Annotated in this window: 45 protein-coding genes and 1 pseudogene (1 of these 46 running past the window's edge); 10 read left to right on the forward strand and 36 right to left on the reverse strand. The window is 62.1% G+C overall.

Going from position 1 to position 53,265, the window contains the following annotated elements; translation table 11 throughout:
- Nucleotides 1-360: the beginning of a restriction endonuclease gene (locus tag G3N58_RS02100; RefSeq protein ID WP_345890996.1), read on the reverse strand. Its footprint begins 495 nt before the window's first position; only the first 360 of its 855 coding nucleotides appear in the window; its start codon is at nt 358-360; its stop codon lies off the left edge, out of view.
- 767 nt (nt 361-1,127) lie between these two features.
- Entirely contained in the window at nt 1,128-1,691 is a 564-nt protein-coding gene (locus G3N58_RS02105; protein WP_167037361.1) for a hypothetical protein, read from the reverse strand.
- Nucleotides 1,692-2,362: 671 nt separating this feature from the next.
- On the opposite strand from G3N58_RS02105, the gene G3N58_RS02110 reads away from it, so the two are divergent.
- Entirely contained in the window at nt 2,363-3,796 is a 1,434-nt protein-coding gene (locus G3N58_RS02110) for a hypothetical protein (RefSeq protein WP_167037364.1), read from the forward strand.
- 265 nt (nt 3,797-4,061) lie between these two features.
- Nucleotides 4,062-5,498: a cytochrome c peroxidase gene (locus tag G3N58_RS02115; protein WP_167037366.1), complete on the forward strand. Its 1,437-nt coding sequence runs from the start codon at nt 4,062-4,064 to the stop codon at nt 5,496-5,498.
- 69 nt (nt 5,499-5,567) lie between these two features.
- On the opposite strand, the gene G3N58_RS02120 is transcribed toward G3N58_RS02115, so the two are convergent.
- Nucleotides 5,568-6,719 (reverse strand): hypothetical protein, encoded by a 1,152-nt coding sequence (locus tag G3N58_RS02120; RefSeq protein ID WP_205998372.1) that lies wholly within the window; start codon nt 6,717-6,719, stop codon nt 5,568-5,570.
- Between the two features lie 363 nt (nt 6,720-7,082).
- Between G3N58_RS02120 and G3N58_RS02125 the strand changes: the two genes are divergently transcribed.
- Nucleotides 7,083-8,381, forward strand: coding sequence for a hypothetical protein (locus G3N58_RS02125; RefSeq protein ID WP_167037372.1), 1,299 nt, complete (start codon nt 7,083-7,085; stop codon nt 8,379-8,381).
- Nucleotides 8,382-8,592: 211 nt separating this feature from the next.
- On the opposite strand, the gene G3N58_RS02130 is transcribed toward G3N58_RS02125, so the two are convergent.
- The 9 genes from G3N58_RS02130 to G3N58_RS02165 form a co-directional block, all read right to left on the reverse strand.
- A complete protein-coding gene (locus G3N58_RS02130; protein ID WP_167037374.1) occupies nt 8,593-9,192 on the reverse strand; it encodes an amino acid synthesis family protein in 600 nt (199 codons plus the stop codon).
- A gap of 73 nt (nt 9,193-9,265) precedes the next feature.
- Nucleotides 9,266-10,042, reverse strand: coding sequence for an alpha/beta hydrolase (locus G3N58_RS02135; RefSeq protein ID WP_167037377.1), 777 nt, complete (start codon nt 10,040-10,042; stop codon nt 9,266-9,268).
- Nucleotides 10,039-11,139, reverse strand: a complete 1,101-nt coding sequence (locus G3N58_RS02140) for an ABC transporter ATP-binding protein (RefSeq protein ID WP_167037988.1) — start codon at nt 11,137-11,139, stop codon at nt 10,039-10,041. Before G3N58_RS02140 ends, G3N58_RS02135 begins: the two co-directional genes overlap by 4 nt.
- Nucleotides 11,136-11,927, reverse strand: coding sequence for an ABC transporter permease (locus G3N58_RS33960; protein ID WP_167037380.1), 792 nt, complete (start codon nt 11,925-11,927; stop codon nt 11,136-11,138). The genes G3N58_RS02140 and G3N58_RS33960 overlap by 4 nt, the downstream gene beginning before the upstream one ends.
- Nucleotides 11,924-12,745 carry an ABC transporter permease gene (locus tag G3N58_RS33965; protein ID WP_205998373.1) on the reverse strand — a complete coding sequence of 274 codons (822 nt, stop codon included), beginning with the start codon at nt 12,743-12,745 and terminating at the stop codon, nt 11,924-11,926. The genes G3N58_RS33960 and G3N58_RS33965 overlap by 4 nt, the downstream gene beginning before the upstream one ends.
- A 5-nt stretch (nt 12,746-12,750) precedes the next feature.
- Nucleotides 12,751-13,854: an ABC transporter substrate-binding protein gene (locus G3N58_RS02150; protein ID WP_167037386.1), complete on the reverse strand. Its 1,104-nt coding sequence runs from the start codon at nt 13,852-13,854 to the stop codon at nt 12,751-12,753.
- Nucleotides 13,855-13,907: 53 nt separating this feature from the next.
- Complete coding sequence (locus tag G3N58_RS02155; protein ID WP_167037389.1) at nt 13,908-14,951, reverse strand: LLM class flavin-dependent oxidoreductase; 1,044 nt, start codon at nt 14,949-14,951, stop codon at nt 13,908-13,910.
- A 37-nt stretch (nt 14,952-14,988) separates the two neighbouring features.
- Nucleotides 14,989-16,503, reverse strand: a complete 1,515-nt coding sequence (locus G3N58_RS02160) for an aldehyde dehydrogenase (protein ID WP_167281360.1) — start codon at nt 16,501-16,503, stop codon at nt 14,989-14,991.
- Nucleotides 16,504-17,481, reverse strand: coding sequence for a flavin reductase (locus G3N58_RS02165; RefSeq protein ID WP_167037395.1), 978 nt, complete (start codon nt 17,479-17,481; stop codon nt 16,504-16,506).
- A gap of 198 nt (nt 17,482-17,679) precedes the next feature.
- Here G3N58_RS02165 and G3N58_RS02170 point away from each other — a divergent pair, with 198 nt between their 5' ends.
- Nucleotides 17,680-19,461: a helix-turn-helix domain-containing protein gene (locus G3N58_RS02170; RefSeq protein WP_167037398.1), complete on the forward strand. Its 1,782-nt coding sequence runs from the start codon at nt 17,680-17,682 to the stop codon at nt 19,459-19,461.
- 39 nt (nt 19,462-19,500) lie between these two features.
- Here G3N58_RS02170 and G3N58_RS02175 read toward each other — a convergent pair whose 3' ends face one another.
- From G3N58_RS02175 to G3N58_RS02200, 6 genes are all read right to left on the reverse strand, one after another.
- Nucleotides 19,501-20,490 carry an ABC transporter ATP-binding protein gene (locus G3N58_RS02175; protein WP_167037401.1) on the reverse strand — a complete coding sequence of 330 codons (990 nt, stop codon included), beginning with the start codon at nt 20,488-20,490 and terminating at the stop codon, nt 19,501-19,503.
- Nucleotides 20,487-21,548 (reverse strand): ABC transporter ATP-binding protein, encoded by a 1,062-nt coding sequence (locus G3N58_RS02180; RefSeq protein ID WP_167037404.1) that lies wholly within the window; start codon nt 21,546-21,548, stop codon nt 20,487-20,489. Before G3N58_RS02180 ends, G3N58_RS02175 begins: the two co-directional genes overlap by 4 nt.
- On the reverse strand, nt 21,545-22,333 hold the full coding sequence (locus G3N58_RS02185) for an ABC transporter permease (protein ID WP_205998374.1): 789 nt from the start codon (nt 22,331-22,333) through the stop codon (nt 21,545-21,547). The genes G3N58_RS02180 and G3N58_RS02185 overlap by 4 nt, the downstream gene beginning before the upstream one ends.
- A gap of 9 nt (nt 22,334-22,342) precedes the next feature.
- Nucleotides 22,343-23,281 (reverse strand): ABC transporter permease, encoded by a 939-nt coding sequence (locus G3N58_RS02190; protein WP_167037410.1) that lies wholly within the window; start codon nt 23,279-23,281, stop codon nt 22,343-22,345.
- A 61-nt stretch (nt 23,282-23,342) separates the two neighbouring features.
- Nucleotides 23,343-24,827: an aldehyde dehydrogenase gene (locus G3N58_RS02195; protein ID WP_167037413.1), complete on the reverse strand. Its 1,485-nt coding sequence runs from the start codon at nt 24,825-24,827 to the stop codon at nt 23,343-23,345.
- Between the two features lie 52 nt (nt 24,828-24,879).
- Nucleotides 24,880-25,860, reverse strand: a complete 981-nt coding sequence (locus tag G3N58_RS02200; protein ID WP_167037416.1) for an aldo/keto reductase — start codon at nt 25,858-25,860, stop codon at nt 24,880-24,882.
- Between the two features lie 97 nt (nt 25,861-25,957).
- Here G3N58_RS02200 and G3N58_RS02205 point away from each other — a divergent pair, with 97 nt between their 5' ends.
- Both G3N58_RS02205 and G3N58_RS02210 read left to right on the forward strand, forming a co-directional pair.
- On the forward strand, nt 25,958-26,749 hold the full coding sequence (locus G3N58_RS02205; RefSeq protein ID WP_205998375.1) for an alpha/beta fold hydrolase: 792 nt from the start codon (nt 25,958-25,960) through the stop codon (nt 26,747-26,749).
- Between the two features lie 118 nt (nt 26,750-26,867).
- Nucleotides 26,868-27,506 (forward strand): GntR family transcriptional regulator, encoded by a 639-nt coding sequence (locus G3N58_RS02210; protein ID WP_167037422.1) that lies wholly within the window; start codon nt 26,868-26,870, stop codon nt 27,504-27,506.
- A 123-nt stretch (nt 27,507-27,629) separates the two neighbouring features.
- On the opposite strand, the gene G3N58_RS02215 is transcribed toward G3N58_RS02210, so the two are convergent.
- The 7 genes from G3N58_RS02215 to G3N58_RS02245 all read right to left on the reverse strand — a co-directional run bounded on the left by G3N58_RS02215 (nt 27,630) and on the right by G3N58_RS02245 (nt 35,668).
- On the reverse strand, nt 27,630-28,223 hold the full coding sequence (locus G3N58_RS02215) for an amino acid synthesis family protein (RefSeq protein WP_167037425.1): 594 nt from the start codon (nt 28,221-28,223) through the stop codon (nt 27,630-27,632).
- A gap of 2 nt (nt 28,224-28,225) precedes the next feature.
- Complete coding sequence (locus G3N58_RS02220) at nt 28,226-28,633, reverse strand: carboxymuconolactone decarboxylase family protein (RefSeq protein ID WP_167037428.1); 408 nt, start codon at nt 28,631-28,633, stop codon at nt 28,226-28,228.
- Nucleotides 28,634-28,664: 31 nt separating this feature from the next.
- Entirely contained in the window at nt 28,665-29,510 is an 846-nt protein-coding gene (locus G3N58_RS02225) for a hypothetical protein (protein WP_167037431.1), read from the reverse strand.
- Complete coding sequence (locus G3N58_RS02230) at nt 29,507-31,261, reverse strand: hypothetical protein (protein ID WP_167037433.1); 1,755 nt, start codon at nt 31,259-31,261, stop codon at nt 29,507-29,509. The genes G3N58_RS02225 and G3N58_RS02230 overlap by 4 nt, the downstream gene beginning before the upstream one ends.
- Before the next feature lie 204 nt (nt 31,262-31,465).
- Nucleotides 31,466-32,638 carry a porin gene (locus tag G3N58_RS02235; protein WP_205998376.1) on the reverse strand — a complete coding sequence of 391 codons (1,173 nt, stop codon included), beginning with the start codon at nt 32,636-32,638 and terminating at the stop codon, nt 31,466-31,468.
- Nucleotides 32,639-32,881: 243 nt separating this feature from the next.
- Nucleotides 32,882-34,423 carry an ABC transporter substrate-binding protein gene (locus G3N58_RS02240; RefSeq protein WP_167037439.1) on the reverse strand — a complete coding sequence of 514 codons (1,542 nt, stop codon included), beginning with the start codon at nt 34,421-34,423 and terminating at the stop codon, nt 32,882-32,884.
- A 339-nt stretch (nt 34,424-34,762) separates the two neighbouring features.
- Nucleotides 34,763-35,668, reverse strand: a complete 906-nt coding sequence (locus G3N58_RS02245) for a LysR family transcriptional regulator (protein ID WP_167037991.1) — start codon at nt 35,666-35,668, stop codon at nt 34,763-34,765.
- Nucleotides 35,669-35,841: 173 nt separating this feature from the next.
- On the opposite strand from G3N58_RS02245, the gene G3N58_RS02250 reads away from it, so the two are divergent.
- On the forward strand, nt 35,842-37,287 hold the full coding sequence (locus tag G3N58_RS02250) for an MFS transporter (RefSeq protein ID WP_167037442.1): 1,446 nt from the start codon (nt 35,842-35,844) through the stop codon (nt 37,285-37,287).
- Between the two features lie 216 nt (nt 37,288-37,503).
- Here the strand turns inward: G3N58_RS02250 and G3N58_RS02255 are convergent, their stop codons facing one another.
- The 10 genes from G3N58_RS02255 to acnA form a co-directional block, all read right to left on the reverse strand.
- The gene (locus G3N58_RS02255; protein ID WP_345890997.1) at nt 37,504-38,412 is read right to left on the reverse strand and encodes a DMT family transporter; all 909 of its coding nucleotides are present in this window, start codon (nt 38,410-38,412) and stop codon (nt 37,504-37,506) included.
- Between the two features lie 130 nt (nt 38,413-38,542).
- Nucleotides 38,543-39,376 carry a shikimate dehydrogenase gene (gene aroE / locus G3N58_RS02260; protein ID WP_167037998.1) on the reverse strand — a complete coding sequence of 278 codons (834 nt, stop codon included), beginning with the start codon at nt 39,374-39,376 and terminating at the stop codon, nt 38,543-38,545.
- Nucleotides 39,376-40,596 carry a CoA transferase gene (locus tag G3N58_RS02265; protein WP_167281379.1) on the reverse strand — a complete coding sequence of 407 codons (1,221 nt, stop codon included), beginning with the start codon at nt 40,594-40,596 and terminating at the stop codon, nt 39,376-39,378. The genes aroE and G3N58_RS02265 overlap by 1 nt, the downstream gene beginning before the upstream one ends.
- Nucleotides 40,596-41,057, reverse strand: coding sequence for a MaoC family dehydratase (locus G3N58_RS02270; protein ID WP_167281381.1), 462 nt, complete (start codon nt 41,055-41,057; stop codon nt 40,596-40,598). The genes G3N58_RS02265 and G3N58_RS02270 overlap by 1 nt, the downstream gene beginning before the upstream one ends.
- A gap of 3 nt (nt 41,058-41,060) precedes the next feature.
- Complete coding sequence (locus G3N58_RS02275; RefSeq protein ID WP_167037450.1) at nt 41,061-41,453, reverse strand: VOC family protein; 393 nt, start codon at nt 41,451-41,453, stop codon at nt 41,061-41,063.
- Complete coding sequence (locus tag G3N58_RS02280) at nt 41,450-42,400, reverse strand: ketopantoate reductase family protein (RefSeq protein ID WP_167037453.1); 951 nt, start codon at nt 42,398-42,400, stop codon at nt 41,450-41,452. The genes G3N58_RS02275 and G3N58_RS02280 overlap by 4 nt, the downstream gene beginning before the upstream one ends.
- Nucleotides 42,401-42,600: 200 nt before the next feature.
- Nucleotides 42,601-43,827, reverse strand: a complete 1,227-nt coding sequence (locus tag G3N58_RS02285) for a YeeE/YedE family protein (RefSeq protein ID WP_167037456.1) — start codon at nt 43,825-43,827, stop codon at nt 42,601-42,603.
- Between the two features lie 363 nt (nt 43,828-44,190).
- A complete protein-coding gene (locus G3N58_RS02290; protein WP_205998377.1) occupies nt 44,191-44,925 on the reverse strand; it encodes an ABC transporter substrate-binding protein in 735 nt (244 codons plus the stop codon).
- Complete coding sequence (locus G3N58_RS02295) at nt 44,922-45,857, reverse strand: GntR family transcriptional regulator (RefSeq protein WP_167037462.1); 936 nt, start codon at nt 45,855-45,857, stop codon at nt 44,922-44,924. The genes G3N58_RS02290 and G3N58_RS02295 overlap by 4 nt, the downstream gene beginning before the upstream one ends.
- 30 nt (nt 45,858-45,887) lie before the next feature.
- Nucleotides 45,888-48,530 (reverse strand): aconitate hydratase AcnA, encoded by a 2,643-nt coding sequence (gene acnA, locus G3N58_RS02300; protein WP_167037464.1) that lies wholly within the window; start codon nt 48,528-48,530, stop codon nt 45,888-45,890.
- Nucleotides 48,531-48,570: 40 nt separating this feature from the next.
- Between acnA and G3N58_RS02305 the strand changes: the two genes are divergently transcribed.
- From G3N58_RS02305 to G3N58_RS02315, 3 genes are all read left to right on the forward strand, one after another.
- Nucleotides 48,571-49,680: a lactonase family protein gene (locus tag G3N58_RS02305; protein WP_345889820.1), complete on the forward strand. Its 1,110-nt coding sequence runs from the start codon at nt 48,571-48,573 to the stop codon at nt 49,678-49,680.
- Between the two features lie 56 nt (nt 49,681-49,736).
- Nucleotides 49,737-51,062 (forward strand): MFS transporter, encoded by a 1,326-nt coding sequence (locus G3N58_RS02310; protein WP_167037467.1) that lies wholly within the window; start codon nt 49,737-49,739, stop codon nt 51,060-51,062.
- 72 nt (nt 51,063-51,134) lie between these two features.
- Nucleotides 51,135-52,151, forward strand: a complete 1,017-nt coding sequence (locus G3N58_RS02315) for an ABC transporter substrate-binding protein (protein ID WP_167037470.1) — start codon at nt 51,135-51,137, stop codon at nt 52,149-52,151.
- A gap of 994 nt (nt 52,152-53,145) precedes the next feature.
- Here the strand turns inward: G3N58_RS02315 and G3N58_RS02320 are convergent.
- Nucleotides 53,146-53,265 (reverse strand): annotated as a pseudogene (locus G3N58_RS02320) (IS5/IS1182 family transposase); the annotation flags it as partial.

Genomic DNA, 53,265 nt, shown 5'->3' on the forward strand with positions numbered 1-53,265 from the left:
TTGATAACCGTTGGCTGAAACGATGATGCCGACCAAGCCTTGGCAATCATGCACTTTCATCGCGAACGCCAGAACATCGTCCCTTTCCATAGGGCGGGTGGTGTTCTTGCATTCGATCGCAACCCGGTGCCGCACACCAGCAATTTCAAATTCGTAGTACACGTCTATCTGGTAAACACTCCCTCTTGATCCTCGCAAACTGACTCCACGCCCAACGACAGCGTTCTCAAGTTCAAGATCAAGCAAAGTCTGATAGACATTGCGGACGTGGTCTTCGAGTCCCGGCCCGTCTCCTACTTCGGGTCTCGTGGTGCTTTGTTTTAGTACAGCTATAACACCTGCCATCGAGCGTTGGTTCATGATTTACGAATAGCGCTTTAAAATTGACGGCCCAACAGGTCGTTGGGATCTCACGTGCCGGAGATCGAACTCACGGCGCGCGTTGGTCAGTCTAACGTTAGGGTTCGTGCCGTTGTCAACGAATTGAGCAGGTATCGAACAGCCGTTTGTGGCCGGGGTGTGTGAAAACGCATGTCGGATGCGGTGTTCATAAAAATCGGCCCTTCAGATCGCGCTGTAGTGGCTTGACCGCAGCTCGGGGAGGGTAAAGCGACATCAGAGGACGGAGTACTTTTGCGTTTTCACACGGCCTCGACCCGTTGCCGCCGCCAAAATCCTTTGACGTTCACGGCCGGTATGAAGCTGGGTTCGGTTACCGGAGCCGCGCTTGGCGTCTAGGCAAGGGGGCGTCTGTGTGCAAATCAGTGTGTGACTACGCGCGCGAAACCGGCTTGCAGAAGATGGACGGCTCAACGAGCGCGCGCTAAGTTTCCGCTGCGCCAGCTTGCGGCATGGCGGCACTGCGTCCGCTGTTGAGGAACGGTCCCAGGCAGGTCGCGATTGCACGCGGCCTCGCGCTCACGTCTGCCAAGACGAGCTTCGACTTCGCCGGAGGCGGGCTGCGGAATGCGCTTGATCCTCGCAATGAGATGCCGCGCTTCAGCGGATCGTTGATCCGCCATCCGGGCGTGCACCCCAGCTAGCACCTGTGCTGCGCACAGGGAAATGACACGAGCTCGCGAATCGACGACACCGGCTTTTCCCGAGGGCGGCAGTTACGCGATGCGCTAACGTGGATTAATCTGCTTGACGATATCAACCACGATGGCACGAGTCTGCCTGTCGGTAGTCGGTGCGAAGATGCCCTCCCATGCCGAAGACTTCGTGTTGTAGGAGCGCTCCCCGAATACCTGGTCAGTCTGCAGATCGCGGAAAGTCACCTTGGCTCGCATGAAGGCATTGCCTGTCATGATTCCAAATGCGATCCGGGCACCTTGCGAGACGAAGTGGTAGTCGTCGACATAGACATCAACGACTGTGCCGGCGCCGCTCCGCGCTGCCATTCCCGCCGTTTCGTCGATGAAGGTCAGTCCTGCCGGGGTCGAGGCACCTTGCATGGCTTCCCGCCATTCCGCCTGCACCCGAGGCCAGTCGGACGAGTCCGTGGCTACTTTCGATCCGGTCATACGCAGTACAACTGTATGGGTCGAAGCAGGCGGCACGACGATGCTAGCTTCTGCGGTCCTTTCACCCGACGACGAATTGTTTTGGGTTTGCAGCGTGGCCGCGCATCCGCCGAAAAGAGCTGTGCTTGCGCTGACGATAAGAATCGGAAGTAGTCGTCTCTGCATTCGGGTGTTCCGGGCAACGAAATCGATTTGTGGAATGGAATTACAGACTGTTTGTCGGCATAAGATCGCCAAACTTGACAGCATCCGCCGCTAGACAATTCTTGCGAGTGATGACCGCCGCTTCGGCTACGCGCTTCGCGCGGGACATCGCGCAAAAGCATTAACCAGAACCATGGACAGCAGTCGCCCCGTTGCTGGCGGTGGCAATGAAAGACTTCCGGCCGAAATAACACTCAAGCGGTCGTCCGAATGACAAAACCCCAGCGATGCTGAACGACGCTTCATGACCGACAGTGCGCATCCCCGACCTCGCCGGAAAACGGCCGTTGACTACCCCCGCGTCAGCGCTATAGAACGTTTTCGGACCTGGTGCTCCCGGTCACAATCTGCCGCTCATCGCGTTGGAAACCTGCCAACGGAATAGCTGCACTGCTCCGTTAGCCACCACCCGCGCCAACCCGCTCCCGCCCCATCGATCAAAACCCGAACATTGGGCTGACCGACTTTCATCCCACAGCATGTCCATCAGGACGGCGCAGTATTTCACGTAATCGTGCGAATTCATATGCGGTAACGACACGCATCGGGTTGTAATGAATCTGAATGCCTAAAGCGCCTGATATCGGGCACTGAGCAAGGGTCCCGCCGCCCGTTAGACATTCGTAATAATTATGTCATTCATGAATGTAAGACTTTGTATTGCTTTCGTAGGCAAACTTACATTCACATCAATAATGAAAACGTCCCCCAAGATTTGCTCCCTCGCTTTCGGCGCTGCCCTGCTCGCCAGTCTGGCTATCAGTGCATGCGGCGGCTCCGACGACAATGACAATGGCAACAGCCCCGCCACCGGTGCAAGCGCTCCCCAAGGCGCAAGCCAGCCGTCGGCCCCCGCTGCCAAGGCATTCTCGCTTGCACTGTTCGGCGATGTGCCCTACGGCAATCCCAATCCGACCGCGGGCGCAGCTCCCGGCGACGATCTGTACGAATTCAAGCACCTGCCGCAATACCTGTCGGCGATCGCGAGCGATAAAGATGTGAGCGTTGCGTTCCACGTCGGTGACTTGCATTCGGGCTCGGAGAACTGCACGGCAGTCTACGACCGGGCTATTCAAAGCTTCTTCTCGCAGTTCACGCTGCCCCTCGTCTATACGCCGGGTGACAACGAATGGGAAGACTGCCAGGTACCGAAGGAAATCGCCGGCTTCTACTCCGATACGGACCCGCTGCTAGGCAACGTCGCCGGAACGCCCCAGCCGAGCTACAGCACGGGCTCCAATAAGGCTGGCAATCCCGTGGATAACCTGAACCTGATTCGCCAGCTGTTCTTCCCCGCCGCGGGCTCGACATTGGGTTCGGGTACGCTCCAGGTTCACAGCCAAGCCCAGGAAGGGACAACCGATACAGACAAGCAGTTTGTCGAAAACGTATGGTGGGCGAACCAGGGCGTGGTGTTCGCTACCGTCAACATTCCGGGCGGCTCGAACAACGGGACCGACGTGTGGTTCTCGGGCAAGAAGCCGGAAACGCCGGACACGGCGAATATGACCGCGCAACAGGCGACGGAAGTCGCGAACCGTACGCAGGCGACCAAGGATTGGCTGAACAACGCATTCGACCAGGCCGAAGCACAGAAGGCAACGGCACTGGTCATCGCCGAACAGGCCGACATGTGGGACTCGGAAAACCTCGGCGACAATCCCCGTCTGTCGCAATATGCACCGTACGTGGACATCATTGCTCGCCGTACCGCTGAATTCGGCAAGCCCGTCGTGGTCATCAACGGGGACTCGCACCTGTACCAGTCCGACAATCCGCTGATGCCGAATCAGGCGTGCGTCCACGAAAACGTCAAGCCCGTTACTCAGGTCTATGACGCATCGACCCCGTTCACCGCGGCTACGCCCTGCTCGTTCGACCCCTACGTGCTGAACCCGGTGGGCACGAGTTACAACGTGCCGAACTTCCACCGCATTATCGTTCACGGTCAAACCACGCCGATGGAATGGACGAAGTTCACGTTCGATCCGACGAAGAACGCACCGAATGGCATCGATGCCTATGGTCCGTTCTCGTGGGCGCGGCAGCGGGTCACGCTGAACTAATTGCGAAGCTGACTCGCGGACGGTTTGCCTCGGCAAACCCTATCGCCGTGATGTTTGACGAAGACAAATCGGGTTCGACCAGCTGCTGCGGGCGGCTGGCATCCGTCGCTGTCGAGCGCGGCCACTGCGCTGTATTCGACAACAAGCCGGGCAAATTCACCCGGTAGCAACCGCAGCCTGAATTGCCCACCAGGCGCAGTCTGGTCTGAACCCTAAAGCCGGGTCCCTACTTGGGTGCACCCGGCTCTTTTACGCCTACACCTCAATGCGCGTTCCCTCTTTTACTCCTGTCTTTCTTGTACTTCTCCTGAGTTCAGTACTCGCCGCGTGTTCAGGTGGCGGAGATTCATCGAATGCCGGGGCACCGAATGGGGCCTCTGCGCCTTCCGGAGCGTCAACTCCCGATCACCCAACCCAGCCACCAGCGTCCCAGTTGAGCGCCAAGGCGCAGCTAGGTAAAGCTCTCTTCTTTGATCGCTCGCTATCGAAGAATGGCAATATGTCGTGCGCCTCGTGCCACGATCCGGCCTTTGCTTATGGGCCGCCCAACAATCTGGCTGTGCAGTTGGGCTCGGACGCCACACAGTCTGGAGTCCGTGCGGTTCCGAGTCTTCGCTATAAGGACATGACGCCCGCCTATTCGGATCAGGCCATGAATCCGGATGGCATTACCGGTTCGGCCCCGGGTGGCGGCTTCATGCTCGATGGGCGGGCACCGTCGTTGTCTGCTCAAGCCGCGTTCCCGCTGTTGAACCCGATTGAAATGGCGAACGCCTCCCAGTCCGCTGTGGTGACTGCGATCCAGAGCGGACCCAGTGCTGCGGCATTCAGGACCGTTTACGGTTCCGACGTATTCGCCAACGTAGAACAGGCGTTCTCCGATGCCGGCGACGCCCTGCAGGCTTTCCAGGTCGAAGATCCGAGCTTCCACCCCTATACGAGTAAATGGGATCTGGTACAGGGGCACAAGACCGGCGGCGTATTCACCGCGGCTGAGAAAAGAGGTCTCGCTCTGTTCAACAACACGGTGACCGGCGCGGGTTGCGCGGCCTGTCACTATGCCGGTGCGAACTTCGGGGGCGCCTCGGGTCTGATGACCGACTTCACGTATCAGACCCTGGGCGCCCCGCGTAATCCCGCGATCCCGGCCAACAGCAATCCCCAGTACTACGATATGGGGCTCTGCGGTCCCGATACGACGATTCACCTGCCACAGGCCGGGCAAGATGATCCGTACTGTGGGGCATTCAAAGTTCCAACCCTGCGTAACGTCACCACGCGCTCCACGTTCTTCCACAACGGCGTATTTCATTCGATCGAACAGGTACTGAACTTCTACAACACCCGGGATACGAATCCTGAATACTGGTATCCCTCGACTGGCGGTTCGGGCACACCGGTAGCGGCCCCTGGCTGGGCTCTGGTTCCCTCCTATGTGCCGGGGGCTCAAATACAGGTATTCAACGACCTGCCCCCGCAATTCCAGGGCAACGTTGATGAGGAACTGCCCATGGGACAGGGACAAACGTCTCAGGGTGGAGCAACGGCTTCGGATGGTGCATTGGCTCGTCAATTCCATTCGCAACCCCAGCTGACCCAGCAAAACATTGCCGATCTCGTGTGTTTCCTGAAAACACTCAACGACGGCTATCAGGTACCCGCTCAGGCCCCGACCTCGGGCCCGTGTGTCGACCAGGAATAAAGACCGAACAGGAAAGAGAAGTCGATGATGCGAATGAACACGCGCGCGGTACTCGCGCGGTACTCCCATTCATTCGCGAACCTGCATCCCGGCGATCGCCGGCAAACCCGCGAGTGCACGAACCAGGTCCTGCTGTCTACGATAGCCCGCCTTACCGAGTACCGCGCGTAGCTGATTGCGTGCCGTCGTAATCGTCACGCCGCACGCATTCGCATATTCGTCGAGCGAAAGTCCCTTTGCGAGGCCATGCGCGAGACGCGCCTCGGCAGCCGTCAAGCCGAACAACTGGGATAACTGACGTTCAGAAGCCGCGGCGCTGCGCTCTGCTTCGGTCACGACGATCATGAGGTCGGCGCTCGCGAGGGTGAGACCGCGCCCGGCGCCCAGCGCGCGCGGCAACGCAAGCACCGTGAGATAGCGCGTCTGCGCGCCCACGCCCACGGGTACGCTTTCGGGCTTGCCGCTCTCGCGCACGCGGCCCATCGCGCCGGAAAGCGTGTCGTTCCAGAAGCTCGCCGACTCGACGCGGCGGCCCGACACGCGCAGGATGCGCCGCGCCTTGAAGAGGGCTTCGGCGCTGCGGTTGCAGAACACGACCTCGTTGGCCGGATTGAGCACGACGATCGCCTGATCCATCGACTCGAGCGCCATTTCACCCGCGACGATCCCGGCACGCAGCGACTCGCTGCGCAGCATGAGTTTTAGCGTTTTCTGCAGATGCGGCATCAGTCGGCCGACAGCCTCGACCTGCTGCGCCGAGAACGACGGCTGGCCAACCGCGTGATTGAACACCAGGTAGATATCGAGCGCGTCTTCACGATAGACGCAGCCACCGAGGATATAGCGCATGCCGTTGGGAATCAGAAGATCCTGATAGAACTCGCTGCGATCCACGTAGCGGTTGTCGAAATAGTCCGCGCACCGGAACACGCACCCCACCGGCTGATTCAGCACCACGGCCCGGCGCGGGTCGATCTTGCCGTAGTACTCCGCATAGGCTTCGCCCGCATGCATGTATTCGGCACGCGTCATCAGGTTGACGGGCGCGCTCTGCGTACGCGCGTCCCAGCCGACCATATGCGCCAGACGGCTGCCGATCCAGTGATCGAATTCCGTCAGCGCACGGAGCAGCGCGCTCGGGTCGAGGATCGCGTCATAGAAACGCACGATCATCTCGTCCAACGTTTCCGGCTTGCCGGTCATGACTTCACGTGTTGCCATCAGCTGTCACTCGGCTTCGGATATTCTTTTTTCTGATTTGCGTTCAGTGTGCGACAGCCCCGTTTCATTCACATGATCAATTTTGATCATGCGTCCCCCGGCGCACTCCCGGGAGAATGCCACATCGACGGCCCGTAAAGAGTATTTCCTCCCAAAAGGAATGGGCAACCCGCTATTGACCGCCTGTATATGCAATAGATTGGCCGCCCATCCAAGGAAAATTCAAGGGAAATTTGCAGTGTGATTCATGGCTGTTTTACGTTTGCGGGCCGATAAAAATCGAATAGCGGAATCGCCCGGTGAAGTCATCATCGGCGGAAAAATAAAATTTCATAACTCAAATAATCGGAATCGGGATTCATCATGAAAAAGACGCTGGTTTGCATTGGGGTATGCGCAGTGTTGTCGGCTTGCGGCGGGAGTAGCGGGGGCAGTGGAAGCACCGGCAACAGTACAAGCAACGGCAGCAGCGGCGGCAACGGCTCTAGCCAATCGGGCGGGGGTTCGCAGGCAGCGCAGGCACAGCCGCTTGCCGCGCAGCAGACGTATATCGGCACGGTCAGCTTCGGCGACACGATCTCCGTGCAGATCGACGCGCCCGCCAAAGGCCAGATCACGACGACCTTCATCAATTCGCAGTTCGGGCTCGCCGGCAAGCTCGTGGGCAACTACACGCTGACGAACGGCAACTACGTCGTCACCTCGTTCGCGGCAAGCGGCACGGTGCCGGCCGCACTGGCCGCGGGCGCGAACGCCGTCGGCATGCAGTTCGCGGTCACGGCCGACAGCGGCAACCACGGCGTCCTGAGCGGCCAGCTCAGCAACGTGCCGAACGTGGCGGCAGGCAGCGGATCGCAAACGCTCTCGGGCCAGATTGCCGCATCGAACAACGGCGTCACCACGGTCGCCGGCCTCGCGGGCACCTACAGCTTCATCAAACTCTCGGGCGACTACACGGCCGCCGGCGTGCCGGTCGGCTCACAGGACGCCGACACCGGCCAGATGCAGATCAACGCCGACGGCACGTTCCGCGCGTGCCCGAGCGCCGCCTACAGCGCGAACTGCATGGACGACAGCGACGCGAGCATCGCCGACACCGGCTCGATCACCGTCGATCCCGACCAGGCCACGTATCCGGGCGCGTTCGACATGACCTTGAACGGCAAGTCGTTCGGCCGCCTCTTTGCAAGCACGAGCGGCGGCAACCTCACGCTGATGCTCGATCAGGCCGGTACGAACAGCGAGGGCACGTTCCGCACCGGTTCGTGGGTGTTCCAGACGGCGCAGGCACTGGCGAGCGGGACCTACGACGGCACGTGGCTGTGCTCGGAACCGAACACCAGCGACAACAACCAGTTGCTCGGCAACATCGTGACGAATCGCGTGACGATTGCGGGCACGACGCTCACGCCATCCGGCCAGTACGCGTCCCCGTTCACGCTGAACTTCAACGCGACGTTCAATGCGGCGTCTTCGTCCTCGACGCCCACACTGACAAACGGCGTGAACGGATTGATGGTCGGACTGCTGCGCACCACGAGCAATGGCAGCACGGTGCAGAGCGCGATGATGTTCCTGCCGGTTTCGTCGACGAACCTCTACTACCTCGACGAAGTCAACGGCAATGGCTTCTTCGTCGAAGGCCTCTGCGTCAGGCAATAGACGCATGTCGGTAGTGGGTCCCACCTCGCGCGCTCTGCGCCCGCCAGCCACCCGGCACAAGATGACGTTCGCCGATCGGGGATATCGGCGCGTGAGGATGCGGTGTCCGGCTTTCGCGTCACGCTCGATCGATTTTTACCTGTTCTTCCCGACAGCCTGACAGATCGCACCGGAGCACCACCGCGTCGAGCAACATGGCCCGAAAGGCGGCCTAGGCGCCCGCAGCCCGCTTGGCCTCCTCCTCGATTTCCATCGTGTCGAGATGCCGGTTGCCGATACGCGGATGCGCCCGGCCGCCGGTCGATGCACCCAGTACGATGACAATTTCATCCGGGCACGGCGCATCCGGAATCGACATCTCCAACGTGATGAAATGCGAGCGCGCCGAACCGTCGTGCAGGTGCTTCATCGGAATCTGCAGCGACGTTCCCAGACCTCCGCGCTTGTTCGTGAACGTCAGATAACTTTCTGCCTTCAGAGCATTCCGATATTGATTGCCGAAACGCAGATTGTGAATCACCGCCGAAGCATGTTCGATTTCGCCGGCTGCACCGACCACGGCCGCCTTACCGTATGCTTCGATCTCTTCGACTTTCAATTCGGCGAGCACCCGCTCGACCATCATGGTGCCGAGCGGACCACAGCCGGCGCGCTGCTCGGGCGAGAGATCCTCCACATAGCCGCGTCCTGCCCATGGATTGCGAATCACCGCCGCCACGCCAACCATCGTGATTGGCCGGTCGAGGTGACGGCCGCCTTCCCGACATGTCGTGTCCTTGTATACGACGACCTTGCGTACTTGAAAAGTCACGATTGCTCCTATTGGTCAATTGGAAAATGCCGTTGTTGATTCGTGCGAACAAGGGCAGCAGCGTTGCCGGGTGTCAAGCCGGATGACGCTGCAAAAAAGAATCGATTTGTAATGCGACCTGATCCGGCGCTTCGAGTAGCACGCTGTGCTTGAGGCGCGGAAAGATCACACAGGGCGCACGCAGTTGTTGCGCCATCAGCTGTGCCATGCGTGGCGTCGATCCCGCATCTGCTTCGCCCGTCATGACGATGGCGGGCAGATGCAGTTTGCTCAACTCGTCAGCCAGGTCCCCGGTTGCCAGGACCTTGTAGGCGGCGGCATAGCAAACGGGATCGTTTGCCAGGCTGCGGGCCATACGGGCCGCCACGACTTCCGGATGCGCGAGCTTGAACTCGTCCGTGAACCAGCGCGGAACCGATGCCTCCATATGTGCTCGCGCACCTTCCCTCGCGAGCGTTTCGGCGCGTGCCAACACGCGCGCTTTCTCTTCATCCGTGCGGCCGCCGACCGAACTGATGATGGTCAGCGTCCGCACCCGATCGGGATAATCGAGCGCAAAGCGCTGTGCGATCAGTCCGCCCAATGAAAAGCCGACAAGATCGAAGCATGCCCAACCGGCCTCGTCGACAATCGCGAGAAGATCCGCGGAGAACATCTCCAGCGAATACGCTCCGTGTGTCTTTACCGATTCCCCATGACCCCGCAAGTCGAATGTCAACGCTTCGACACGGGTCTGAAGACACGATAGCGTGCCTTGCCAGCTCTCCAGATCGGCACCGACGCCATGCACGAATACCACTTTACGGCCCGAGCCGCTGCGTTTGACGTTGAGACCCTCAGCATGACTCATGAATTGACCTCCCGGGTATCGGATGCCCGCCACGACACGACAACCGGCTCGCCGATCTCGAACGTACGCTGCCCCTGAACAGCGAGTTGCTCGAGCGCGACAATTTCGGTTCCCGTGGCGGTCCTGACCAGATATTTACGTGCCTGCCCAAGATAGGCGACTTCGCTCACGACCGCCGGCAGCACGTTTTCGCACGCAGGTTCATGCGAAGCGTGGTGTACGCGAATACGCTCGGGACGCACCGCAACAACGATCGATTCATCCTTTCGCGCGGCATTGGCTTCCGCGAGCCTGATGGTCGCGCCGCAAGGCAGTGCGCACCACACGCCGTCGGCGCCGATCGTCTGTATTTTTCCGTCGAAGAGATTCGATTCACCGATGAAGTCCGCGACAAAACGGGTTTTCGGCGCATCGTATAACTCGCTCGGCGTACCGATCTGGTCAATGCGGCCGTGATTGAACACCGCAATGCGATCGCTCATGACGAGCGCCTCCTCCTGATCGTGCGTCACATAGATGATCGACACACCCAGCTCCCGATGCAAGCGCATGATCTCCATTTGCATCTTCGCGCGCAGCTTCTTGTCGAGCGCCGCGAGCGGCTCGTCCATGAGCAGAAGACGAGGTTCGAACACAATGGCGCGAGCAAGCGCGACGCGCTGCTGCTGTCCACCGGACAGTTCGGACGGCAAGCGGTTGGCATGTTGAGGCAGACCGACGAGTTCGAGCACGCGTGCGACCTTTTCCTCGATCTGAGCCTTCGGCATTCGGCGAATGCTGAGCGGATAGGCGACGTTCTTCGCGACCGTCATGTGCGGAAACAGCGCATAGCTCTGGAACACCATGCCGATATTGCGCTGGTACGGTTCAAGCGGCAACAAAGGCTTTCCTGCCAGATCGATGCTGCCCGCGGACGGCTGAACGAAACCGGCAATGGACATCAACACGGTTGTCTTGCCCGAGCCTGACGGACCGAGGAACGTCAGGAGCTCGCCTTCGCGCAATTCCAGCGAGACATCGGCGATCGCCGCAGTCGATCCATAGTGCTTCTGCAAGCCGGATATCTTGAGCAGCGTTTGCTTGTCGTTGTGCTTCATTGTTCCGTGGCCTCCCCGCGACCGAAAATTGCCTCTAGCAACAGGATGAGCAGCGCGAACACAAATAGAACGGATGCCAGCGCGGCGATGGTCGGATCGACGTCGCCACGAATGTTGGACCACATCTGAACCGTCACGGGTCGCGCATCGGGCCCGCTAACGAACATCGACACCACCACTTCGTCGAAGGACACCACCAGCGAGAAGAGGAAGCTTGAGATCACGCCGGACGAAATCGATGGAAAGGTCACTCTGCGGAACGTCGTAAAGGGCCTCGCGCCGAGACTCGCGGACGCCTGCGCGATTCGCCAGTCGACCATCGCCAGTGACGACGTGATAGTCGTTAGCGCATAGGGTATGCACAAGACCGTATGCGCAACGATCAGTCCCAGGACCGTGCCGTGCAGGCCAAGCGGCCTGAACACGCTATAAAACGCGGCACCGGTAATGATTACGGGAATCACGAGAGGAGACAAAAGGATTCCGCGTATCAAAGGCGCGCCGGGCAACCCTTCCCGCCGCAGCATCAACGCGGCCCCAAGGCCCAGACACGTCGACAGCAAAGCGGCCGGTATCATGACTTCCACGCTCGTGGCGAGCGACGATGTCCAGGCCGGGTCGTTCAACGCGCGATACCATTGCAGCGAGAAGCCCGGCGGGGGAAACGAGAGAAACTGCCCCGACGAAAACGAAATCACCACGACGATCGCAATCGGCACCAGCATATACAGTGCGACGAACAAACACACAGCGCCGCGCAACGTCCGCCAGATGCAACCCGGTTTCATCGGCGTGCTCCTTTGCGGGTGGCGCCCGTCGCGCGTTTGATGATCAGGAAGATCATCGCGGTGCCGCATAGCAGGATCACGGACAGCGCCGCCGGCACGCCCCACGTGCCGATATCCGCGACCTGTTCGTCGATCAATTGCGCAACCATCATGTCGCGTAGTCCGCCGAGCAATGCGGGAGTGACGAAATAGCCGAGCGACGTAACGAATACCAGCATCGAACCGGCGACGATGCCCGGCATCGAAAGCGGGAAATACACGCGCCAGAATGTGGTGAAAGGCGAAGCACCAAGGTTTGCCGAGGCTCGCATATAAGCGTCGTCTATCTTCGACAACACATTAAAGAGCGGGAAAATCAGGAACGGCAGTTGCATCTGGACCATCGCGATGAAGAGGCCAGTGCGGTTGAAAATCAGTTCGAGCGGGTGCTCGATCAAACCGCTCGCCAGCAGCAGCGAATTGATGACGCCGTGCGGCTGCAGCAGGATCATCCACGAAAATGTCCGCACAAGCAGACTCGTCCAGAATGGGATCAGAACGACGAAGATCATCAGACGCCGGCGCCGCCCCGAAGCACGTGCAATCGTATAAGCAACCGGATAACCGAGCAGCAGCGTGAATATCGTCGTGGTCGCGCTAATCACGACGGTATTCAACAGTACTTTGGCGTACACGCTGTCGGTCGCGACCGACACGAAGTTTTGCAGCCCGACATGAGGATCGGTGACACTTTTTGCCAGAAACGACACGACCGGCCAGGCGAACATCCCCAGAACCAGCAGTACTGCGGGTACGCCCAGCCAATCACTGCGCCGCACGAGCCTCACGACAGCCGCCACGCGTTCCAGCTCGCGTCGAGGGCTTCGAGCTTGTCCTGCCACCAGGCTGCATTCAATATCACGCCCTTGGCAACATTGTCCTTCTGGGTCGCGAGCCATGGCGAGATGGCCTTGTCGATCTTCGAGAAGGCAGCGGGATTAACCGGCGAATACGCGGTGTTGTTCGAGAACATCGCCTGCGCGTCGGGCTGAATCGATCGGTTCACGAGGTGCATCGCCACATCGAGGTTTTTCGTGCCCTTCAATATGACGAGGTAGTCGACGGATTGCAGATTCTGTGCCCATTCGATCGCAATCGGCGCGCCTTTTCTCGACGCGTCGTACGCGCGGCCATTCTGGATGACGCCACAACTGACCGCGCCGTCGACAATCAGTTGCTGCGACTGCGAAGGCGTAGTCCACCACGTAATATGATCTTTGATCGTATCGAGCTTCTTGAGCGCGCGATTGACGTCGAGCGGGTAAAGCTTCGCTGGATCGACGCCATCGGCAAGCAAAGCGATTTCGAGCGTCGCATAGACGCGATTGCGGAACATCCGCTTGCCCGGGAAGCGCTTGACGTCGAACAGGTCCGCCCACGTTTTGGGGCCTTTCCCCACGCCGAAGGCCTTCGTGTTGTAGGCAACGTTGTAGCTCCATGCACAGGTGCCAATGCCGTAATCCGTCACGTACGCGGGCTCGACCATCGACTTGTTCACGATGCTGAAATCGAGCTTTTCGAAGAGGTTATGCGCGGTGCCGTTGAACAGGAACGTGTCGGTCACGTCGATCACGTTCCAGTCGGGATTCCCGCCCGCGGCGACCATCGAGCGAATCTTTGCCTCGTTGACTGGACCATCCTGAATGATCCGGGCACCGGTCTCCTTCGCGAACGGATCACAATACGACTTCTTCTGAAAGTCCTGGTAGACGCCACCCCAGCTGACGTAGACCAGTTGCTTCCCGTCGAAGCGCCCGGCTTGCGCTCGCGCCAGCGGATTCAGGAGCGCGCCTGCCGCGAGTGCGCCCACTCCCTGCAATACTCGACGGCGACGAATCGACGCTACTGCGTCTTTCGCACAGGCCCGAACCGGCGCTACGTTATCCATTTCATTCCTCACAAAAACCTCCTGGCATGGCTTGCAACGCGTAAGTTCTCGAATTATCTGGCCTCGTTGAAATGCGGAAGCACGTCCTTGCAGAACAACTCGATAGATCGCTTGACACGATCGTATGGCATGCCGAAAAAGGCGCCGTACATGAAGTAGTCGATCCCGAGTGCCTCATACGCCTTGAGTTTTTTGACGACTTCGTCCGGCGTGCCGAACATCATGTTTTCGCGCAAGGACTCAGGGGCATAGTCGGACCGATTCGACACGGTTTCATAACCGACCGGTTCGCAAAATCCATTTTTTACCTTACCGAGATTCTTCAAAAGATTCTCGAAATAGCGGCCGTAGTTAGTCAGCGATTCAACCGGCACCTGCCAGTCCTTCGCGTCTTCGTAGACCGCGGTACGGCGCAGCATCATGAGCTTCGGCCGTTTGACGCCGGGATTGTTCTCAAGCGTGGTTTCAAAACGGCTGACCAGATTCTCGACTTCCGAGAACGGTGCATGCAACGGCGTCGCCATGATCGAAAGACCGTTTTTGACCGCCCAATCGAAAGAAGCCGGATCGCGTGCCGCGCACCACATCGGCACCTCGCGCTGCAATGGCTTGGGCACCGAAGTGGCCGCGGGAAACTGAAAGTACTTGCCGTCGTGCGCGTAGTCGCCCTTCCATAGCTCCCGCACCACCGGGATGATCTCTTTCATATAGGCGACACCCTCCTGCTGCGGCATGCCGTCTTTCATGCGGTCGAATTCGTATTGATACGAGCCGCGGCCAATGCCAATTTCGAGTCTGCCGTCGGTGATGATGTCGCAAAGGGCCGCTTCCCCAGCAAGCCGGATCGGGTGCCAGTATGAAGCGGACAGTACCCCCGTACCGAGACGCGCCCGCTTGACGGTGCGCGACCACGCAGCCAGTACCTGGAACGGATTCGGAGCGATCGTCGCTTCGATCGTATGGTGTTCGGCCGTGAAGATCATGTCGAATCCACCTTCGTCGGCCAGCCCCGCCATTTCGTCGACGCGACGCCAAACCTCTCGCATCGACAGGTCTTCGGAAAAGCGATCCATGTTCAGTACAATTGAAAATTTCACTTTCGCGCCTTTTTTGACGTATCAATCCGATTGCCGCTCAGCCGCTTACGCGCATGACGAATGGATTCGGCGTATTGCCGGAATAGTCGACGACTACGCTTTTCGCACGCGAGTACTCGCGCATCGACTCGAGGCCGTAGTGCTTACCGTAGCCGCTCTCCTTGAAACCGCCCATCGGCGTGGTAAATGACGCCGCGCGATAGGTATTGACCCAGATCGTGCCCGCTTCGACATCGCGCGCAAATCGCATCGCCCTGTCTATGTCGCGAGTCCATACTCCCGCTGTCAGCCCGTAGCGCGTCGCGTTAGCCAGTCTCGCAAGGTCGCGCTCGTCTTCGAACGGCTGTATCACGCCCACTGGGCCAAATACTTCTTCCTGAACGATTTCCATCGACGGCGCGACCTGATCGAGCAGTGTGGGTTCGTAAAACCAGCCCTGATCGAGCGGCGCGGCGGCACGCTTACCCCCCGCGAGCAGGCGCGCGCCCTGCTGCGTGGCATGCGACACCATCGATCCGATCTTTTCTAGCTGGGATTTGACTGCGACCGGCCCCATCTGCGTATCGTCCATGAGTGGATCGCCGAGTTTCACGGCACGGGCTCGTTCGATAAGCGCGTCGCGGAACGCATTGAAGATGGTCCGCTGTACGTAGATCCGCGACCCCGCCACGCATGTCTGCCCGCCCGCCGCGAAGATTCCCGCAACGACGCCATCGAGTGCCCGCTCGAAGGGCGCATCGTCGAACACACAATTGGGCGACTTGCCGCCGAGCTCCAGATTGCATTGCGCAAAGTGATCCGCAGCCGCATGAGCAACCTTGCGGCCGCTCGCGGTACTGCCGGTGAACGCGACTTTCGCCACGCGGGCATCACGCGTCAATGCTTCTCCCGCACTCGCGCCCAAACCCGTTACGACGTTAAAAACACCGTCGGGAATGCCCGCTTCCTTGATCAGTTCAGCCAGCGCCAAGGCAGAAGCCGACGTATGTTCGGACGGTTTGACGACTACGGTATTGCCGCAGGCCAGCGCGGGCGCGAGTGTCCAGCTCAACTGATAGAGCGGCGAATTCCATGGCACGATCACACCGACGACGCCGATCGGCTCGCGCGACGTATAGGCAAGCACGTCACGTCGATTCACCGGAATGGTGGTTCCTTCGAGCTTGTCTGCCGCGCCCGCGAAATAGTGGAATTGATCCGGCAAGATACCGATTTGCGCGCGCATTTCCTTCAGCAGCTTGCCGTTGTCGTGCACTTCGAGCCGCGCAAGACGATCGACGTTGGCGCGGATCAACTCCGCGAGCTTGCGCAGCAGGTTCGCGCGATCGGTCTGCGTGATCCCCCGCCACGCGGGATCATGCAGCGCACGTTCGGCGGCCTGAACCGCTTGCCCGACATCGTCCGCATTCGAATCGGCGATCTGATACCAGGCCTCGCCGGTGAACGGATTGAAGCTGTCGAGATAGGTCCCGCTCGCGGGTTCGTGCCACGCGCCATCGATCCAGTTGCGAGTGCGCGTGCCAGTCAGACTTTCGACACTGATCGATACCATTCAAGATCCCATATCGAGTTGATTGAAAGGTTTGAGCGCACCGTCGAGCATCGCGACCTTGCCGCCGTCGGCGCTATCCATATAGATGCCGAAGCGCGCATCGGCGCGTTCGAGGAAGTAGCGGCGCAGCATATTGCGAGTCTGGGAAGAACCGATCTGATCCCACGGCATCGTTTCCTGCGTGAACAGAGCGGCACTTTTGGTCAATTGCGGCTCATCCGCGAGTGTGCCGCGATAGACGATAAAGCTCTCGCCGGCATTCTCGAACACCGAGTAGAGGAACGACAGTTCGACCGTTGCGCCAAGTTTCGCGACAAGATCCGGCAGACCGCCCGGTGCGTGCTGGTCCGTGCCGTGTCCTGCGGTCGGGATCGTCCAGCTTCCCTTGAGCGGATCACGGACCATCAGCACCGCGTCGCCGAGATTCGCAACACAGCCGTAGTTCAACGATTTGCCGGCACCGACCGCCTTCTGTTCGAGACCGAAATCAATGTAGCTGCCGCGGCAATAGGCGAGCGGAACGCCGCCCGTATGGCCGAAATCGAGCACACGGCCGATCAGCATCGTGTGATCGCCAGCGGTGACGAACTGTTCTTTCGCGCAATCGAACCATGCGATCGCGCCTTCGAGCAGCGGTGCGCCGGTTGTGGCAACGTGCGTCGGCACACCGTGAAACTTGTCCGGAGCGCGCGACGCGAACGTATTCGAAACGTCTCGCTGCCCTGCCGCGAGAACATTCACGGCGAAGCTCGATGCCTGCTCGAATACGGGGCAGGTCGTCGCCTTGTTGTCGATACACACCAGCACCAGAGGCGGATCGAGCGACACCGAGGTGAACGAGTTGGCGGTCAGACCTCGGTAGTGGCCCTGGTCGTCGATAGCCGAAACGACGGTCACGCCCGTCACGAAGCTGCCGAAAGCTTTCCGTAGCCCTTGTACATCCAACGGGCTTGCCTCTCTCTCTTGTGACGTATTCATCGAGAATGTCTCCTTCAGTGAAAACATTCTGGGTCGTCACTTTTCGATCTGCCATCTAGGGAAAATAGTATTTTCGAGTGGCGAATTCGAGCTTTCGACGAAACGCGGCAAAGAAATGAAAGCACCTGATCGTTAACACCAATGCACGGGCACTATGAAAAGTTGAAACTGAAAATTTGTCACAGTACGATCCGCTGCATGGACAACACTTTTCCAGCTTCAATAGCCGTCAAGTCATCCCAAGCTCATTTCTCACGCCTCGCCGACATCGCGAAACTGGTCAACGAGAGCAGCGATCTAGGCACGTTGCTTGACAGCATCACCAATGCCACCTGTCGTTACACGACATGGGACATGTGTTCGATCATGAGCGTCGACGAAAACGCGGGACTGTCGGTTCTGATGGCACGCTTCGACCCGTTCCTTGTCGATCCGTCAAGCGCCTCGACGCGTTGGGAACTGGCGACCAGTCCGGTCAGGAAGGTGCTCGACGAGCAGCGTCCGCTCATCATTCCGGATGCGCAGCGCTCCGATTACTTGCATTACCAGCAAGACGCGCTGGCCCGCCACTACCACACCGTAACGATCCTGCCGCTACCGGCAACCGATCAGTACGAGCGACGGATGATCCTTGCCGTGCAGTCGCGAGAGATCCTCAACGTCGACAATGACGAACTCGCCTTCCTCAAGGCGATTGCACAGCTCGCGGCGATCGCGGTCGGCAAGGCCCAGCGTCTGCGCGAGGAAACGGTACTGTCCACGCGCGTCAAACATACGATCGATTCGGTTAGCGAACTGATGCGCCGCGTTCTGTCCGACGAAGCGCCGACCGCGGTACTGTCCGCCGTCGAATCGCTGCTCGATTGTCCGATCGCGGTGGTCGACCGGCCCGCTCAGGCCTTGATGAAAGGGCAACGCGCCGCTGATCCGCAATACGCTAACGCGCTCGCGGAGATGCTGCGAATCGAGTTGAACGACGAAGCGCAGTGGCAAGCAAAAACATCCGACGATTCGACAAGCCCCACATCCACGCCTGTGCATCGGCGCGAGGTGCTGCGCGTCGACGGCCAGCAGGCCGGCGCACTCTATCTGCTGACCGATGAAGAACGCTTCGATCCGGTGGACGAGCTGCTGATCCGGCAAGTCGCGTTTGCGCTGTCGGTCATGCTGATGCGTACAGTCATCCGCTTCAAGGAGCGCACGGAGTCCCAGTCGAAAATCCTCGACGATCTGCTCTCGGGGCGCGACCTCGACGACGACCTGCTGTCGCGGGCAGCGCATTGCGGCCTACCGCTCGGCACACCGAACCGGCTTGTGCTGATCGGCATCCGGGGAGACGCTGAAAGCGCGCGGCAAATACTGCGCGGCAATCATCGTGCGATCTCGTCCGCTCTCGCGAACGCCTGGTCCGCCAACATCACCGTTGTTCCCGCGAGAACGTTGCTGATGGCGCTCATCTCCGAAGCCGAGGGCATTCCGGAAGCGCGGCGCCGCGACCTGATGCGGCGCTCACTGGAACTCACCGACCGGCTGACCGGCAGCGCTTGCGTCATCGCGCCGGGTCCCGTATGCCATGCTCCGCATGATTACGCGCCGGCATGGCAGGCGTGCCAGCGCGCGTTCCGGCTTTCCGATCGTTTCGCACGTAGCGGTGTCGTCCACGAAGAGGACTTCGGCCCTTATGGACTCGTGTTCTCCGCGTTGTCTTCCTCGCAGGTCGACGTTTTCGTCGCCAACACGCTCGGTGCGCTCGATCAGTATGACGCCCAGAATCGCGGCGATCTGCTGAAGACACTCGAAGCTTATCTGGACTCGGGTTGCAGGCTACAAAAATGCGCTGATGAACTGAAAGTACATGTGACGACGATTCGCTATCGGATGGAGCGTATTCGTGAGGTGCTGGGCAAAGACGTCGACGACGCAGAGACTCGATTCAGCCTTGAACTCGCGTTCCGCCTGCGCCGCTTGCAACACATGTGAGTACCGGGCGTAGCCCCGCCAACGAAACCAGAACCGCGCCTACAACACGTCGTCGCGAATACACGCCTTGAAATGCAACGGCGCAATTTCGCGCAGCACCGGACGTTGTTGCGCGCATTCCGGTTTCGCGTAAATGCAGCGTGTGCGGAACACGCAGCCGCTTGGCGGCGACACCGGATCGGCCACGTCGCCTTGCAGCACGACACGCTTGCGTCTCATGTCGGGCCGGTCGTCAGGCACCGCGGAAATTAGCGCCTCGGTGTACGGATGCTTCGGCGTTTGCGTAATTGCTCTCGCCGGGCCGATCTCCATGATCTGCCCGAGGTAGACGACCGCAATACGATCCGACAGATATTCCATCACGGCAAGATCGTGCGAAATGAACAACATCGCGAGGCCCAGCCGCTGCTTCAGCTCGTCGAGCAGGCTCACGATCTGCGCCTGGATCGACACGTCGAGCGCGGAGATCGGCTCGTCGGCCACGATGAACTTCGGATTGACCGCGAGCGCCCGCGCAATGACGACACGTTGCCGCTGACCACCGGATAACGCGGTAGGACTCCGGTCCTTGTAGTCGTCGGACAGCGACACGAGATCCAGCAGTTCGCTGACGCGCCGATCGACGTCGCGTTCGGTCGCATGAATCTTTTGCACGCGCAACGGCTCGGCGATCACGTCACGAATCTTCATCCGTGGATTGATCGAGGCAAACGGGTCCTGAAAGATGATCTGCGCGCTCTTCCGGTAATCCCGCAGTCCGGCCGCGTTGAGCGCCATCACGTCCTTGCCGTCGAAGCGGATCGCACCGTCGGTCGGTTCGATCAGCCGTAACACCGAGCGGCCGATCGTCGTCTTGCCTGAACCCGATTCGCCGGCAAGGCCAAGCGTCTCGCCTGGCGCGATGTCGAACGACACGTCGTTGACCGCATGCACGTGACCGACCAGCTTCGAGAACAGGCCACGGCGAATGTCGTAGAGCTTGCGCAAATGACTGACGCTGATCAGCGGTTGCGTGGAAGTCGGCGTCATGATGGTTGTCCTTGCAATACGGGCGCGCATTGCGGTACTTGCCGCAATTCCCGCCAACGCAGGCAGCGCACCTGGCGAAGCCCGTCATCGGTCGTTTCGAGGGACGGCACCTGCGTATCGCAGCGCCCCGCGACGGCATGCTCGCAACGCTTGTGAAACGTGCAGCCGGCCGGCAGCGCGGCCGGATTGGGCGCGCCGCCCGGAATCGGCTTGATGCGATGACGCACGTCGCCAAGACGTGGACGGGAACGCATCAACGCCTGCGTGTAAGGCATCAGCGGCTGGTTGAACAGATCGCTAACCGGACCCGCCTCGACGATTTGCCCCGCGTACATCACCAGCGCGCGGTTGGCGATTTCCGCGACCAGCGAGAGGTCATGCGTGACGAACAGGATCGCCATCTGCGTTTCCTGCTGCAACTGCTTCATCCGCTCGACGATCTGCGCCTGCACGGTGACGTCGAGCGCGGTGGTCGGCTCGTCGGCGATCAGCAGCCCCGGGTGGCAGGACAGCGCAATCGCAATCATGACCCGCTGCCGCATGCCGCCCGACAGTTGATGCGGATAGCTATTCAGACATTTGGCGGGACTCGGAATGCCAAGCATCGAAACGAGCCGCAGCGCCTCGGCCGCGCGTTCCTTCGACGACATCCTGCGATGCACGCTGAGCGCTTCCTCGATCTGCGCGCCGATCGTGTACAACGGATTGAGCGACGACATCGGCTCCTGGAAGATCATGGCCGCGTCGTTGCCACGCACGCGCCGCAATTCGCGCTCGCGCAACCCGACGATATCGACGGTCTGCCCGCCCTTCTTCGCCAGATTGATCGAGCCTTTCACCGACGCGTTGCTGCCCGGATTCAGGCCGAGCAGCGCGAGGCCCGTCGTCGATTTACCGCAGCCCGATTCGCCGACGATCGCCACGATCTCGCCCTTGCCGATCGAGAACGACACGTCGCGTACGACCGTGACCGGCGGCGTATTGCGTTTGCCCGTATCGAACGATACGGACAGATGCTCGACCGAGAGAACGCGTGAATCTTCGAACGTGGTCGTCATTTGATGCTGGTTCCGATCAGGTAGAAGCCGAACACGGTCGCCGCAACCGCCGCGCCGGGCGCAAGGCTCATACCGGGATTCATCGCGAGATAGTCGAAGCCGGAGCGCACCATGGCGCCCCAGTCGGGGGTCGGCGGCGGCATGCCAAGGCCGAGAAACGACAGGCTGGCCGAAGTGAAAATCGAATACGCGATGGTCAGCGCGAACTGCGCGGCAACGATGCGCATCGTGTTCGGCCACACATGCTTGAGCATGATCCAGTCGGCGCGCGCGCCGACTGCCTTCGACGCCTCGACGAACACCGACTCGCGCAGCGCGAGCGTCTGCCCGCGCACCAGCCGCGCGATCCGCGGCCAACTGACGAAGCCGAGCACCAGCACGAGATTGAATAACGTGGGGCCCACCATCGCGGTGATGATGAGCGCGAGGATCAGACCAGGCAGCGCGATGAAAATGTCGATGATCTGCGTCGCGAACAGGTCCACGCGCCCGCCGAGATAACCCGCTACGAGCCCGACCGGAATGCCGATGATGGCGGCCATCACCGCCGCGCCGATACCGACGATCAGCGAAGATTGTCCGCCGTAAATCAGCCGCGAAAGAATGTCGCGGCCGAGCTCGTCAGTGCCGAGCAGGTTGTCCGCGCCCGGGGGCGCGAGAAACATCACGCTGCTCGCGGTCGGATCATGCGGCGCGATAAGCGGCGCACATAGCGAAATCGCGATCATGACGAGCAGGATGAACGCGCCGATCTGCACCTTGGGACGCATCAGGATTTCGCGCATGAATAGCTCCTAGTTCAGCCGGATCTGAGGATTGATCAGCGTATACACGACGTCGGCGAGCAGGTTCATCAGGATCACCGCGACGATGATGAACATGCCGATCGCGAGCATCACCGGATAATCGCGCGACAGGATCGACGTGACGAACAACTGGCCGATGCCGGGCATCGAAAAGAGCGTTTCGGTCACGACCGCTCCGCCCATCAGTTGTCCGAGACTGATGCCGATATACGTAATCACCGGCAGGATCGAATTGGGCAGAATATGGCGGAATGACACGCGGTGTTCGGACAGCCCCTTCGCCCGCGCGACACGAACGAAAAGACGTTCTCGCACCGCCTGGTATTCAGCGCGATAGACGAGCGTGAACGCGCCGAAGTAGTACGCGGCAAGCGTGATGGTCGGCAGGATCAGATGCTGGAGGTGCGTGAGAAGACCGTGGTCCCAAGGCACCCAACCCACCGACGGCAGCCAGCCGAGCTTCACGGAGAAGATGAAGATCGCGACCATGCCGAGCATGAAGTTCGGCACCGTCATGCCGATGATCGACAGCACGGTGACGAACGTGCCGATCACGCGCTGGCCGACGGTCAGGCTGCTCAGCCCCACCGAGACCACGGTTGCGAGCAGGATCGACAGCACGGCGAGTTCGACCGTGACCGGCAGCGAGCGCATCAGCATCTCGGCGACGGTCTGGTGCGTCGTGTACGAGCGCCCCAGGTCGCCGGACAAGGCGTGGCCCATCCAGCTCAGATATTGCGTGACCACGGGCCGGTCGAAACCCATCTGATGGCTCAGTTCGGCAACGGCCTGCGGGGTCGCATCCTGGCCGAGCATCAACGCGGCCGGGTTGCCGAAGAACACCGCGACGCTAAAGAACAGCAATACGGTCACGAAGATCAGATTGGGCGCGGCCCAGACGAGCCGCCTGCCTATGACTGTCAGCATAAGAGAATGTCCCTGTATGGCACCTACACATACGCGAACGCCGCTGCGCGTATGGCTGCGCCTAGCGCATCACGAACGGATCGGCGAGCGCCTCGCCCCCCACTTCGATCATCACCGCCTTCGTTTCAGTGTAGTCCTTGAGCGCGTCGATACCGGCTTCGCGACCGTAGCCGCTCTGCTTGAATCCGCCGAACGGCACATTCACGCCGGTGACGCGATAGGTGTTGATCCACAGGCGGCCCGCCTGCACCGCACGCGCGGTACGCATCGCGCGTGGAAAGTCGCGGCTGAAGATGCCGCCGGCGAAGGCATAGTCGCTATCGTTAGCGATGCCGATCGCTTCGTCGTCGGTGCGGAACTTCAGCACCGACAGCACGGGACCGAACAATTCCTGGCGCACGACCGGATAATCGCCGCGATCGCATAGCGCGATCGTCGGCTGGAAGCACTGGTTATGCGGCAGCCCCGCAACACGCTTGCCGCCGGCGACGACCTGCGCGCCCTGCTCGACCGATTGCGCGAGCAGCGTCTCGATGCGGGCGACCTGCCGCTCCGTTGCAAGCGGCCCCATGTTGGTCGAGGCCTCCATCGGGTCGCCGATCGCGATCGTCTTCACCCGTTCGACCAGACGCTCGACGAGCGCGTCGTGAATCGATTCGTGCGCGATCAGTCGCGAGCCCGCCGCGCAACTCTGTCCGCTCGCGCCGAAAATACCGGCCACGATACCGTTGACGCAACTGTCGAGATCGGCGTCGTCGAACACGATTACGGGCGACTTGCCGCCCAGTTCGAGCGAGAGCTTCGCGATGTTATGCGCGGAGTTCGGAATCAGCTTGCGTGCGGTCTCGACACCACCGGTGAAGGCGATGCGGCGCACGAGCGGATGACTCGTCAGCGTGATCGCGCACGGATTCGCGCGGCCCGATACGAAGTTGATGACGCCCGGCGGGAAGCCCACTTCATGCGCGAGCCTCGCGAGCGTGAGCAGCGGCGTCGAGGCATCTTCGGAAGCCTTGACGACGATCGTGTTGCCGGTCGCAAGCGCCGGCGCGATCTTGTAGGCGGACAATTGCAGTTGCGAATTCCACGGAATGATCGCCGCGACCACACCCACCGGCTCGTGTAGCACGAGATTGAGCATGTTCGGCGCGGACGGCGGAATGTCGCCTTGCAGCTTGTCGGCGAGACCGGCGAAATACGTATACGCACGTGCCGTGTGCGCGGCCTGCCAGGTCGTTTCCTTCAGCAGCTTGCCCGTGTCCTGCGTCTCGACATAACCGAGCCGGTCCTTGTGTTCGACGAGCTTGTCGGCGAGCTTCTGCAGCAGCGCGGCGCGTTCGTTCGGCGTCATCTTCGGCCACGGGCCGCTCGTGAACGCGCGATGCGCGGCCCGCACGGCGCGATCGACATCGGCGGCGCTCGCGTCGGGAATCGTCGCCCATGCGCGGCCGGTCCACGGATTGACGCTTTCGAAGGTGCGGCCGTCCTCGGCCTGTACGAATTCGCCGTCGATATACATCGCGAAACTTTCGGTTTGCTGATTCATTGGCATGCCTTGAGAATGTGCAGCAAATGAGGGGAAACGCGCAGCGGCTGCCTCAGTGGCTTTTCGCGCCGAGCGGACGCGTTTCGTAGGTGCCGGCGAGCGCTCGCAGTTCCTCCTCGTCGAGCTTCAGATCGAGTGCGGCGACCGCGCTCGCGACGTGCACAACCTGCGTCGCGCCGAAGATCGGCGAGATGATGCCGGGCTGTGCGAGCGCCCACGCCAGCGCGACCTGGCTCGGCTCGACACCGCGCTTCGCGGCGATCTTCGCCACGCATTCGAGCGCCGCGAAATCGCCCGGGCGGTGATAGTGCTTCAGTGTGTAGTCATCCGAATCATGTCGCGCGGTCGCGTTGCGCGCATCGCGCCGGTCCGCGCACAGGAAGCCGCGCGCGAGCGGACTGAATGGGACCAGCGCGATATCGTAGGCGCGGCAGAACGGTATCAGTTCGCGCTCGGCTTCGCGATGACAGACGTTGTACTCGCACTGCATCGACACAAACGGCGTACGTCCCATCTGTTTCGCGAGATTCACGCATTGCACGAAAGCCCAGGCGGGCATGGTCGTCGCGCCGACGTAGCGTACCTTGCCGCTCTTCACGAGATCGTCGAAGGCGACGACGAGTTCTTCGAGGTCCGTGTCCGGTTGCCAGATATGCGTTTGCAGCAGATCGACGTAATCGGTCTTCAGGCGCTTCAGCGACGCATCGACCGCGCTGAAGATGTGCTTGCGAGAGTAGCCGCGCGCATTCGGATGCGTGCCCATCGGATTACCGAGCTTGGTGGCCAGCACGATCTCGTCGCGGGATGCGTAATCCCATAGCGCATTGCCGAGCACGGTCTCGCTGGCACCCGCCGAATAGAAATCGCAGGTATCGACGAAATTGATGCCCGCCTCGACCGCCGCGCGCAGGATCGGCCGTGCTGCGTCTTCTTCGAGCACCCACTTGCGCCACCCCGGGTTGCCGATACCCATCGCGCCGAAGCCAAGGCGGGAAATGCGCAGGCTCGAGCGGCCTAATCTTGCGTACTCCATGGATGGAGGTCTCCGTATTCGCCAGATGTTGAGGTCAGTCTAGTCGAAATATTTTTTGTCAGCTAGTATCTCGTATACCAACAGATTAACGGAGACGATGCAAGTGGAAAAATATGTTTCTGCCGACGGCCTGGAGCTTGCGTACAAGATTCAGGGATCCGGACCATTTGTCACGCTGATACACGGCATCGGCGCGGATCACGCAAGCTGGGACGCGATCGCGAGCCAGCTCGAGGCGCACTTCACGGTGCTACGCGCGGACTTGCGCGGCCACGGCGCATCGAGCCTGATCACGCGCTGCTCGCTCGATGACTTCGTCTCCGATGTCGACGCGCTGCTCGATGCTGTCGGTGTGCAAAAAACGCATCTGGTGGGCTTTTCTCTCGGCGGCCTCATCGCGCAGAAATACGCGGTGGAAAACTCGGCGCGTCTGAACCGGCTGGCGCTCATCAGCTCGGTCGCGGAGCGCACCGACGAGGAACGCGCGCGCGTGCTGAAACGCGCCGACCAGATCGACCGCGAGGGCATCGCGGCGGTCGTCGCGGCGGCGGAAGATCGCTGGTTCACGCCGGCGTTCAAGGCGGCCAACCCGCAACGCGTCACGTACCGTCTCGAACAACTGGTGAAGAACGATCATCGGTCGTACGCGGCCGCGTATCGCGTGTTTGCGGCAGCGGATCGCGACATCGCATTCGACCGCATCAGCGTACCGACGCTCGTGATGACCGGCGAGAACGACCCCGGCTCGTCGCCACGGATGTCGCGCCTGTTACATGAGAAAATCGCCGGATCGCAGCTTCGCATCCTGCCGGAGCTGCGTCATAGCGTGCTGCTCGAAGCACCGGACCTGATTGCCGGCCTGCTGCTCGAATTTCTGCAGCCGGAATAAAACCCAGCACGGGCCGCACATGACGGCCCGCATTCAAACATAGGGTGGAACGATGACAGAAGACGCAACGGTTGCCCAACAAGTAGGCTTGAGCGTCGCCAAAAACGAGACGATCCGCATGAAGACGCTAAACGTTCTGCGTGAAGCGATCATTGCGGGACGGCTCGCGCCGGGCCAGAAGCTGATCGAGCGCGATCTATGCGAACAGACCGGCGTCAGCCGCAGCAGTATCCGCGAGGCGTTGCGCAATCTCGAATCGGAGCGTCTGGTCGAGAGCCTCGATACCAAGGGCGTCGTGGTTGCAACTCTGACGCCCGAAATCGCCACGGAAATCTATGAAATACGGGCGGCGCTCGATTCCGAAGCGGCATTGCATTTTGCCCAGCGCGCGACCAGTGAGGACCTCGCCGAACTCGAAGACACCTTCAATGCGCTGAAGAATACGCCTGTCGAAAACGACGAGGCGTTCCTCGCCGCTTCGAATCGCTTTTACGCGATCCTCTATCAAGGCGCGCGCAACGAAACCGCCAAGCACGTCATGCAGCTTCTCGGCGCCCGCATCAGTTTGCTGCGCGCGACCACGACGCGGCGCTCGCCAGTGGAACGCCGTCACGGAACGGTCGAACTCATGGGCGAGATTTTCAAGGCGCTCAAGAAGCGCGACGGCAATGCCGCTGCCTTGACGATACGCGCGCTCATCGAGCGATCGGCGCAGTCGGCGACGGCCCTGCTCAAGGACGGGCAAGCGAATCGCTAGACACGCTCCACGCGCTGTGCCGCTGACAGCAGCACAGCGCCACCGGACCTACGCGGAGTGATGCGGCGGCGGCCCATGCCGCCTCATGCCGTGGCACTGCCGCCTTTCTCGCGCCTGCCGGTTTCAATGCGCCGCGTTCTCGCGCTCGATCTCCTGCATGTCCTGATGCCGGTCTCCGATACGCGCGTGCGGTCGTCCGGCTGTCGACGCGCCAAGCACGATCACGATCTCATCGGGATTCGGTGCGTCGGGAATGGCGAACTCCAGGGTGATGAAGTGCGAACGCGCGGCGCCGTCGTGAATGTGCTTGATCGGCACCTGCAGCGACGTGTTCAGTCCACCGCGCTTGTTGGTGAACGACAGAAAGCTCTCCGCTTCGACCGCATGGCGATAGTGATTGCCGAAGCGCAGATTGTGAATCACGGCGGACGCGTGTTCGATTTCTCCGCCTCCACCGACTACCGCGCTCTTGCCGTAGGCTTCGATCGCCTGCTTGCCGCCGATCTCTTCGAGCATGCGCGCCACCATCACCTTGCCGAGTTCGCCGCAGCCATCGCGCTGCTCCGGCGAGAGATCCTCGACGAAGCCGCGCCCGAACCACGGATTGCGAATCACCGCCGCGACGCCGACAAGCGTAACGGGCGTAGCAAGCGCCTTGTCGCCTTCAATGAAGGTCGCTTCCTTGTAGACCACGATTTTGCGAATCGAAAACGGCATCGTCATTCCTTGGGATCAGCAGCAGGTTGAGAGGCGGCGGCGAGTTCGGCCAGCACCTTGCGCGCCACGCGAAAACAGTCGACACCGACGGGGATGCCGCAATACACGGCGATCTGGATCAGCGCCGCGCGCAGTTCCTCGTGGCTCAGGCCGTTCTTGAGCGCCCCGCGCACATGCAGCTCGAACTCGTGCATCTTGCCGAGCGCGGCGATCATGCCGAGATTGAGCAGACTGCGCTCACGCGGCACGAGCGTCGGGTCGCCCCAGCACGTGCCCCAGCAATACTCCGTGACGAGCTCCTGGAACGGCCGGTTGAAATCGTCAGCACTCTTGAGCGACTGATCGACATAGGCATCGCCCAGCACATCACGACGGCGGCGTTCGCCGGTATTGAATCGTTCGATATCCAATCCTGATCTCCTCAAAACGACTGTCTTACGATCACGGTGTCGGACTCGCAGCCTGGAAGCCCGCCTGGGCCCGCGAGCGCTCCGACGAGGGCGCCCAGGTACGTGTCTCGAGTTCGTACAGGAACCTGAGGTCGGCGGTAGCGACGTCGACTCCGTGCGCATAGGCCCGTCTCAACGCACCGCTCACATCCTTGCAAACCATGCCGGAACGACGCGCCGCAAGCTCGGCGAGATCGTCTCTCGCGACGAAAGGAAATGCGATGAGTTCGAGGGCCGAGGTTCCGGCACCGGTTGCATCGGCTGCCAGCAAGGCCGCGGCGGATGGCACGTCGCCGACTTCGTGCAGCAGAACCATCAGGTCATGAATCGCGGCGCCGCCAGGATCGCTGGTCAGCGACGTTATCGCGCCGCCGCTCGTGGCAGTATAGAACCGCCATGCGCCATGCGGGTCGCCATTCGTCAATAGAAGCCCGATGCCCCGCTGCGCGGCGATCGTCGCCGTACCGGCCAGGCCGATGTGGTCCGCGAGGTGGTTCACGGTGATACGCACGGCGCCGCGCCTGCGCCTGGCAAGCCCGGTAATCAGATCGACCGCCCGGGGTCCGATATCGAGCATCGAACGGCCCGCTGCGTCGATAACGCCGCTCGTTTCGCTCGTGCGATCGAAGCGCGGTTCATCGCCCGAGAATGCTTCGAGCAACGTGGCTTCATTGCGACGCAGCGCGGCAAGCGTGTCGCCGTCGAGCACTTCGGAACAGGTCAGCACGCGCGCCATGGCTTCGACCGCGCCGAGCGGGCAACCGAACGCGCGCAGACTCCACCAGGCGACGCGCGTGATTTCCGATACCGCGGCTGAGGTGTAGGTCGGCTCGGTCATGACAGCATCTCCGTCTGGGTGGCGGGCTCGGCCGGGTAGCGCCAGTCGCGCGTCGTGCCCTCGGCGATTTCGGCCGGCAGCGGAACCCCCTGGAAGAAGACGCCTCGCACATAGCGAATCGACAGCGGCGTCGAGCATTCGATGCCGAGCGACGCGAGGAAAAAGCGGATCAGTTGCGCCGGGACAAAATCCTTGTGGATCAGGTTGTCGCGAATCTCCGCATAGGGAAGGCCATCGAGATACTGCACGCGCGACACAGCCATCTCCAGATCCGGATGTGCGAACATCAGCTCGCCGACCAGTTCATCGTCCGCGTAGCTCGCAACGACGCAGGCGAGGCGCTGCACGATGCCGATGTGATCGACGAACGATTCGTACTCCTCGCCAGGATCGAGCACGCGTTCGCCGCGCCGTTGCTCGCCGTTGTCGACGGAGTGATACCAGAAATGCTGACGCGTCTTCGACAGCAGCGTGTCGTAGCGCAGCGCCCACGCATAGTTCTTGCGCAACAGGCCGCGCAACTCGCCGACCGTCATCTCGGCGACGACGCCGCGCTCGCGCGCCGCGCCGATCACGAGGTAATCGGCGAAACGGTCCGATACGTCGGGGTACAAATCGATCAGCGCGGAGTTCAGTTGCTCCTGCGTTTCGGCATCGAATGCCGACGCGGCCTGCGCGAGATCGTTCCAGAGAGAAAAAGCCCGGGACCCATCGAGCCAGCCGACGATGGTGCGCAAGTTCGCCGCGATGACCTTGTTCGGCACGACATAATCTTCAGACTGAACCTGGACCGTGTCGCAGTACGCGGCCACACGGGCGACCAGGCTGACGAGACGCTCGCGGCTCGCCGCATCGACGGGCATCGACTTCGCGTATGCGAGGGCGGCTTCGCGCACGGCCAGCCACGTCGACACCCAATGCGGCCAACGCTGCAACGCCACGCACATGCCCTGCCCCGACGAGTTGCCGACCGCGAGATAACGCGCAACCTCTTCGGAGAGTTGCGCGGCGCGCGGATTACGCGCTCGGGCGATCGCGTTGACCAGATCGATCGACACCTGCCGAACCATGTAGAGACCGAAGAGATCCGCGAAGAAGGGATGGCACAGCGGGTGGTCGGCGGCGATGCCCTGATACGAGATCGATCCGTTGCGGCCGCTGCCCTGAAATCCGCCGTTGCGCAGCAGATAGGCCGAGGCGCTGCCGATCAGGCCCGGCTCCGGCTGATGACCGGCCACGAGTGCATCGACGACGTGATCGAAAATCCGCGCGCTGCGATTGGCCGGGGTCCAGCCGAGCACCATGGCATCCGTGCGCATCGTCTCGACGTTTTTCAGATCGAACGTGGCGAACTCGCGCTCGATGCGTGCCGCGTCCGGTGTTCCGACAAACAGTGCGCCGAACATGTCGCGATTTGCGCCATCGGAGCGGCGCCCCACCTTCTCCTTGCCGTCCCACTCGTATGCGCGCGCGATATAGGTGAAGTCGATTCCGCGTGCGCTGATGCGGTAGACGAGGCGGCCTTGCCCGTTTGCGTCCGCCTCGCAGATTTCGAGCGCAATGCGCCAACGCTCGTCGATCATGCGGCGCGCGAGCACATAGGCAAAGCTCACGCGCGACGCCTTCATCGCACCCATCAACGGACCCTGCATGATCGACTCGGCGGGCCGCATATAACCGATGATCTTCTCCGCGGCACCAGCGCCAGCCAGTTGCGTCGCGGCGGCTTCCAGAAAGGGGGGCAACTCCATCGGCATTACAAGTCCTTTCGCGTTGCTGAAATGAAGTGCTCGGCACGTTGATCGAGCGATGTCTTATTGTATACCATCTTCCAATGCGTTCCTAGTTGCCGTGTTTTAGCCAGCGCCACCGGCAATTGCCGATGGCAGATCGGCGCCGCCGACCGTGCGCATTCGCGCGCGACGGCAGGCGCCGCGCGCGAAAGGCGGCAAGGCTCAGAACTTGTGCCGGATGCCCGCGACCGCGACGACCTGCCGGTTCGTGGACGACTGCGTCGCGAAAGCGATCTGCGCGACTGCGTTGGCGCCGGTCGAGTCGTGTCCCGATGCCTGCTGATAGATGCCGACCAGGTATAGATCGGTGCGCTTCGAGAGGTTGTAATCGACGCCGAGATTGACCTGCTGATAGCGCGCGCCCGAGAGTCCGCGCAGGCTGCCCGCCGCCGTGTACGTGTACGACGCGCCGAGTTGCAGCGCGGGCGTCAACATGTACTTCGCGTTCGCTTCGATGATGTTGAATACCGCCGTGCCACGCAGCCCGTTGCTCGCGCCCGCGACCACCAGGGTGCCGAGATTGTTGAAAGACGCGTGGCTATAGATGGCGCCGAGGGTCGCATCGCCGATCTTGTAATTCACGCCCACCGCGGCGACATCCTGCGAACCGGCGGTGGCAAGACCGGAAATCACCGGACCCGACATGTTCGAACCGGTGCTGCTGTCGTTGGCCTTATTGCCCCACAGCGAATAATTGGGGTTGCTTGCGTGCGTGTATTGGGCAGCAGCGGTCAACGGCCCCATGCTGTAGCCGGCCGCGAGCGAGTAGATCTGGTTGCGCGAGAAGTCGCCGGCCACGCCGCCGAACGAATAAGTGCCGCCGAACGAAAAGCCGCCGAAGCTCGGCGACTTGTATTTGACCGCGTTGTTCACCCGGTACGTGCCGTCGAGATTGTCCAGATCGGCCGGATGCGCGCCGAAGCCCGCGCCGCCGAGCGCCCACTGCGCGGCCGCGGTCAACGCGCCGACGTAGTCATAGCCGCTCAGATACTGACGTCCGAGCAGCACCTGCCCCCACGTCGGCGCCGCCAAGCCGACGTAGGCCTGGCGACCGAAGAGGTCGCCGTTCTGCCCGAGCGCGCCGGTCGATGAACTGAAGCCGCCTTCGAGCGTAAAGACCGCGGACAGTCCGCCGCCCAGGTCCTCGGCGCCGCGCAGGCCCCAGCGGCTACCCGATTCGCTGCCGCTCGCGAGCGCGAACTGCTGCCCGGTACGCGCGTTGTTGTTGAACATCAAACCTTCATCGACGATACCGTATAGCGTGACGCTGCTCTGCGCCATCGCCGCGCCGGAACCGCCCGCGAGAAGCAGGACTGCCAGGGAAATCTTTTTCATTTTGTCTCACCAATAGGAAGGAGCTTGGGATCACCTATGCATCATCCATCACAACATATGGATACCTAATCGATATGCAGGCGCGACGATGCCTCTCCCCACACCGGAGAGATACGTCGTCAGTCCGTCACGCCCGCCCGGCTTTGGCTCATCCGCGCGGGACCGATGCTACGATGCGCTTGCCGTACCGCGCCGAACAGGCCGGCGCTCCCTGCCCGCCCCGGCCTGTTCGGCGTCGCCGCGCTACGCCGGCGACTTCCACATGTTGCGGAAACGTGGAATCTCGTCGGGCAACCACACGTGGTTGTGCACGTTGTTGCGCATCGCTGCGTATTCAATCGAAAAGAACAGCGGCACGTACGGCAGATCGCGCGTGACAATCGCCTCGACCTGACCGTAGAGCCTCCTGCGCGTCGCCTGATCGGAGGCGTCGCGCGCCTGCTGCAACAGTTTGTCGACGTCAGGGTTGTGGTACTTCGTCGTGTTCTGCGCGCCGGTGCTGCCGAGCAGCAGCGGAAACAGGCCGTCCGGATCGGGACGCTGCGACCATCGGATCGGGCTGAAGTTGATGAGCCCCTGCGAGAGACGCGGGTACCAGTCGCTTTGCGCAATAGGATCGAGCCGCACCGCAATGCCGACCGCCTTCAGCTGCTCCTGAACGAGCTGGTTGATCTGCTGCATCAGCATGATCTGCGGCGTCGACAGGCTGACCGAAAGGTTGGTGACGCCCGCTTGCGCAAGCAGCGCCTTCGCCTTGGCCGGATCGTACGGATACGACTTCACCGTGGGGTCATACCACCACGCGCCCGGCGGCGCGATCGACTCGGCGATCGGCGCCTTGCCATTCATCAGTATCTCGACCATGCGTTTGCGGTCGATCGCATACGCCACCGCCTGGCGCACCAATGGGTTGTTGAACGGCGGCCGGTCGACCTGCCATTGCAGCGCGTACCAGCGGCTCGCCGGGCCCGCGTCGAGCACGATGCCGGGCTGGTTTTCGATCGGGCGGATGTCGATCGGCGATAGCGCCGAGATGTAGTCCACCTCGCCGGTGCGCAAGCGCTGCATCGCGATGATCGGATTGGACGTATCGCTGAATACGACGCGATCGAGATACGGCTTGCCGGGCTCCCAGTACTTCGGATTCCTGTCGACGCTCAGCGAGTTGCCCGGAATCCACTCCTTGAACACGAACGGGCCGGTGCCGACCGGGTGTGTCGCAAAGTCCTTGCCGTATTTTTTCATCGCCGTCGGCGACGCCATGAAGCCTTCGCGCTGCGCGAGCATGCCGAGCAACGCCGGGCTCGGCGATTTCAGATGCAGCGTGACAGTCTGCGGATCGTTCACTTCCACGCTGTCGAGAATCAGCGTCAGTTGCGGCCGCAATGGCGAGCCGACCGCGGGATCAAGCCGCCGGTCAAGATTGTCCTTGACCGCGGCGGCGTCGAACGGCGTGCCGTCATGGAACATCACGCCTTTGCGCAGATGCAGCACGAGACGCTTGCCGCCGTCGAGCGTGTCCCAGCGCTCGGCGAGTTCCGGGCCGATGGACGCGTCGGGGTTGATCGACAGCAAGGTGTTGTAGATGAGGTAGAGCGGCTGGCGCTCGGAGAAATTGACCGAAAACGTCGGATCGAGCGTCTTCGTGTCCGACGCAAACGCCACGCGCAGCGTGCCGCCGCTGACCGGTTTGGTCGAAGTATCCACGGCGGCCCGGCCGCTCTGCATGAACAGCATCCCGGCGGTGGCAGCGCTGGTGGCTGCCAGGAAGGTACGACGACGCATCGGACAGACTCCTATAGCTCAAATACCTAGCTGATCGGATGTAGAATGATCGTATTCTGTCTGACAAGCAATCGGAAAAAAATAAGTAGTTTCCATGTTGTGGTCGATACAACACCTGGCATCGCGGTGATGAGAGGGGGCTCCGCCCGATCAGGCAGGGAGATCAGCAGGAAAGCGGGACTTACACTTATGCCGGCGAAAGTTGACGCGCAAAGGCGCAGGTGTCTGCGGCCGCACCAATGCCATATGCCACGAGAAGGCAGCGCGGCGGATAACCGCGCGGTCGCAACCCCGCTCGAACTCGCGCGGCGTCCCAGCCTCGGTGGAACGCCGTCGAAATCATCGCGTTCCGCCAAATAACTCCGCTACCACGCCGCGCAACCAGCGATTGCCCGCTTCGTGATGGTACTTGGCATGCCAGTGTTGACGGACCGCAAAGCCATCGACCGCAAACGGGCATGAATGAATCGCGATGTCGTTCATCTCGGCAAGCGTTTCGCCGATGTTGCGCGGCAGCGTGGCAATCAGATCGGTCGTCCTGATGATCGAGCCCAACCCCAAAAAGCCCGGCAGTTCAAGTACGACGTCGCGGTCGATGTTCTCGCGCAGCAACGCCTGCTCCAGCAGCTGCGCCCCCGTGCCGGCCGCTATCACCACATGCCCCTCGGCACGGTATTGCCTGAGACTGAGCCGGGTCCGCACCCGCGGATGACTACGGTTCGTCAGGCAGACCCAGTCCTGGTTATACAGTTGCTGCTGGTACATCCCACCGCCGAGCCACGGCACATACCCGATCGCAAGATCGGCCTCCCCCGACTCCAATGCCCGCTCGGTGTTGCCGTCGATCCTTGCCGCTTCGAGGCGAATGCCCGGCGCCTGATCCCGCACGTACGCGAGGATTCGGGGAAGCAGCGTGACATGGCTTGCGTCGGTCATGCAGATGCGAAAGCGCCGCTTGGCGGTGGCGGGATCGAAGGCGATCTCCCATGCGGCAAACCGCCGAAGCGACTCCAAGATTTCGCGGCACGGGCCGATCAATGCATCCGCTTGCGGAGTCGGCGTCATACCGCCCGGCGTGCGGATAAACAGGGGATCGCGCAAATGATCGCGCAAGCGTCCGAGCCAGATGCTGACTGTCGGCTGGCTTTGCCCCAGTTGCTCGGCGACACGCGTCACGCTCCGCACGTCATACAGCAGGTCGAAGAGCTGAAGCAGTTTCAGATCGGGAAGCTCGGTGAGATCCATGAGGTTATTGTCGCTCGCAATATCCTCATTGTAGTCATTGCATTGCGCATGTGAACCTCGCCTCGTATCGTTGGCGGCGATTCCCATGCGCCGGGCCTCGGCGCCGAATCAATCCACTCCCAGAATCGCAGCCATCGACGCTGTGCCAGTCAATCCAGAATCAGGAGACACTCATGCAAATCAAACTGCCATCGCATGGCAGCCCCGGCGACAACGCCGCCGACGCGAAAGCTCGCAAGCAGGCGAAGAAGGCCACCGCCAGCGGCTGGATCGGCTCGGCGCTCGAGTACTACGATTTTTTCATCTACGCACAAGCCGCCGCCCTGATCTTTCCGCAGATATTCTTCCCCAAGGGCAATCCCACGATCGCGATCGTCGCTTCACTCGCGACCTATGGCGTCGGCTACGTGGCACGACCTATCGGCGCATTCGTACTCGGTCACTGGGGCGACACGCACGGCCGCAAGACGGTACTGCTGATCTGCATGTTTATGATGGGCTTCTCCACGATGGCCGTGGGTCTGCTGCCGACTTATCAATCGGTCGGCCTGCTGGCGCCCGCGCTGCTCGTCGTGCTGCGGCTGGTACAGGGTTTCGCCGTCGCGGGTGAAATTTCGGGCGCCAGTTCGATGATCATGGAGCAGGCGCCGTTCGGCCACCGTGGTTACTTCGCGAGTTTCACGCTGCAAGGCGTACAGGCGGGCCAGATTCTCGCTGCCGCCGTGTTTCTGCCGCTCGCGTACTACATGCCCGAGAATGCGCTCGTTTCATGGGGCTGGCGCATCCCCTTCCTGTTGAGCGCCGGCGTTCTCCTGGCCGGTTACATCATCCGCCGCGAGGTCGAAGAAACGGCAGCCTTCGCCAAGGAAGACGAAAGCGGCCAGGTCGCGCGCGCGCCGATTCTCGAAGCGTTCAAATATAGCTGGCCCGACATGATTCGCGTCTTCTTCATGGCGTTCATGAACGTGATTCCCGTGGTCGCGACGATCTTCGGTGCCGCCTATGCCGTTCAGCCTTCATACGGCATCGGGTTTCATCCCAGCGTGTATCTGTGGATTCCGGTGGTCGGCAATATCGTGGCGGTCATCGTCATTCCGTTCGTCGGCAATCTGTCCGATCGCATCGGGCGCAGAATGCCGATGATCTTCGGTGCCCTGTCATCCGGACTCCTGTCGTTTGCGTATCTGTACGCCATCAGCATCCACAATCTGCCGCTTGCCTTCGTCATGTCGATACTGATGTGGGGTGTCGTCTATCAGGGCTATAACGCCATCTTCCCGAGCTACTATCCCGAGCTTTTCCCGACCCGTTTCCGCGTCTCGGCGATGGCCATCGCGCAGAATCTCGGCACGACCCTCACCGCGCTGCTCCCGGCCCTTTTCGCGGCAGTGGCCCCGCCGGGGTCTCACAATGTGCCGATGCTCATCGGCTCGCTGACGTTCGGCGCGACGGTCGTTTCCGCACTGGCTGCATGGAGCGCCAGGGAGACCTATCGGGTACGGCTGCAAGACCTCGGTGACGACAACGCAGTCCCCATCCCGAAGGAACAGTATGAATGGCTCCGGCAGCAAGCGCTCACCGGACCGGAGCTCGCGAAGACGGCGGTACAAGCCCGCTAAGGGTGGATGAGACCGCTTCCGCGGTAACGCGTGGAGCGGTCTCGACGTCCGGCGCGTTGCATCCGCGCCGCCTTCGCGCACGGCACTGCCCGCGGTTGTGCAAACGTGATATGCAACGCTGCTTCGCCTCGCCGCCCTTGCCCTTGCCCTTGCCCTTGCCCTTGCCCTTGCCCTTGCCCTTGCCCTTGCCCTTGCCCTTGCCCTTGCCAGGAGAGATCATGCCGGCAGCGCACGACCACGCGCATGCAGGACGATCGTGCCTAGTCCACTGACGGCAATCACGATCATGCCCACGGCAGTCCAGACGCTGGGAACCCTGCCAAAGAACGCCCAGCTGAATAGCGTGGCGAAAGCAAGCTGCGCATAGCCGAATGGCGTGAGCACGGCAAGCGGCGTTCGGCGCAACGCCTGAAGCATCAATAGATGGCCGAGCGTCGAAAGAAAGCCCATCGCGAGCACCATCAGCCAGCTACCCACGGTCACTTTGCGGATTGCCGGCAAAAGGTCCGCCTGATCGACCCATAGCAGTCCCGCGAGCGCGATACTCGCGACCACGGCGGTGATGAGATTGGTGGTGATCGGGTCGCCTGCGGTCGAAAGCCGGCTCGATACGACCTGAAAACATGCGAAGGTCGTGGCTGCACCAATGGGAAATGCAACCGCCCAGCTGAATTCGCCGCTGCCCGGCTGCACGACGATCAGCATGCCGATAAAGCCCAGAACGACCATCGACCATTTGCTCTTCGTTACGTCTTCGTTGAGCAGAATGGCCGCCAGCAGCGTCGAAATCAGCGGCGCCATCATCGCCAGCGAAGTGGTGACCGGAAGCGGCAAATAGCGCAGGCCGGCAAACGTGCAGGCCGAATTGACGAGGAGAAAAAAGGCGCGCAGGAATTGCAGTTTCAGCACGCCGACCTTGCGAAAATGCCCGGCACCGCGCCGCGCCTGCCAGGCGCCGAGGGCGACGGCCTGAAAGCTGTAGCGGCCGAAAAGAAGAGCGAGTAGCGGCACCGAAGCGCCGATGGCCTTGACCACCGAATCGCTCGCGGCAAACGTGGCGGTCGTCGCGACCATCATCGCAATGCCGAACTCGGCGGTCATGGGGAACGTAATCTGGCGCTTCAATTCAATCCCTGTGATGTTGCATGCCTCGAAGCGCTTTTCGATGCATTTTTCGCTACGCCCCTCGCTGCATTTTTCGCGCGCCGGCTCGCCAGTGCTAAACGTGATGGAGCCGGCGTCGCGCGGATCAGCGTCAGTCGAGCGGCACGGTCAGCCGGTCGATCACCGCCCGTGTCTGCGGACGAACGCCGCGCCACCATTCGAACGCTTCGGCCGCCTGTTCGACCAGCATGCCGACACCATCGGCAATACCCTGCACGCCCGCCTCGCGCGCAAGCCGCAAAAACGGCGTGAGCCCTTTCCCATAGGCGAGTTCGTACGCGCCGCCAGCCGGGCTGAATACGCCGGGCGAAACAGGCGGCAAGTGACCGCCAAGACTCGCCGACGTCGCGTTCACGACGAGGTCGAACGGCTCCATCGCGTCGAGATCCCGGTAACCGCATGCGATCAACGGACAGCTCGTTGCGACTTGCGCCACCAGCGCCTCGGCCTTCACTACGTTCCGGTTCACGACGACCAGCTCCGCCGGCCGCGCCGCGATGAACGACAGCAAGGCGCCGCGCACCGCGCCGCCCGCGCCCAGTACGAGCACGCGCTTGCCCGCCATCGGCCGGTTCAGATTGACTTCGATGTCGCGCACGAGGCCGACGCCGTCGAAATTCTCGGCAACGATCCGGCCGTTTTCGAACTTCATCGCGTTCACGGCACCGGCAAGCGCCGCGCGTTCGCTGCGCTCGTCAGCCATCGCGAAGGCTTGCAGCTTGAACGGCGCGGTGACGTTCAAGCCCCTGCCGCCCGCGGCGATAAACGCCCTGACCGTTTCGGCAAACGCGCCGGCCGGCTCGAGCGGCCCTTCTATCGCCGTATAGGTGATGTCCTGCCCGGTCTCCTGCGCAAACAGGCCGTGGATCAGCGGGGATTTCGTGTGTCCGATCGGATGGCCGATCACCGCATATAAATCAGCCATCATGCAGCCCTCTTCGAAAACAGCACGCCGTCGGCCTGCATGGCGTCGATCTGCGCAGCGTCGAAACCCAGCGACTGTGCAACTTCAGCATTGTGCTGACCGAGGTCCGGGCCGACTTCGCGGATCGACGTATCGCAGTCGGAGAAACGGAACGGCAGGTTCGGCAGACGCAGTTTTCCGAAGCGCGGATGGTCCTGTTCGATCACCATGCCCCGTGCGACGATCTGCGGATCGGCAACCACCTCGTCGATACGCTGGACCTTCGCGCATGGCACGTCGACTCCGTCGAGCAGCGCCAGCACCTCGGCCACCGGCCGCGCGGCCACCCACGGCTTGACGACGGCGAGGATGTCCTCGCGATGGGCGTTGCGTCCGTTCAGCGCGTGGAATCTCGCGTCGGCACCAAAGCCGGCCGGACCGCCGTGCTGTTCGACGAGCGCAGCGAAGCGCGCCCACGAATCGTCGACCTGCGCGGCGATCACGAGATCGCCGTCGGCCGCGCGAAACACGCCATACAGCGTCGACGTCGGCATGTCGTGACCCGTCTGCTCGGGCAGCACGCCCTGCATCGTGTAGCACTGCACCGCGTATTCGTGCATCGACACCAGCGTGTCGTACAGCGCCATGTCGATATGCTGGCCGCGGCCGCTCTTCACGCGGCCGAGCAACGCGGCGTTGATCGCGGCCACCGCATGAATGCCCGTGTACATGTCACCGAGCGAAATCCGCATCAGCGGGGGCGGCTCGCCGGGATTGCCGATCATCTGCATGATGCCGCTCTTCGCCTCGGCGATCAGGCCAAAGCCCGCGCGATGCGCGTCGGGTCCTGTATGGCCGTATGCCGAGATCGAGCAGTACACGAGGCCCGGATTGCGTTCGGACAGCGCGGCATAGCCGAGGCCGAGCTTGTCCAGCGCGCCGGGTCGATAGTTTTCGATAAATACATCGGCCGAATCGCACAGGCGCCGCATGAACTCCTTGCCGCGCGCATCTTTCATATCGACGCTGACGCCGCGCTTGCCCATATTGAGCTGCAGGAAGTAGGCGCTTTGCTGGTCGTCGAGGAGGGTCGCATGCTGCCGGCCGGCGTCGCCGCTGCCGGGACGCTCGACCTTGATGACTTCGGCGCCGAGCGCCGCGAGGCAACGGCCCACATAGGGACCGGCGAGAAAGTGGCTGTAGTCGACGACGCGAATACCTTCGAGAGGACGGGCCTGCATCAGTTCGCTCCCGGGCGGCGCGGCACCATCAGGCGATGTTCGCCGCGCTGGACCACCTGGCCGTCCTGATTGATCAGCTCAGACGGTAGCACGACGATGCCCCAGTCCGGACGGCTCTTGCTCGCGCGCATGTTGCTCACGCGAAACCTGACGTGCAGGACGTCGTTGACCTTGATCGGCAGCAGGAAATCCCAGGTCCAGCCGAGCGACATGCCCGGCAGGAACCGGTAGTCGCTCTGCGTCTTCAGGCCGTCCGCAATCGACAGCCCGAACAGCCCGTGCGCGACGATCGAACCGAAGTGGCTCGCGTTCGCGTAGGCCTCGTCCACATGCACCGGTGTGTGATCGCCGGTCAGATCGGCGTAGGCGAGAATGCGTTCTTTCGTGACCGTATAGGTCGGGCTCACGCACTCGTCGCCGTCCTTCGCGTCGTCCCAGTACTTTTCGATGATCGTGCTCATGCTTTACGCCTCCGCGCGTGGATTGATCGCCAGCGCCTGCGCAACGCACGCGGCAGGTTTGGCCTGAATGAGTTCGACCGCGAGCCCGTCCGGCAAGCGCAGCCAGTTGCGTCCCTGCGGCATTTCGCCGACACCGAACGCCTGCGCCGCGGCGAGCGCGGCCTCGAGGTCCTCGCACATCACGCCGAGATGGCCGAGCCGGCCCTCGGGCCCGTCGAAGCGCGGCTCGTGAATGAACTGCAAGCCGCCGAGCGTCCAGTACTGACGCGGCGCCTCGCGCGTGCCGTCCACCTCGCGCATCGTCATGCCGAGGACTTCCTCGAAGAAGCGGATATGCCACTGGATATCCTTCACCCAGATCGCGACGTGCTCCAGATACGCTTTCGTGCCGCTCATGCCGCCGCTCCTGCTTTCTGGCGATCGGTCATGGCCCGTTCGATGCCCTTGATGCATGCCACGAGCGTCGAATTAACAGGAGTCGGCACGCCGAGACGTTGGCCCCAGCGCACGACCGCGCCGTTGATGAAGTCGATTTCGGTAACCGAACCTTTTTCCAGGCTTTGCAGCATCGAGGTCTTGAAGGCAAGCGGCAAACCTTCGGCGGCGAGCGTCCACGCCTCTTCCGCCCGGGTCATCGAAAGACGAATGCCGGCGGCCTTCGCCGCGGCCATGGCCTCTTCGATCGCGGCCAGCGCGGTCGCTTTCAGAACCAGCTCTTCGTAGAGTTGCCCATACGTCAGACCGGTAACGCCGGTGATCGCGCCGGTCGCGACGTTAATCAACAGCTTGTCCCACATCGTGCCGAGGATGTTGTCGCTGACCGTGGTCGTCAGGCCGGCGCTGTTGAACGCATCGGCGATGGCGCGGACCCGCTCCGTCACCTGGCCGTCGAGTTCGCCGATGATCGTCAGTTTTCCGCTCACGCCCGACTCGATATGTCCGGGCGCCTTCAGTACGCCGCCGACATAGGTCTTGCCCGCCAGCACACGCTCGCGGCCGACGATCTCGCTCAGCACGTCCTCATGGCCGAGGCCGTTCTGCAACGACAGGACGAGCGTGTCGGGACCGACGAGGGCGAGCGCGCCGCGCATCGCCGAATCGGTATGGAAGGACTTGACCAGTACGATAACGAGGTCCACCGGTCCGACTTCGGCGGGGTTCATCGTGGCGCGGACCTTGACGCGGCGCGAGCCATTGGCGTCGTCGACTTGCAGGCCGTCGCGGCACATGGCCTCGACGTGCGCCGCAAAGCGGTCGACCAGCCACGTCTCGTGGCCGCCTTCGGTGAGTGCGGAGCCAATGGCGCAACCTAACGCACCGGCTCCCAGAAATGCGATCTTCATGCGGGTCTCCGTGATAGTGAGACCACGATACGATTCCCGCGTCATGCGCGCAATGCAATGAAATCAATGACGTCATTGCGAACGGCAATACAGGTCGAACGGCATGACGCCTTTGCGTTCACGGCCGAGGCATAAAAAAAGGCAACGCGTCACGCGTTGCCTTCCTGATTACACCGGCAAATAGAGGTCGCAGCCCCCGCTCAACAACCCGTCTGCTTCACGCGCTCGACCGCGAGCCCGAAGGCCGGACGCAGCTTCGTGCCGACCACGTTGCCGAAAAATGCCGCGACGAGCCAGAGCCAGCCATGCAGGCTGCCCGACACGATACCGCTGAAATACGCGCCGATATTGCAGCCATACGCGAGGCGCGCGCCATAGCCGAGCAGCAGCCCGCCGACGATGGCGGCGATCAGCGAGCGCAAAGGCAGACGCCATACCGGCGCGTAGCGGCCGGCGAGCGAAGCGGCAACCATCGCGCCGATTACGATGCCGATGTCCATCACGGACTTCACGTCGTGGCTGATCGGCGCGGCCAGGGCGGCCGCGTTCGGGCCGGTGCTCCACACCGGCCAGCTTGCGACGTCGATGCCCAGCGCGGAGAACGCCTTGGCGCCCCACAGCGCGAACGCCGACGTGATGCCCCAGGGGTGGCCCGACAACGCGAGCGTCACGAAGTTGAGGATCGCCAGCACGACACCACCGGCGAGCAGCGGCCACGGGCCATGCAGCCACGGCGACGCGTTCGGCGCGCGATCCACGTCGCTCACGAGATGGCCGTGACGGCGCTTCTCGATCAGCACGGTCAGCGCGGCGATCGCCGCGAACACCACGAGATTCAGCGCGATCGCCGGACCGACGCCGAGCGTCTTCACGAGCGAGATCGGCTGGAGATGCGGCAGCGCGGACCAGAACGGCATGTGCGCGGTGCCGACCACCGAGCCGACGATAAACGCGATCAGCGTGACCACCATCCGCGTGCTGCCGCCGCCGACGGTGTACAGCGTGCCGGACGCACAGCCGCCGCCGAGCTGCATGCCAACGCCGAAAATGAACGCGCCTATCACGACCGAGGTGCCGGGGGGCGACACTTCGCCGACAACCGCATGACCGAACAGCGTGCCGGCAGACAGCGCGGGGAAGAACAGCAGCACGCCGATTGCGAGCATCAGCATCTGCGCGCGCAGGCCGGCGCCGCGGCCGTCGGCGATGAAGACCCGCCATGCGGACGTGAAGCCGAACGCGGCGTGATAGAGCGTGACGCCAAGCAGCGCGCCGAGGACGTACAGCGCGGCCTGCGTCACGCTGACGGTCTGCGCGAGATAGACGGCACCGATCACGACGAGCGCAAGCGCGACGGCGAGCGGCTTCGGATTGATGTTGACGAGACGGCGGGGCGCGCCGCCGAACGGCGTGGATAGATCGGACATGATGAGCGGAGACGGACGCGCCCATCGCGTGCGCACAGCACACCGCTGGCGGGTCAACCGGGCGGTCGCTGCGCGGGCGAAAAGCCGCGACAAATCGTTTTAGAAGAAGTCCGTGAGTATACCGAAATGTCACGTTGCGGCCGGCGCACGCCACGGCGCCGCGTTCCTCGACGGCGCAACCGCGCGCGCCGCCCCATGAGCCTGAGAAGCTTGCTGCACGGGGCCTGGCGAGAATCGACGCCATTTCTGGCGGTCGCTTAATAACCCGTTGTCATAGCGACATTTCGAATCTGCCTTAAAACAGCCATGTTTCAGGGCCGATTTTTCAGAGGCAATTCCCTCCTCTTCCCCGGAAGCCGTCGTTTATTCGAGCGGCGCAACCGAAGCGCCTGCAATGCGATGGCGTTCCAGTGCCTGCGCGACGAACCCGCTGCGTTTCATCTCTTCGACAAACTCGCGTAATTCCTCGGCCGCCCGTTCTCCCCGGCTCTTTGCGACGCCCATTGCCTGCCGGATCACCATGAAACGCTCGTCGAGCAAGCGCAGTCCGCTGGTTTTCGCGGCATCGGCTTCGAGTTGCTGCCTGACGCCGGCGGCCACTTCAAGCGTTTGTTCGAGGAAGGTTTGGACCACCGTGGGCGAAGTCGGCGCACGCACGATCTGCGCGGCTTTCAGTTCCCGCGTGAGGAACAGGTCGTAGGCGCTGCCCTTGCCGACCGCCACCCGGTTATGCGGATAATCGACATCGGCATTGGAGCGGATCGGCGAAGCCTCGCGTACGAGATAGACCCCTTCAATCAGCACGTACGGCGCGGTAAACGCAATGGTTTCGCCGCGCTTCGGGTCCACGGCGAAAAAGCCGAAGTCCGCGCGCTCGTCGCTGACGGCCTCCACGGACTTGCCCGCCGCGTCGAACACGACGAGTTCGAGCGGCACACCGAGGCGTTGCGCGAACGCGCGCGCGAGATCGACCGATACGCCGGCCGGCTCGCCCGACTGCGGACTCAGGTTGGCGAGAATCGGATTGCCGAGATTGATGGACGCACGCAGCGTTCCGGTGGGCGCGAATGCCTTGACGATGGCGGAATCGATATTCATAAGGTCGTGGCGGATTGAACCGTGTGTTGATCCTCCGGCGCCGAGCCGAGGATTTCCTGGATGCTCGCCAGAGCCTCCAGCGTATGCAAAAGGTGCTGGCGTAATGCTTCGGATGCCTCTTCGTTGCGCTCGCGCTCCAGCAGTTCGAGCACGTGCAGATGCTGCCTGGCATGCTCCACATAGCGCTTGCGATGCTGCATCGAACGGTACGAGATCAGCCGGCGCACCCGGTTGACACGGCGAATGGTGTCGATAAAAAAACTGTTGCCCGACGCCTCGACGAGCGATTCGTGAAAGCGCACGCCGCGCTCGTGCAACTGATCGGCGGTATCGGTTTCGATGCCGCCCGCGAGCAGATGCTTTTCGACCTCGCGGCAACGTTCGAGCACCTTGCGCTCGAGCCGGTAGCCGGGTTCGAGCAGCGCCGCCGGCTCCAGCGCGAGACGCAGCCGGTAAGACTTGAGCAGGCTGTCGGGCGTCGTGAGCATGGGCGAGAATTCCCAGCCGTAACCGGGCTTGCGCTCTGCCCAGCCCTCCTGCGCAATCCGGTTCAATAGCGCGCTCAATTGCGCGCCCGTGAGACCGTAGCGCGTGCGGATCATCTGCTCGGATACAACGTCCGGCAGTTCCCCTTTGAGGCGATCGTCGGCGATCTGGAAATAGACGCTCGTCACGATGCCGGTCCCGGCGAGACCCAGTTCGCTGACCACGTCGGCCAAGGGATCGACGAGCGGCCGCGCCACGAAGAAGCCGCGATTTTTCTCGCGCGTCAGCACGCCCTTCTCGTGCAGCAGCGCGAGCGCTTCGTTCACGGGCGAGCGCGACACGCGAAGCCGGTCGGCCAGCATCTGCGCGGGCAGATGCGCGCCGGCTTCGAGCCCTTCGTTGCTGATCAGTTCGAGTATCTGGGTGGCAATGGAGCGGTCGATCATCTCAGTCGGTCAGGTTCGCCGCGCGGGAGCTCAGTCTGCGCCCCTGCCGCGCGCGAGGTTGTTTTGCAGGATCAGCGGAATTACGCCGCCCGAACGCAGCAGCCTGCATTCGAGGCGCGTCTCCACGGCCGCGCGCACGTCGATCGCCTCGACGCGGCCGTCGGCACGCACGATACGCACGGGCACCGTGCAGCGCGGCGTGATCGTGGCGGCGTCCGCTGCGACTTCGAGCATATCACCCGGCCCGAGCGCGAGGGTGTCCGGATGGATGCCGGGCGCGAAACGCAGCGGCAGGATGCCCATGCCGATCAGATTCGAGCGATGGATGCGCTCGAAGCTCGCGGCCAGCACCGCGCGAATACCCAGGAGCCGCTGCCCCTTTGCGGCCCAGTCGCGCGACGAGCCCGTGCCGTAGCGTTCACCCGCGACGAGCACGACGGCATCGCCCGCGTCCGCATAGCGCCTGGCGGCCTCATGAATCGGCAGCACTTCGCCGCTCGGCACGTGCAGCGTGTGAGCAACCGGCATGCCGGGCTTGAGCCGGTTCACCAGCGTCTTGCTGTAGAACGCCGCACGCATCATCACTTCCCAGTTGCCGCGGCGCGAGGCGAACACGTTCAGGTCGTTGCGGTCGTCGCCGCGCGAGACGAGAAAATCGGCGACGAAGCTGTCTTTCGGAATCGCGCTCGCCGGCGAGATGTGGTCGGTCGTGATGTCGTCGCCGAGCACGAGCAACGGATACGCGCGATAGTGGCCGAGCTGGCTGCCCTGATCGATGGCCGCGAACGGCGGCCGGCGTAAAGCCGTCGACGCCGGATTCCACGGAAAGCGCGCGCCCGATGGCGCTTCGAGTTCGTGCCATGCCGGATTGCGGCTCGCCACGGCAAACGCGCGGGGGTAGTCCTCGGGGTCGGCCGCCTGCTCGACGAGCGCGGCCACCTCCTCGCGCGTCGGCCACAGATCGCGCAGCAGGACCGGCGTACCGTCGGCCGCGCATTGCACGGGCTCGCGGCTCAGGTCGGTTTCGGCATTGCCCGCAAGGGCGAACGCGACCACGAGCGGCGGCGACATGATGAAGCCGAGATCGAGATCGGGGTGAATGCGTCCCGCGAAATTGCGGTTGCCCGAGAGCACGGCGACGGGATAGATGCGGCCTTCGGCCTGCGACGCGCGCACGCTTTCGGTGAGCGGCCCCGAGTTGCCGATGCAGGTCGTGCAGCCATAGCCGACGATGTCGAAGCCCACGGCGGAAAGATCGTCGATCAGACCGGCACGTTCCAGATACGCAGCGGCGGCCGGCGATCCGGGTGCCAATGAGGTCTTGATCCACGCCGGCACCGCAAGGCCTTTCGCGCGTGCCTTGCGCGCCACGAGCCCGGCGGCGATCAGCAAGGCGGGATCGGACGTGTTCGTGCAACTCGTGATCGCCGCGATCGCCACGGGGTGACGCGGCATCGGCTCGTGCGGCGCTTTCGATCCGCCTTCCGGCTTGAAGCCGAGCTTCGCGAGCGCGGCGGGCAATGCCGAGTAATCGAGCAGATCCTGCGGGCGGCGCGGGCCGGCCACGTGCATGCCGATGCTGGCGAGATCGATGTCGATCGTGCGCGTGTAGCGCGGCGCGGCCTCGGGATCGAACCACAGGCCGGCCGCGCGCGTGAACGCCTCGACCAGTTGCATGGCTTGCGCTGTGCGATGCGTCGCGTGCAGGTATTCGAGCGTACGTGCGTCCACGGGGAAAAAGCCCGTCGATGCGCCGTACTCCGGCGCCATGTTCGCCACGACCGAGCGTTCGCCCGCGCCGAGCGTCGACACGCCCAGCCCGAAGAACTCGACGAACTCGCCCGAGACGCCGATCGCGCGCAGCCGCTGCGTGACCGTCAGCGCGAGATCGGTGGCGAGCACGCCCGGCCGCAGCGCGCCCGTGAGACGCACGCCGATCACATCGGGAATGCGCTGCATTACCGGCATGCCGAACATCACCGTCTGCGCTTCGAGGCCGCCCACGCCCCAGCCGAGCACGCCGATGCCGTTGATCATCGGCGTATGGCTGTCCGTGCCGATCAGCGTGTCGGGCACGGCCCACGGCTCGCCGTCGCGCGTGACGCGCGTCACCACCGTCGCGAGCTGCTCCAGGTTGATCGTATGCATGATCCCCGTGCCCGGCGGATGGATGCGCACGCCCGTCAAGGCCTGCGAAGCCCAGCGCAGAAAGCGGTAACGCTCCGCGTTGCGGCGCAGTTCGAGCGCGAGATTCCGCGGCGCGGCGTCGGGCTTGCCGAAGTACTCGACCGCGAGCGAATGATCGACCGACGAATCGACCGGCAACACGGGATTGAGCGCGGCGGGGTCCGCGCCCGCCTCGGCCAGCGCGTCGCGCATCGCCGCGATGTCGACCAGCGCGGGCGTGCTCGTCGTGTCGTGCATCAGCACGCGGTTGGGCTGGAACGCGATTTCGTGCTCGCTGGTGGCGCGCTCGCGCCACGCGAGGATCGCGGCGACCGCCTGAGCGCGCTCTTCGCCATCCGTATTACGAATCACGTTTTCGAGCAGCAGGCGCAGCACGACGGGCAGTTCGCGCAGCTGCGCGCCGAACATGCCGGGCAGATCGACGAAACGCAAGCTCGCGCCGCCCGCGTCGAGATGGGAGATGAGAGGGGTGTCGGTGTTTTCCATAACTGTATTTTTGCACTTCATATAGTCAAAATGCAATCCAGTGGAAACCCGCAATACGAGGCACACCGTTTTGAAACAAAAGACCCCCCTGTTTGCTTATGTCGGTTCGCGCACGACGCGCGAGCGCAACGCCCGCGGCGACGGCATCAGCGTCTATCAGGTCGAGACGCAGACCGGCGCGCTGACGCTCGTGCAGCTCGTCAAGGACCTGGTGAACCCGTCGTTCCTTGCGCTGAGCCGGAACGGCGAGCATCTCTACAGCGTGCATGGCGACATGAGCGACATCAGCGCGTTCAGCGTGGACAAGGCGAGCGGCAAGCTCACGTTCCTCAATCGCCAGAGCACCGAAGGCAACAATCCCGTGCATCTCGCAATCGATCCGGGCGGCCGCTACGTGGTCGTGTCCAATCACATCGGCGCGAGCCTCGCGGTGCTGCCCATCGCCGCCGACGGCTCGCTCGAACCGCTCACACAGCTCGTGCAGCTGGACGGCCCCATCGGTCCGCATCGCATCGAACAGAAGCAGGCGAAACCGCACTTCAATCCGTTCGCGCCGGACGGGCGCTTCGTGATCGTTCCGGACAAGGGACTCGACCGCACATTCTCGTTCCGCTTCGAAAACGGCCGGCTCACGCCCGCCGCGACACCCTTCGTCGCGGCTCGCGAGGGCGCGGGGCCGCGCCATATCGCGTTCCATCCGGATGGCCGCCATGCGTGGGTCGTCAACGAACTCGATTCGACGGTTACGGCGTATGGCTACGATGCGGCCAACGGCTCGCTCACGCCGCGGCAGGTGCTGTCGAGTCTGCCGGATACCTGCACGGGCAATAGCCGCGCGGCGGAAATCGAAGTCGATCCCACGGGCCGCTTCGTCTATGCGTCGAACCGCGGTGACGACAGCATTGCCGTGTTCGGCATTGATGCGTCGAATGGCCGGCTGCGCTTTCTGCATGCCGTCCCCACGCAAGGCAAGACGCCCCGCTTCATGACGGCCACACCCGATGGCCGCTTCATGTACGTGCTCAACGAGGACAGCGACACCATCGTCGTGTTCTCCGTCGATGCGTACTCAGGCGGCCTCGCGCCGACCGGCTTCGTTGCCTCGTCGGGCAGCCCGGTCTGCCTGGTGTTCTCGCCGCCCCACGCCTGACACACCTTTCCGATTCACGCGAAGCCTGGCGGACTCGGCCGCCAGCGGAGAAAGCCATGACAGCCAGCCCCGCAATCGACGAACACGCACTCGTACGCAAGATCACGTGGCGCATCATCCCGTTCGTTTTCATCCTCTACATCATTTCCTACATCGACCGCGCGAACATCGGCTACGCGGCATTGCAGATGAATCACGAGCTGGCGCTGACGGGCGAGGCATTCGGCTTCGCCTCGGGCATCTTCTTCATCGGCTACTTCCTGTTCGAAGTGCCGAGCAACGTCATGCTCAACCGGTTCGGCGCGCGTGTCTGGATTGCCCGCATCCTCGTGACCTGGGGCATGGTGTCCGTGGGTTCCGCGTTCGTGCAGAACGCCACGCAGCTTTATGTGCTGCGCTTTCTGCTCGGCGTGGCCGAGGCGGGATTTTTCCCCGGCATCATCGTCTATCTCACGTACTGGTTCCGGGCCAGGGAGCTCGCGACGACGGTCGCGCTCTTCACGGCCGCCATTCCGGTCTCGTACATCATCGGCGCACCGCTCAGCACATGGGTGATGGACCACGCGCAGTGGCTGAACTGGAGCGGCTGGCGCTGGATGCTCGTGCTCGAAGGCGCGCCCGCGCTGATCGGCGGCGTTCTGTGCTTCTTCTATCTGACCGACCGGCCCGCCGACGCGAAGTGGCTCAAGCCTCACGAGCGCGAATGGCTGCAGGGCGAACTCGCCAACGATCGAAAGGCCCGCCCTCACGCAAAACATTTCGGCTCGCTCAAGGCGATGACCAATCCGAAGGTGCTTTACCTGTCGTTCATCTACTTCGTCTATCAATGCGGCAGCCTCGGCGTCGGCTACTGGATGCCCCAGATCATCAAGGGATTCTCCAGAACGCTGAGCCACACGCAGATCGGCCTCATCGCCATGATTCCGTACCTTGCCGCGACGATCGCCATGGTGCTGTGGTCCAGAAGCTCGGATCGCCGCAACGAACGACGCCTGCATTCGGCGATCCCGCTCGGCGTTGCGGCGCTCGCCCTGCTGGGTGCGGGCCTCGCGACGAATCCCTATGTATCGATCGTGATGATCAGCCTGAGTCTCGCCGGACTCTACGCGTTCAAATCGCCGTTCTGGGCCCTGCCCACACTGTTCCTCAGCCGGTCTACGGCCGCGGTCTCCATTGCCGTCATCAATTCGGTGGGCAATCTGGGCGGCTTCGTTGGCCCCTTCGCCATTGGATTCATCAAGGGCACAGGAAAGAGTGCAACGCCGGGCCTGCTGTTTCTCTCGGCGCTGCTGGTCGCGTCGTTCCTGATGGCGTATTTCATTCGCATCGACGAACCCGGCACAGACGACGCGACCGGCGCGGTCCCGAATCACAGCCATTGAGTTTCCCTCGGCTAACCAGCGCGTCTGGTTCCCGGCTATTTTTGACCCGAAGACCCTTGCGAGAAATAAATCATGAATAACGCACCGAAAGCACGTCTTTTCTGCACCGCCGTCGCATTTGCGAGCCTCGTCGCCATATCGCCCGCACGGGCCGACGATAGCCCGACCATCTCGATCATGGTCGGCGGCATCTCGAAGTTCATCTACCTGCCCGCGAAGCTCGCCGATCAGCTCGGCTACTTCAAGGACGAGAAACTGAACGTCGAACTGCTGTCGCAACCGGCCGGCGTCGATGCCGAAAACGAACTGCTGTCAGGCTCCGTTCAGGCCGTCGCCAGCGCCTACGACCATACGATCGACCTGCAGAGCAAGGGCAAGGAAGTGCGATCCATCGCAACGTTCCTTCAGGTGCCGGGAGAAGTCGAAGTCGTATCGAAGGCGTCGCCGATGAAAAGCATGGCCGACGCGAAAGGCAAGACCCTGGGTGTGACGGGCCTGGGCTCGTCGACCGACTTTCTTACGCAGTACATGGCGCTCAAATACCGCATTACGTCGAAGGAGTATTCGACGCTGCCGGTTGGCGCGGACAATTCGTTCATCGCCGCCATTCAACAGCGGCGTATCGATGCGGGCATGACGACCGAGCCGACCGTGTCGAGACTGCTTCAGAAGGGCGATGCGTCGGTCATGGTCGACATGCGAACCGTCGAGGGAACGCAGAAGGCGCTCGGCGGCATCTACCCCTTTACGGGGCTATACGTTAACGCCGACTGGCTGGCATCGCACAAGCAGCAGGCGGCGGGTCTCGCGCGCGCGATCGCCCGAACCATGGTCTATATCCATACGCACTCGCCCGAAGAAATCGCCGACAAAATGCCGAAGGATTACTACGGCGGCGATAAGGCGCTCTACGTGCAGGCCCTGAAGTCGACCATGGCGATGTACACGCCCGATGGAAAGATGCCTGCGGGCGGGCCGGAAAATGTTCTCAAGATTCTGTCGACGATCAATCCGGCGATCAAAGGCAAGCATATCGATCTCAACCGGACTTATACGAACGAGTTTGTCTCGGCGGCGAAGGGATCGTGATTGGTCTTTCTCCCGGCGACGGTTGGATGCCGTGCCGGGAGTATTTTCGTGGGGGTATGGATAAACTCAGCTTCCTTAGCTGACGCATTTGATACCCAGCCCGCCCTCGAACTGAAGTCCAAGGCAACGTTTTCTACGATTCGTTGCAAGATCACGCGGCCGATTCATAGAAACCGACCGATCGGCATAACCTGTGCTGCGTGGACCAGTCACGTTGATGGCGAGGGCTACCATTGCAGGACTGCTATGCCTTGAGCCAGTCTATCAGGACCGAAATCATCGAAGTATCTTTCACGCCTTCGCAATAGATTTGCCCGTGCGGAGACTCTGAAGCCGGTTGATTGGTGCATTCTGTCACTTTGTATTGTCAACTTGATGGACAATGAGAATACAAATAGAACACGCGCTCATTGCAGACGGTGGCCGGCATGAAATACAGCGAGGTAATCGTGCTTGGCGGGCTGCTGCAGGATCAGGCCTCGCAAACCAAAAGCCATGAATGATTCCTGCCGTTACTTCTCGATGGTCGCACGACATACAAAGGGCATACAGAGGTCGTGCTTGTCCTGCAGGTGCAAAAGCTCTAGTGACCGGCGAGCGTGAATGCGTAGTAGAGCCCGACGAAGGCGGCGATCCAGATAAGCGCGATGACGAACAGCGGCGTGCGTCGGCGCTTCTCGGTCTGATCGATGACGCTCTGTAGCAGGTTGGGTTTGCGAGCGGTCTTTTGCTTGTACTCGTTGCGATATCAGTCACGATCTTCGAATGCCATGTCTTTCCCCGGGTTGGCGAAGCGGCGATTCTATCAACGTGATATTGCGCGGGCGGGCGTCTAGCGTCAGGAGCGTCCGGGCGTCAATCGGAGCTAGTGGTACGGTTGTTGGGGCGGTACTGCTTGTGGCGGTTATCGCGCGGCTCGGCGTTGCGAGATCAGCAAGGCTTGGGGGGCGGACCGCTGTTCGGGGACGCCGTGGGTGTTTGCATCTAACAGGCGTTAACAAAATGAGTTCTTCAGTTTTCGCCAACAGATGATGCAGCAGGCGATTTTCATGAAGGCTTCGTGGATAAACGCAAGGCGTTCGAAGCGGATGCGCAGTCGTCGAAAGTTGTGAAG

It is taken from the genome of Paraburkholderia sp. Ac-20342, from assembly GCF_017104985.1.
Classification (GTDB): domain Bacteria; phylum Pseudomonadota; class Gammaproteobacteria; order Burkholderiales; family Burkholderiaceae; genus Paraburkholderia.

What these genes read in the sequence shown, in the direction of transcription:
- G3N58_RS02105 (WP_167037361.1), bottom strand. Translation starts at nt 1,691, where the DNA reads ATGCAGAGACGACTACTTCCGATTCTTATCGTCAGCGCAAGCACAGCT.
- G3N58_RS02110 (WP_167037364.1), top strand. Translation starts at nt 2,363, where the DNA reads ATGTCATTCATGAATGTAAGACTTTGTATTGCTTTCGTAGGCAAACTT.
- G3N58_RS02115 (WP_167037366.1), top strand. Translation starts at nt 4,062, where the DNA reads ATGCGCGTTCCCTCTTTTACTCCTGTCTTTCTTGTACTTCTCCTGAGT.
- G3N58_RS02120 (WP_205998372.1), bottom strand. Translation starts at nt 6,719, where the DNA reads ATGGCAACACGTGAAGTCATGACCGGCAAGCCGGAAACGTTGGACGAG.
- G3N58_RS02125 (WP_167037372.1), top strand. Translation starts at nt 7,083, where the DNA reads ATGAAAAAGACGCTGGTTTGCATTGGGGTATGCGCAGTGTTGTCGGCT.
- G3N58_RS02135 (WP_167037377.1), bottom strand. Translation starts at nt 10,042, where the DNA reads ATGAGTCATGCTGAGGGTCTCAACGTCAAACGCAGCGGCTCGGGCCGT.
- G3N58_RS02140 (WP_167037988.1), bottom strand. Translation starts at nt 11,139, where the DNA reads ATGAAGCACAACGACAAGCAAACGCTGCTCAAGATATCCGGCTTGCAG.
- G3N58_RS33960 (WP_167037380.1), bottom strand. Translation starts at nt 11,927, where the DNA reads ATGAAACCGGGTTGCATCTGGCGGACGTTGCGCGGCGCTGTGTGTTTG.
- G3N58_RS02150 (WP_167037386.1), bottom strand. Translation starts at nt 13,854, where the DNA reads ATGGATAACGTAGCGCCGGTTCGGGCCTGTGCGAAAGACGCAGTAGCG.
- G3N58_RS02160 (WP_167281360.1), bottom strand. Translation starts at nt 16,503, where the DNA reads ATGGTATCGATCAGTGTCGAAAGTCTGACTGGCACGCGCACTCGCAAC.
- G3N58_RS02165 (WP_167037395.1), bottom strand. Translation starts at nt 17,481, where the DNA reads ATGAATACGTCACAAGAGAGAGAGGCAAGCCCGTTGGATGTACAAGGG.
- G3N58_RS02170 (WP_167037398.1), top strand. Translation starts at nt 17,680, where the DNA reads ATGGACAACACTTTTCCAGCTTCAATAGCCGTCAAGTCATCCCAAGCT.
- G3N58_RS02175 (WP_167037401.1), bottom strand. Translation starts at nt 20,490, where the DNA reads ATGACGCCGACTTCCACGCAACCGCTGATCAGCGTCAGTCATTTGCGC.
- G3N58_RS02180 (WP_167037404.1), bottom strand. Translation starts at nt 21,548, where the DNA reads ATGACGACCACGTTCGAAGATTCACGCGTTCTCTCGGTCGAGCATCTG.
- G3N58_RS02185 (WP_205998374.1), bottom strand. Translation starts at nt 22,333, where the DNA reads ATGCGCGAAATCCTGATGCGTCCCAAGGTGCAGATCGGCGCGTTCATC.
- G3N58_RS02190 (WP_167037410.1), bottom strand. Translation starts at nt 23,281, where the DNA reads ATGCTGACAGTCATAGGCAGGCGGCTCGTCTGGGCCGCGCCCAATCTG.
- G3N58_RS02195 (WP_167037413.1), bottom strand. Translation starts at nt 24,827, where the DNA reads ATGAATCAGCAAACCGAAAGTTTCGCGATGTATATCGACGGCGAATTC.
- G3N58_RS02200 (WP_167037416.1), bottom strand. Translation starts at nt 25,860, where the DNA reads ATGGAGTACGCAAGATTAGGCCGCTCGAGCCTGCGCATTTCCCGCCTT.
- G3N58_RS02205 (WP_205998375.1), top strand. Translation starts at nt 25,958, where the DNA reads ATGCAAGTGGAAAAATATGTTTCTGCCGACGGCCTGGAGCTTGCGTAC.
- G3N58_RS02210 (WP_167037422.1), top strand. Translation starts at nt 26,868, where the DNA reads ATGAAGACGCTAAACGTTCTGCGTGAAGCGATCATTGCGGGACGGCTC.
- G3N58_RS02215 (WP_167037425.1), bottom strand. Translation starts at nt 28,223, where the DNA reads ATGCCGTTTTCGATTCGCAAAATCGTGGTCTACAAGGAAGCGACCTTC.
- G3N58_RS02225 (WP_167037431.1), bottom strand. Translation starts at nt 29,510, where the DNA reads ATGACCGAGCCGACCTACACCTCAGCCGCGGTATCGGAAATCACGCGC.
- G3N58_RS02230 (WP_167037433.1), bottom strand. Translation starts at nt 31,261, where the DNA reads ATGGAGTTGCCCCCCTTTCTGGAAGCCGCCGCGACGCAACTGGCTGGC.
- G3N58_RS02235 (WP_205998376.1), bottom strand. Translation starts at nt 32,638, where the DNA reads ATGAAAAAGATTTCCCTGGCAGTCCTGCTTCTCGCGGGCGGTTCCGGC.
- G3N58_RS02240 (WP_167037439.1), bottom strand. Translation starts at nt 34,423, where the DNA reads ATGCGTCGTCGTACCTTCCTGGCAGCCACCAGCGCTGCCACCGCCGGG.
- G3N58_RS02245 (WP_167037991.1), bottom strand. Translation starts at nt 35,668, where the DNA reads ATGGATCTCACCGAGCTTCCCGATCTGAAACTGCTTCAGCTCTTCGAC.
- G3N58_RS02250 (WP_167037442.1), top strand. Translation starts at nt 35,842, where the DNA reads ATGCAAATCAAACTGCCATCGCATGGCAGCCCCGGCGACAACGCCGCC.
- aroE (WP_167037998.1), bottom strand. Translation starts at nt 39,376, where the DNA reads ATGGCTGATTTATATGCGGTGATCGGCCATCCGATCGGACACACGAAA.
- G3N58_RS02265 (WP_167281379.1), bottom strand. Translation starts at nt 40,596, where the DNA reads ATGCAGGCCCGTCCTCTCGAAGGTATTCGCGTCGTCGACTACAGCCAC.
- G3N58_RS02270 (WP_167281381.1), bottom strand. Translation starts at nt 41,057, where the DNA reads ATGAGCACGATCATCGAAAAGTACTGGGACGACGCGAAGGACGGCGAC.
- G3N58_RS02275 (WP_167037450.1), bottom strand. Translation starts at nt 41,453, where the DNA reads ATGAGCGGCACGAAAGCGTATCTGGAGCACGTCGCGATCTGGGTGAAG.
- G3N58_RS02280 (WP_167037453.1), bottom strand. Translation starts at nt 42,400, where the DNA reads ATGAAGATCGCATTTCTGGGAGCCGGTGCGTTAGGTTGCGCCATTGGC.
- G3N58_RS02285 (WP_167037456.1), bottom strand. Translation starts at nt 43,827, where the DNA reads ATGTCCGATCTATCCACGCCGTTCGGCGGCGCGCCCCGCCGTCTCGTC.
- G3N58_RS02290 (WP_205998377.1), bottom strand. Translation starts at nt 44,925, where the DNA reads ATGAATATCGATTCCGCCATCGTCAAGGCATTCGCGCCCACCGGAACG.
- G3N58_RS02295 (WP_167037462.1), bottom strand. Translation starts at nt 45,857, where the DNA reads ATGATCGACCGCTCCATTGCCACCCAGATACTCGAACTGATCAGCAAC.
- acnA (WP_167037464.1), bottom strand. Translation starts at nt 48,530, where the DNA reads ATGGAAAACACCGACACCCCTCTCATCTCCCATCTCGACGCGGGCGGC.
- G3N58_RS02310 (WP_167037467.1), top strand. Translation starts at nt 49,737, where the DNA reads ATGACAGCCAGCCCCGCAATCGACGAACACGCACTCGTACGCAAGATC.
- G3N58_RS02315 (WP_167037470.1), top strand. Translation starts at nt 51,135, where the DNA reads ATGAATAACGCACCGAAAGCACGTCTTTTCTGCACCGCCGTCGCATTT.